We start from the raw sequence: 57671 nt of genomic DNA, 5'->3' as shown, positions 1-57671 counted from the left end.
TGGGACACCGCGCTGCACACGATGATCTCGTTCCTGACCAACACCAACCAGCAGCACTATTCGGGCCAGGCCCAGCTGTCCTACCTCTCACAGATGACCGGCATCACCGGCCTGCAGGTGGTGACACCGATGATGGGCCTGGCGCTGGCTGTGGCCACGCTGCGCGCGTTGTTCTCGCGTGCGCCGCAGGCTGCGGCGGCCACCGGTGCCGGCGACGACCGCCAGGTGGCGGTGGGCAACTACTACGTGGACGTGGTGCGCCTGTGCGTGCGCTTCCTGTTGCCGCTGTGCCTGGTGTGGACCCTGCTGCTGACCAGCCAGGGCGTGCCGTCGACGATGGCCGGTGGCCCGCAGGCCACGCCGATCGATGCCAGCGCCGGCATGACCGGACAGAAACTGCCGCTGGGTCCGGTGGCGGCGATGGTCGCGGCCAAGCAGCTGGGCGCCAACGGTGGCGGCTGGTACGGCCCGAACAGCAGCTTCCCGCTGGAGAACCCGACCCCGCTGTCGAACGCGCTGGAGATCGTCGGCATCCTGCTGGTGCCGATGGCGGTGATCTTCATGATCGGTGCGTTCACCGGCCGGCGCCGGTTCGGCGCCCTGGTGTTCAGCTGCATGCTGGGCATGTCGCTGCTGTCCACCGGCGCGATGGTGTGGAGCGAAGGGCACAGTGCCAGCGCCGCCACGCCGCTGCTGATGGAAGGCAAGGAGGTGCGCTTCGGCGCCGACGGCACGGCGCTGTGGGCGGCGGTGACCACCCAGGTCTCCAACGGGTCGGTCAACGGCATGCATGACTCGCTGGCGCCGCTGAGTGGCGGCATCGCGATGGTCAACATGCTGGTCAGCGCGATCTGGGGCGGCATCGGCTGTGGCCTGCAGCAGTTCATCGTGTACCTGCTGCTGGGCGTGTTCCTGGCCGGGTTGATGACCGGACGTACGCCGGAACTGTTCGGCCGCAAGCTGGAGACGCCACAGGTACGCCTGCTGGCCCTGCTGGTGCTGCTGCAGCCGATCACCCTGCTGGTGTTCACCGCGATCACCCTGGCCGTGCCCGGGCTGGCCGCTACCTCCAACCCGGGCTTCCATGGCATCAGCCAGGTGTTCTACGAGTACGTCTCGGCCTACGCCAACAACGGCTCGGGCTTCGAGGGCTGGGCGACGCCACGCTGTGGTGGAACCTGAGCTGCTCGCTGGTGCTGCTGCTGGGCCGCTTCCCGCTGCTGATCATCCCGCTGGTGGTGGCCGCACAGCTGGCCGCCAAGCGCCAGGCGCCGGAGTCTGCCGGCAGCCTGCAGATCGAAACCCCGACCTTCGCCCTGACCCTGGTCTCGGTGATCGTCATCCTGACCGTGCTGCAGTTCATGCCGGCGCTGGTACTCGGCCCGATCGCCGACCACCTCAGCCTGGGACTGCACTAAGGACACCCCGATGAGTACCCACGCAAGTTCCACCCGTAGTTCCCTTGCCCCGCGCCCTGCGCTGCTTGATGGCGCCGGCCTGCGCCGTGCGCTGGTCGAAGCAGTACGCAAGCTTTCGCCGATGCACCTGGTGCGCAGCCCGGTGATGGCGGTGGTGATGGCTGGCACGATCGTCGCGGCCATCGTCACACTGACCGGCAATGCGCCGCTGGGCTTCGGCCTGGCAGTGACCGCGATCCTGCTGGTGACCGTGTTGTTCGGCAATTTCGCCGAAGCAGTGGCCGAGGCGCGTGGCCGTGGCCAGGCCGCGTCACTGCGCCGTGCCCGCCAGGACCTGGTGGCACGCCGGCTGGCGGCGCCGCAGCCGGGTGCCGCAGAAGCCCAGGTGCCGGCCGCCGAACTGCGCCCGGGCGACCATGTGATCGTCAGTGCCGGTGAGCTGGTGCCGGCCGATGGCGAGATCGTGCAGGGCCTGGCCACCATCAACGAAGCGGCGGTGACCGGCGAATCGGCACCGGTGCTGCGCGAGGCAGGTACCGACCGTTCCGGTGTGATCGGTGGCACCAAGGTGCTGTCCGACCAGATCATCGTGCGGGTGACCGCCGAGCCGGGCCACAGCTTCCTGGACCGGATGATCGCGCTGGTGGAAGGTGCCAACCGCCAGAAGACCCCCAACGAGATCGCGCTGACCCTGCTGCTGGCGGCGATGACGCTGACCTTCCTGGTGGTGGTGGCCACGTTGCCGGCCATTGGTGCAGCCGTCGGCGTCAAGGTCGATCCGCTGCTGCTGATCGCGCTGCTGGTGTGCCTGATCCCGACCACCATCGGCGGCCTGCTGCCGGCCATCGGCATCGCCGGCATGAACCGTGCGCTGGCCGCGAACGTACTGGCCAAGTCGGGCAAGGCGGTGGAAGTGGCCGGCGACGTCGACGTGCTGCTGCTGGACAAGACCGGCACCATCACCTACGGCGACCGCCAGGCCAGCCACTTCCATCCGCTGGCCGGCATCGATGCCAGCCAGCTGCGCGAGGCGGCACTGCTGTCCTCGCTGGCCGACCCGACCCCGGAAGGCAAGTCGATCGTGCGCCTGGCGCGCGAACAGGGCTGCGCCACCGCCGAGCCGGACCATGCCGACTACCTGGCCTTCAGTGCCCAGACCCGCATGTCCGGCGTGGATCTGGAACATGGGCGGCAGATCCGCAAGGGCGCCGCCGATGCGATCCGTGCCCACGTGCAGGCGCTGGGCGGCAGCGTGCCGGCTGAACTGGCCGGGCGCGTCGAGCAGGTCGCGCGCAATGGCGCCACCCCGCTGGTGGTGGCCGAGGGTCGCCACGTGCTGGGCGTGATCGAGCTGTCGGACGTGGTCAAGCACGGCATGCGCGAGAAGTTCGCGCAGCTGCGGGCGATGGGCATCCGTACGGTGATGATCACCGGCGACAACCCGCTGACGGCAGCAGCCATTGCCGCCGAGGCTGGCGTCGACGACTACATCGCCGAGGCCCGTCCGGAAGACAAGCTGGCACGCATCCGCCAGGAACAGGCCGGTGGCCGCCTGGTGGCGATGGTGGGCGATGGCACCAACGATGCTCCCGCGCTGGCCCAGGCCGACATCGGCCTGGCGATGAACTCCGGCACGCAGGCGGCGAAGGAGGCCGGCAACATGGTCGACCTCGATTCGGACCCGGCCAAGCTGCTGTCGGTGGTGGAAGTGGGCAAGCAGCAGCTGATCACCCGCGGCGCGCTGACCACCTTCTCGCTGGCCAACGACGTGTCCAAGTACTTCGCGATCCTGCCGGCGCTGTTCGCCGCGGCCGTTCCGACCATGGCCGCACTGAACGTGATGCAGCTGTCGAGCCCGCGCAACGCGGTGCTGGCGGCGCTGATCTTCAACGCCCTGGTGATTCCCGCGCTGATCCCGCTCGCCCTGCGTGGCGTGCGCTTCCGCCCGGCCACCGCCACCGCACTGCTGCGCCGGAACATGCTGGTATACGGCCTCGGCGGCGTACTGCTGCCGTTCGCAGCGATCAAGGCGATTGACCTCCTTCTTGTCCTGGTATTCGGCGCATGAACCGTTCTGCTTCCACCTCATCTTCCCTTCCGGGCGACGCCAAGGCCGAGGCCCGCGTGGCCAGCCTGCAGGATGGCGCCTGCTGGCGCCCGGCGATCGGCCTGGGTCTGGCCTCCCTGCTGCTGGCCGGCGCGGTCTACGCCGGCATCGCCACCGGCTTTGCCGGGCTGGCCTACCCGACCCAGGCCGAAGGCAGCCTGCTGCGCGATGGCAGCGGCCAGGTGCGCGGCTCGGCCTGGCTGGCGCAGCCGTTCACCGGTGACGGCTACTTCCAGGCGCGTCCGTCGGCGGCCAACTACGACCCGATGGCCGCGGCCGGTTCCAACATGGCGCGCAGCAACCCGGCGTTGGCCGAACGTGTTGCCGCCAGCACGGCTGCGGTGGCCGCGCGCGAAGGTGTCGCCCCGGCGCAGGTGCCAGCGGACCTGGTCACCCAGTCCGCCGGCGGACTGGATCCGCAGCTGTCGCCGGCGGCGGCGCAGCTGCAGGTAGCACGCGTGGCGCGTGCCCGTGGCCTGCCGGTGGAGCGCGTGCAGGCACTGGTGCAGGCGCATACCGAAGGGCGCCAGTGGGGCCTGTTCGGGCAGCCACGGGTGAACGTGGTGACGCTGAACTTCGCGCTGGACCATGCGGCCAAGGCGCCGTGATGCTGGGTTGCACCTGCTGCGCGCACAATGGTGGCCATGACAGCGGCTCCCATGACTGATGCACGTACCCGCCAGGCCGATGCCCTGGTTGAAGGCCTGCAACGCGAAGCCGGCGGCAAGCTGACCGTGTTCCTCGGTGCGGCGCCGGGCGTGGGCAAGACCTACGCCATGCTGACCCGCGCGCAGGAACAGCTGCGCCGCGGCGTCGACCTGGTGGTGGGCCTGGTGGAAACCCATGGACGCACCGATACCCAGGCGCTGCTGGAGGGCCTGCCGCAGCTGCCGCTGAAGGACGTGGCCTATCACGGCCATGCCCTGCAGGAGATGGACCTGGATGCCGTGCTGGCACGGCATCCAGCGCTGGTGCTGGTGGATGAACTGGCCCATCGCAATGCGCCCGGCAGCCGCCATGAGCGGCGCTGGCAGGATGTGATGGAGCTGCTGGACGCCGGCATCGACGTCTGGACCACGGTCAACATCCAGCATCTGGAAAGCCTCAACGACGTGGTGATGCGGATCACCGGCGTGCGGGTCAGCGAGACCGTGCCCGACGGCGTGCTCGACCGCCTGCACGACATCGTGCTGGTCGATCTGCCGCCGCGCGAACTGATCGCGCGCCTGCAGCAGGGCAAGGTCTATGTGCCGGAACAGGCCGCACAGGCCCTGCAGGCGTTCTTCTCGCCGGCCAACCTGACCGCGCTGCGCGAACTGGCGATGCAGGAAGCCGCCGACCGCGTCGACAGCAGCCTGCGCGAAACCCGCGCCGCGCGTGGCGAAGGCAATCTGCCCCTGCGTCGCGGCGTTCTGGTGGCCATCGACGGGGGCGGCCAGAGCGAATACCTGGTGCGGGTGGCGCGGCGCATCGCAGAGCGCCGCGACGCACCGTGGACGGTAGTGACCGTGCAGGGCCGGCGCCAGGACGAGGCGACCCGGCGCGAGATCGATGCGGCCTTTGCGCTGGCAAGGCGGCTGGGCGGCGACGCCGAACTGCTGCATGGATCGAGCATTGCCGATGCCCTGCTCGACCACGCCGCACACAACGGCGTGTCGACCCTGGTGCTGGGCCGTACCCGCGAACGTCCACTGGCACGGATGTTCAACCGCACCCTGACCCAGCAGCTGATCCAGCGTGGCGCGCATTACGAGATCACCATCATCAGCACGCCGCAGGCACGCGCACGCTCGCGCCGCGAGAGCCTGCTGCCGCCGATGCGCGGCATCAGCTACGAGCCTGCACAAGCCCTGATCGCGACCGCATTGGCCTGTGCGGTGGCGTGGCTGGCCGAACACTGGGTGGGCATGGCCGACCTGTCGATGGTGTTCATCGTCGCGGTGGTACTGGTGGCTGCACGCACGCGCGCCAGCGTGGCGGTGATGGCCGCGATCCTGTGTTTCCTCGCCTACAACTTCCTGTTCATCGCGCCGCGCTTCACCTTCGCCATCGGTGCACGCCAGGGCGTGATCACCGTTTTCCTGTTCCTGGCCGCGGCACTGGTGGCCGGGCGCCTGGCCTCGCGCCTGCGCATGCAGGTCATCGCGCTGCGTGCGGCCAACCGCCATGCGCGCGCGCGCCAGCAGCTGGGACGCCAGCTGGCCAGTGCGGCCGGCAACGGCGAGGTGGCACAGGCGGGCCGGCATGCGCTGGAGCAGGCCCTGGACGTGCCGGCGTGGCTGCGGATCGGCACCGATACCGCCGCCGGCGGCCGCAGCCAGCCCGGCGATACCGACCTGGCTGCCGCCGACTGGGCGCTGCGCCACGGCCAGCCCAGCGGGCGTTTCACCGATACCCTGGCCGGCGCGCAATGGTGGTTCCTGCCGCTGCTGGACGGCGAAGACCGTGCGATCGGCGTGGCCGGCCTGTACCTGCCCGGCGCACAGGCGCGCCTGCTGCCCGAGCAGCGGCAGCTAGCCGAAGCGATGGTCGATGACATCGCCCAGGCCGCGCTGCGCACGCGGCTGGTGGCGGAACTGGAGCAGGCGCACGTCAGCAACGAGACCGAGCGGCTGCGCTCGGCCCTGCTCTCCTCGGTGTCGCACGACCTGCGCTCGCCGCTGGCAGCGATGATCGGGTCGGCCGACAGCCTGGCCAGCTACGGTGCAGCGATGGATACCGCTGATCGCCGCGCCCTGCTGGACACCATCCTGGTCGAGGGCGAACGGCTGGACCGCTACATCCAGAACCTGCTGGACATGACCCGGCTCGGCCACGAAGGGCTGAAGATCAACCGCGACTGGATCGGCGTGGACGAGCTGATCGGCTCGGCGGCACGGCGCCTGCAGCGCTACCAGCCAAAGGTGCGGCTGGAGCTGGACATTCCAGCCACGCTGGCACCGATCTGGGTGCACCCGGCGCTGGTCGAACAGGCCGTGTTCAACGTGATGGAGAACGCGGCCAAGTTCTCGCCGCCCGACGCCGCCGTGCAGGTACAGGCGCGCGAGCTGGACGGCCAGCTGCGCATCGACGTGATCGACGCCGGCCCCGGCATTCCCGATGACGAGCGCGCGCGCATCTTCGACATGTTCTACAGCGTCGAGCGCGGTGACCGAGGCCGCCACGGCACCGGCCTGGGTCTGACCATCTGCCAGGGCATGATCGGCGCACATGGCGGCAGCGTGCAGGCGCTGCCCGGACGCGACGGTCGCGGTACCCTGATCCGCATCACCCTGCCCCTGCTCAAGCCAGCCTCCCACGATGAGCCCGACCCCGATTGATGCCAGCGTGCCGGCCGCACGCGTGCTGGTGATCGATGATGAAACCCAGATCCGCCGGTTCCTGGACATCAGCCTGCGCGCGCAGGGCTACCAGGTGCGGCAGGCCGCCACCGGCCAGGAAGGCCTGCAGCTGGCCGCCAGCGAGGACATGGACCTGGTGATCCTGGATATCGGCCTGCCGGACATGGAAGGCCACGAGGTCCTGGAACAGCTGCGCCAGTGGAGCCAGGTGCCGGTGATCATGCTGACCGTGCGCGCCGGCGAAGCCGAGAAGGTGCGCGCACTGGATACCGGCGCCAACGACTACGTGACCAAGCCGTTCGGCACGCAGGAACTGATGGCGCGCGTGCGGGCGCTGCTGCGCACGCGCAGCGTGCCGACCGATGGCACACCGCCGGTGTTCGACGATGGCCACCTGCACGTGGACCTGGTGCGTCGCGAAGTCGCCCTGCAGGGTGAGCCGGTGGCGTTGACCCGCAAGGAATACGCGCTGCTGTCGCTGCTGCTGCGCAATGCCGGACGGGTGGTGACCCAGCCGCAGATCCTGCAGGAGATCTGGGGGCCGACCCACCAGCACGACACCCACTACCTGCGCATCCTGGTCGGCAAGCTGCGGCACAAGCTGGGCGATTCGGCGCTGGATTCGCGCTACCTGTTCACCGAGCCGGGCGTGGGGTTGCGGTTCAAGGGGTGAGGGTGTGTCGACCAAGGTCGACACCTACTAACAGCTGCAGGACATTGTCAGGGGTGGGGCGGTGTCGGAGTGCGGGGTGTCAGCCGCATGGGCCCGAGGCATGCCTCGGGCGGGTTGGGCAGGACGCCCAACCCCGGTCTTGCCGTGTGCGCAGGACAGCGCACACGGCAAGCGGCTGCCAAGCTTACAGGGACGTACTTGCTGCGTCCCCGCACTCCGACACTGCTCCGCCATCCCACCGATAGCCGGCCTTTGACGTTGACGTTGATTCGGCGGGTGCCGGGCGCAGCCCGGCCCCACCTCAGAACCCCAGCGGGGTGTCGCCCAGCACTGGTTGCAGCTGGCTGCGGAACAGGGCCTGGATGCGTTCCAGTGCCGCCTCGTCGTTGCCTTCGAAGCGCAGCACCAGCACCGGCGTGGTATTGGAGGCACGCACCAGGCCCCAGCCATCGGCGAAGTCCACGCGCAGCCCGTCGATGGTCGACAGACGGCCACCCACATACGGGTTGTCCGGGGACTGCGCCGCCGCCACCAGCATCGCCACCAGGGCATGCGGCGTCCCGTCGGCCACCGGTACCTTCAGCTCCGGCGTGGCGACCATTTCCGGCAGCTCGCCCAGCACCTCGCCCGGCGTTTCCTCGCGCTGGGCCAGGATCTCCAGCAATCGCGCAGCGGCGTACAGACCGTCGTCGAAACCGAACCAGCGTTCCTTGAAGAAGAAGTGGCCGCTCATCTCGCCGGCCAGCTCGGCATCGGTCTCGCGCATCTTCGCCTTCATCAGCGAATGCCCGGTCTTCCACATCAGCGGGCTGCCACCGTTGCGCAACACGTGGTCGGACAGCTTGCCGGTGCACTTCACGTCGTAGATCACCATCGCGCCCGGATTGCGCATCAACACATCGGCAGCGAACAGCATCAGCAGGCGATCGGCGTAGATGATCCGGCCTTCGCCGGTCACCACGCCCAGCCGGTCGCCGTCGCCATCGAAGGCAACGCCGAGATCGGCGCCAAAGCGCTTGACCGTCTGCACCAGGTCTTCCAGGTTGGCCGGTTCGCTCGGGTCGGGATGATGGTTGGGGAAGGTGCCGTCGACGTCGCAGTACAGCGGAATGACGTCGGCGCCGATCGCTTCCAGCAGCTGCGGCGCCAGTGCGCCGGCCACGCCATTGCCGGCATCGGCCACGACCTTCAGCGGACGGTCCAGCTGCACGTCATCGGCGATGCGCTGGATGTAGTCGGCACTGACATCGCGCTGCTGGTAGTCACCGGGCTCAGCGGCCTGCACCAGGCGGCCCTCGACGATGCGCTGGTAGAGATCGGTGATGGCATCGCCGGACAGCGTCTCTCCGCCAATGACCACCTTGAAGCCGTTGTACTCGGGCGGATTGTGGCTGCCGGTGACTGCCACGCAGGTGCCGGTACGCAGATGGAAGGCGGCGTAGTACACCAGCGGGGTGGGCGCCAGGCCGATGTCGATCACCGCGCAGCCGGCACGGCGCAGGCCCTCGGCCAGCCCAGCCGTCAGCTCGGGTCCGGACAGGCGGCCATCGCGACCGATCACCACCTCGCGCAGGCCCTGCTCCAGTGCCACGGTGCCGATGGCCTGGCCGATCAGCGCCGCGGTCTTCGGTGTCAGTTCACTGCCCACCACGCCGCGGATGTCATAAGCACGGAAGATGCCGGCGGCCAGCTCTTCAGCGGGCACTGGCGGTGGCGGCGGTGGCGCGGCATCGCCACTGCCGGTCACAGCGGCCTCGGGTGGCGGCGCCTGCTGCAGGCTCTCGCTCAGGGTCGGGCCATGGTCGGCCTCGGACGCTGCGGCGCGGCGCGGCAGGGGCAGCGACTTCGGCAGTCGGTCACGTCCCACCACCAGCAACACGGCAATGAACGCCAGCAGCAACGCCACAATGGCGCTGGCCAGCGCGCCCAGGCCCAGCGGACCGGCGTCGACATTCGGCACCGACGCGACCAGCCGCAGCGGCGTGCCTGCAACCGGGCGCGCCAGGGCTTCCGCACTTTCGGACAGGCCCGCGTTGCCCTGGGTGACCAGATCGAACCCACCCTGGCGCAGGCCAAGGAAGCCGGCGGACGGCGCACGCACCTGGTCCAGCGGCGAGGTCAGCCGCAGCAGCGGCTGGCGGACATAGATCACGGCCGGCCCCAGGCTGCCCAGCTGCACCGGCGCGGCCAGGCCCAGGCGATTGCCGCCACCATCGCGGACGACGCGCAGGCTGGGTTTGCCCTCAGCCACCGCCGCTTCCAGCAGGGCCAGGCGTGCATACCCGAAGGTGGCCGGATCGGCATAGGCGTTGGCCAGATCGGCCGTCAGCACCTCGACCTGCTCAACCCCGGTCCAGCTCTCGCGCACGGCCAGCGCCGCTGCAGCGGCATCGCCGGCCTGCAGCGCCTGCTGCACGCGATCGTTCTTCAACTGCTGCTGCAGCTGCTGCAACTGGCCTGCAGCGGCCTGCTGCAGGCCCTGCACGGCCTGGTCGCGCGCTTCTTCCAGCGCCTGGCCGTTGGCCTCCTGCCGCCATTGCTGCACCGCGCTCCATCCGAACCAGCCGGCCAGCAGGATCAGCAGCACCCCCAGTAGTGGTGCACTGCGACCCAACGACCGTCCCCGCTGTCCTTCCCCGATGCCGCTCATCGATGTCCCCTGTCAACGCACCCCGGTATGGCCGAATCCACCCGTGCCCCGCACGCTGTCGGTGAAAGTATCCACCACCTGCAGGCTGACGCGGGCAATCGGAACCACCACCAGCTGCGCGATGCGATCGCCGGGCTCGATGGTGAAGGCCTCGCGGCCACGGTTCCAGACGCTGATCAGCAGCGGCCCCTGGTAGTCGGCATCGATCAGGCCGGTGCCGTTGCCCAGCACGATGCCATGCCGATGGCCCAGCCCGGAACGCGGCAGGATCACCGCGCACAGGTTCGGGTCGGCAATGTGGATGGCCAGGCCGCTGGGCACCAGCGCGGTGTCGCCCGGCTGCAGGGTCAGCGCGGTATCCAGCGCCGCGCGCAGGTCCATGCCGGCGCTGGCTTCGGTGGCGTAGGCCGGCAGCGGCCAGCTGTCGCCGAAGCGCGGATCGAGCAGCTTGACCTGCAGCGGTTGGGAAAGGGATGCCTGGGTCATGCCTGGAGTCTCCGCGCGATCAGCGCCAGCAGCTGTTCGGCCAGTTCGCGCTTGGAGGTGGCCGGGAATACCTGTTCACCGTCCTGCCAGAAGGCCGTGGCGGCATTGTTGTCGCTCTCGAAACCACCGCCACTGATGCCGACCTGGTTGGCGATCACCAGGTCCAGCCGCTTGTCGATCAGCTTGCCGCGTGCATATTTCTCCACGTCGTGGGTCTCGGCGGCAAAGCCGACCACCAGCTTCAGCGACTGCGTCTGCGCGGCGACTTCGGCCAGGATGTCCGGCGTGCGCACCAGCTCGATCACCAGCGACTGGCTGTCGGCGGTCTTCTTCAGCTTCTGCGCGGCGACCTGGCGCGGGGTGTAGTCGGACACTGCGGCGGCACCGATATAGATGTCGGCGGGCAGCGACTTCAGTACGGCATCGCGCATCTGCGCGGCCGAGCGCACATCGATGCGCTGCACGCCCGGCGGCGTCGGCAGCTGTACCGGGCCACTGACCAGCACCACCTGCGCGCCCAGCGCGGCGGCGGCGGCGGCCAGGGCGAAGCCCATCTTGCCGCTGCTGCGGTTGCCGACGTAGCGCACCGGATCGATGTCTTCGTAGGTCGGGCCGGCACTGATCAGCAGGCGCAACCCCTGCAGGGCACGGGTTTCCGGCGCGGCAACCGTCGCAACGACCCCGCCATTGGTCGCCAGCGCGGCCACGATGTCGCCCGGTTCGGCCAGCCGACCGGGGCCGGATTCACCTTCGGCCAGCGGGCCATCGACCGGGCCGATCACCTGCGCACCGCGCTGGCGCAGCAGGGCGATGTTGGCCTGGGTAGCCGGATGCAGCCACATCCGGTGGTTCATTGCCGGGCAGATCGTCAGCGGTGCGGTGCTGGCCAGACACAGGGTGCTGACCAGGTCATCGGCATGGCCCTGGGCCAGCCGCGCCAGCAGATCGGCGGTACCCGGCGCGACCACGATGCGGTCGGCCCAGCGGGCCAGCTCGATGTGGCCCATGGCCTGCTCGGCGGCGCTGTCCCACAGCGTGGTGCGGGTCGGCTGCCCGGACAGGGCCTGGAAGCTGAGGGGGGTGACGAACTGCTGGGCGCCGGCGGTCATCGCCACCTGCACCTGGGCGCCCGCGTCACGCAGGCGCCGCACCAGCTCCAGGGCCTTGTAGGCCGCGATCCCGCCTCCGACGCACAACAGCAGTTTCTGGCCTTCCAGCGCGCGGGCCGGCGCGGGGGAAGCGTTGGGGGAGTCAGCCACCTGGAATTCCTGTGCAAACGAGGGCATTAGCTTACCCGATGGTCGGTAATGTCCCGGTACACGGCACACATAGCGGGCGGCTATCAGCAGATGGGACTTGCGCCACAACGCTTCCGGGTTCAAGACACTGCGATTCGGAACTTTCCTATACCTGTTGGCCGGCCACGTTTGCAGAATCGTCAGTGGCCACCGCAGGTGTGCCGCTTCGCTTTTCGAGGATTCCGCGTGCACCCGCGCATCATCATCGCCGACGACCATCCCGTCGTCCTGCACGGCATCCGCATCGTGCTGCAGACCCATCTGATGGAGGTCGTCGGCAGCGCGCGTGACGGCGCCCAGCTGCTGCAGCTGGTCGAGCACCACGGCTGCGACGCGGTGCTGACCGACCTCTCCATGCCGGGCACCGGCCCGGATGGCCCGGAACTGATCGCTGAGCTGCGCGCACGCCACCCGGGCATGCCCGTGGTGGTGCTTACCGGCGCCCGTCACCCCGGCCTGCTCGATGGCCTGCTGCGTGAAGGTGTCAGTGGCCTGGTCGACAAGTGCGCCGATTTCGGCGAGTTGCCGCAGGCCCTGAACGCGGCCATGGCTGGGCAGGTGTTCGTCTCGCAGCAGCTGCGCGACCACCTGCAGGCGCGCGACCTGATGTTCGCGCGTGAGCCGGCGGCGCTGTCGGCCCGCGAACAGGAAGTGCTGGACCTGTTGGCCGCCGGGCTGAAAGTGAACGCCATCGCCGTCCACTGCGGCCGCAGCCCGAAAACGATCAGCCGGCAGAAGGCCGAAGCCAAGCGCAAGCTGGGCTGCAGAACAACCAGGAGCTGTTCGCCTATCTGCAGTCGCGACGCGACTGAGGCAACAGCCTACCCGGGCGTGCGCCCTGCCCTGATGGGACGCATCACGCGCGCTGGCGATGATGCAGGCATGCCCATCCATGACTGGCCCGAGCAGGAACGTCCCCGCGAGAAGCTGATCGCCCGCGGCCCCGCCACGTTGTCCGACGCAGAGCTGCTGGCGCTGTTTCTCGGCTCCGGCTTCGGTGGACGCGACGCGGTGCAGACCGCCCGCGACCTGCTGCAGGCGCATGGCCCGCTGCGCGTGCTGCTGGACCGCCCGGCCCGCGAGCTGGCCCGGTTGCCGGGGCTGGGGCCGGCACGAAGCTGTGCCCTGGCCGCCGGCCTGGAACTGGCCCATCGCTACCTGGCCGCCGAGCTTCAGCAGGGCGAGGCGGTCGGCAACAACCCAGCCGCGGTCGGCCGCTACCTGCAGCACCGCCTGCGCGGCCAGGCCCGCGAGATCTTCATGGCGCTGTTCCTGGACAACCGCCACCGGCTGATCGCCTGCGAGGAACTGTTCCAGGGCACCATCAATGCCGCCCCGGTCTACCCCGCGAGGTGGTGCGGCGAGCCCTGCTGCACAATGCGGCAGCGGTGATCCTCAGCCACAACCACCCCTCCGGCGACCCGGAACCCTCCGGCGCCGATACCCGGATCACCGATGAACTGCAGCAGGCGCTGGCACTGGTGGACGTACGCCTGCTGGACCACTTCGTGGTCGGCGAAGGCCGCCCCGTTTCGTTTGCTGAACGGGGCCTGCTGTCCCCGCCCCAGCCACGCCTGTTCGGCTGAGCGGGCCTGACCAGGGCCGGGCAGGTACCCCCCACAGGCATGTTCTGGTCAGCGTGGGCGCGGGTATCTGCGCTAAAATGGGCGATTCCGCCGCTCATTCTCACAGCAGGCCTCGTGAAAAATCTCCTCCGCGCCCTGATCAGCCAAGGCATCGAAGCCTTGCGCGCCAATGGCACCCTGCCCGCCGACTCCCTGCCGCCGGACTTCGTGGTCGAGCGCCCGAAGACCCGTGACCATGGCGACTTCGCCACCAACGCCGCGATGCTGCTGGCCAAGGCCGCGCGCAGCAATCCGCGCGCACTGGCTCAGGCGCTGGTCGAGGCGCTTCCGCGCAGCGAGGACGTCAGCAAGGTCGAGATCGCCGGCCCTGGCTTCATCAACTTCCACCTGGCTCCGGCTGCGTACCAGCGCGAAGCCGCGTCGGTCATCAAGGAAGCCCACGACTACGGCCGCAACCTGTCCGGCAATGGCCGCACGGTGGGCGTGGAGTACGTGTCGGCCAACCCGACCGGCCCGCTGCATGTCGGCCATGGCCGCGCGGCGGCTATCGGCGACTGCGTGGCCCGCGTGCTCGACGCCAACGGCTGGAACGCCAAGCGCGAGTTCTACTACAACGACGCCGGCGTGCAGATCGAGAACCTGGCGCTGTCGGTGCAGGCCCGCGTGAAGGGCATTGCGCCGGACCAGGAAGGCTGGCCGGAAGGCGGCTACCGCGGTGAGTACATCGCCGACGTTGCCCGCGCCTACATGGCCGGCGCCAGCGTTGACCTGGAAGGCACGCTGGTGGTCGGCGCCAAGGACCCGGACGACATGCAGGCGATCCGTCGCTTCGCCGTGGCCTACCTGCGCAACGAGCAGAACCTGGACCTGGCCGCCTTCGGCGTCGACTTCGACATCTACTTCCTGGAAAGCTCGCTGTACGCCGATGGCAAGGTCGCCGAGGCCGTGGCCAAGCTGCAGGCCTCCGGGCACACCTACGAGGAAGGCGGCGCGCTGTGGCTGCGCAGCACCGATTTCGGTGACGACAAGGACCGCGTGATGCGCAAGTCCGACGGCACCTTCACCTACTTCGTACCGGACGTGGCCTACCACCTGTCCAAGTGGCAGCGCGGCTACGAGCGCGCGATCACCGAACTGGGTGCCGATCACCACGGCTCGCTGGCGCGCGTACGCGCCGGCCTGCAGGCGCTGGAAGTGGGCATCCCGCAGGGCTGGCCGGAATACGTGCTGCACCAGATGGTCACCGTCATGCGCGGCGGCGAGGAAGTGAAGCTGTCCAAGCGTGCCGGCAGCTATTTCACCCTGCGCGACCTGATCGAGGAGGCCGGCCGCGATGCGACCCGCTGGTTCCTGATCGCGCGCAAGCCCGATTCGCAGCTGACCTTCGACATCGACCTGGCCCGCCAGCAGAGCAACGACAATCCGGTGTTCTACGTGCAGTACGCGCACGCCCGCGTCTGCAGCCTGCTGCGCCAGGCCCAGGAAAAGGGCCTTGTGTACGAGCAGGGCAATGGCCTGGCCAATCTGGGCCGCCTGGCCGACGATGCCTCGCTGGGGCTGATGAACGAGATCTCGCGGTATCCGGAAGTGGTGGAAGCGGCCGGCGTGGCGCTGGAGCCGCACCTGGTGGCGCAGTACCTGCGTGAATTGGCGCATGCCTTCCACACGTGGTATCACGGGACGCCGGTGCTGGTGGACGACGCCACCGATCGCAACGCCAAGCTGACCCTGGCCTGCGCGGCGCGCCAGGTGCTGGCCAACGGCCTCGAACTCCTGGGCGTGAGTGCCCCGGAAAAAATGTAAGCATCAGGAGACGCAGTACACATGGCAGCACGACGCGGCAAAACCCAGGCACGACGCAACAGCAGCAGCCAGGGCACCCCCGGATGGGTGTGGCTGGTGGCCGGTGTGGCGATCGCCGCCGTGGTGTTCCTGGCGGCGCCGAACCTGTTCAAGGGCGAAGGCGATGGCTTCCTGCGTGCCGGTCCGCAGCCGAACCCGAACGCGCAGCCGGCCCCGGTCGCTGATGCCGACAGCGATGTCGGCAGCCAGCCGGCCGCGCAGCCGGCCACGCCGAAGCCGGCCGAACCGGAGAAGCCCGCCGCGACGCAGTACGACTTCTACACCCTGCTGCCGGGCAAGGAAGTGGAAATGTCCGACGCCGAACTGGCCGCCAGCGCGCGCGCCGAGGATCAGCGCCGGGCCAAGGCCGAAGCGTCGCGCGCGCAGGCCGCGCTGGAGGGCAAGCCGGTACCGCCGGCCAGTACGGCCACGCCGGCACCGACCGCAACGGCCAGCGTCGCAAGCACTGCGCCGGTAACCGCGACCAACCGTCCGCTGCCGGCACCGCTGAACGAGCGCCCGGCCGCGGCAACCCCGTCGGCCAGCACGGCGGCCGCCACTCCAGCGCCGCGCGCGGAAAGCGCGCCCGCCGCATCGGCACCGCCGGCCGCAGCTGCACCAGCGGCCGCCGACAACGCCCGCTACATCCTGCAGGCAGGAGCCTTTGGGGCTTCCGGTGACGCCGAAGCCACCAAGGCCAAGCTCGCCATGATGGGCCTGGCGGCACGCGTGGAGTCGGCGCAGATCAACGGCAAGACCGTGTACCGCGTGCGCATGGGCCCGTACGGCAGTGCCGGCGAGTTGTCCGAAGCCAAGCAGAAGCTGGATGGCACCGGCCTGCAGGCGATGGCGATCAAGGCGCAGTAAGCCTGCCGATGTGAATGAAAAAGCCGGGCAGTGCCCGGCTTTCTTGTTTCTGTAGAGTCGAGCCATGCTCGACTCTGCAAAAAGCGATACAACTCCGGTCAGCCCTCGCGGGCGACCTGGAATCCGGCAAACGACTGGCTGACCGGCATCAGCTCCAGCCGGTTGATGTTCAGGTGCGGCGGCAGGCTGGCCACCCAGAAGATCTGCTCGGCGATGTCTTCGGCGGTCATCGGGTTGGCGCCGCTGTAGAGCTTGTCCGAGGCGTTCTGGTCGCCATGGGTACGTACCACGGTGAATTCGGTTTCGGCCATGCCCGGCTCGATCGTGGTCACGCGCACGCCGGTGCCGTGCAGGTCCGAACGCAGGCCCAGCGAGAACTGGCTGACGAAGGCCTTGGTGCCACCGTAGGCGTTGCCACCCGGGTACGGGTAGACGCCGGCCACCGACGAGATGTTGATGATCGCGCCCTTGCGCTCCACCAGCTGCGGCAGCAGCCGGTGGGTCAGGGTCACCAGCGCGGTGATGTTGGTGTCGATCATCGTGGTCCAGTCCGACAGCGTGGCGCTCTGTGCCGGCGCGGTGCCCTGCGCCAGGCCAGCGTTGTTGACCAGCAGGTCGATCTCGCCAAAGGCCGGCGGCAGCGCCAGCAGGGCCGCCTCCATCGCCACCGCATCGCGGATGTCGAAGGCGGCGGCGTGCACCACGTCCTTGCCGTAGCGCTCGACCAGCGGCTGCAGGCGTTCGCTGCGGCGGCCCGTGGCGATCACTTTCCAGCCGGCCTGGGCGAAGCGGTGGACGGCGGCGGCGCCGAAGCCGGACGTGGCGCCGGTAATCAGGACAGTGCGGGTCATCAGGCAACTCCAGGGGGGAAAAACCGGACGCCCATTCTGGCATTCCCGGCCCGTCCTGAGTTGCCCGCCGTCCAGCCGTCCCCCCGGCTCAACGCACGCGAAACACTCTGGCCTTGGGCAGGTCTTCGTCGACCTGCAGGAACCAGCGCCCGGCAATTCCTGGAACAACGGCGATCTGCGGCGACTGCAACACCCTGCGCAGCTTCATCTGTCCCTTCATCACCTGCCATTGCTGACCGTTATCAAGAGTGAACAGCGTGCCGGGCTGCCAGCCTGCGACCTCTCCGACTACACGGGCACTGACCGGTTCGTCATCCAGGCCCAGATGCATTGCTGCCGGTGCCGGCACATTGGCAGGCAGCGGCGCAGCGACCGGGGCCACCGCTGCCGTCGACGCAGCGGTCGTGCTCTCTGCCTCGCGCAGTACCCGGTTCAACGCCTGCAACTGCGCTGGACTGAGCCCGACCTCGGCCAGTTGGGATGCACTGAGGCGCCGCTCGACGGGTACGAAGCGGTCCTGGGCGAAGGCAGCGAAGCTGCCGGCGAGCAGTAGTGCGGAAAACAGATACCGGCGCATGCAAGGGTCCCAGCGAACGAGTGCTCACGATGCTGCAGTTCGATGACAGTCCGGTGACACGCCAGGGGCCGGTACAATTGGGCCATGATCAACAATGATGTCCTGCGCAGCGTGCGCTACTCCCTGGACCTGGGTGACCAGCACGTGGTCGCCCTGTGCCAGATGGCCGACCCGGCCTTTGCCGTGGATACCGGGCAGGTGAAGGCCTGGCTGCGCCGCGAGGACGAAGCCGGTTTCGAGGCGATGAACGACAGCGCGCTGGCGCACTTCCTCGACGGCCTGATCGTGCACCTGCGTGGCCGCGACGAGAGCCAGCCGCAGCGCGCAGTGGAGACCCGCATCGACAACAACCTGGTGCTGAAGAAGCTGCGCGTGGCGTTCCAGCTGCGCGACGTGGACCTGATGGAGATCTTTGCCAGCGCAGGTTTCAATGTCTCCAAGTCGGAAGTGGGCGCGCTGTTCCGCCAACCCGGGCACGCCAACTACCGGCGTTGCCTGGACCAGATGCTGCGCAACTTCCTCAAGGGCCTGAGCCTGCGCCTGCGCGGTTGAGCACGGCGTCGACGAACGCCCGCGCCGCTGGTGTCGGCAGGCGCTGCCAGACTAGGTGCACGCGCCGGGTCGGGGTCGGCTGCAGCGGAATCTGCACCACGCCCTGAAACCCATCGGCGATCAATGCCGGCACGATGCCGACCGCCAACCCATGGCGGACGAAGCGCTCGACCAGTTCCATCAGGTTGACCTCGAAACGGACCGTGTGCGGCAGTCCGGCTGCGGCAAAAGCATCATCGGTCTGCCGGCGTGCGCCGGTGCCGCGCGGGAAGTCGACCAGTGCTTCATCCTGCAGTGCGGCCAATGGCAGCCGCTTGCGCCCGGCCAGCCGGTGCGATGGCGCCAGTACCGCCACCAGATCCTCCTCCTGCAGCACCTGATGGCAGACACCGTACAGCGCTGCCGAAGGCGCCAGGCCGACCAGTGCCACATCCAGCGCGCGCGACTGTACCTGCGCGATCAGGTCCTCGCTCTTGTCCACGCGCAACTGGAACTCCACCTGCGGGTGCACGCGCTGGAAGGCCGCCAGCATCGCCACAACGTCGATTCCGGTCAGCGAGGAAATCTGCCCGATGGCCAGCAACCCACGCACTTCGCCACTGACGGCGGCCACGTCGGCGCGCAGGTGGCGCAGGCTGGCCAGCACCTGGCGTGCGTGCACCAGCAACGCCTCGCCGGCGGCGGTGGCCCGCACCTGGCGCGGCAGGCGCTCGAACAGCGTGGCACCCAGTTCCTGTTCAAGATGGGCGATCTGGTGGCTGAGCGCGGACTGCACCACGTGGCAGCGCTCGGCGGCACGGGTGAAATTGCCCTCCTCGGCCAGCGCCACGGCGAACTCGAGCTGCTTGAGGTTCATACAACTATCTTGTTTTCAGATGGCATGGATGATGATGATTCATTTCCATCATGATCGCAGCAGGCGGACACTGTGCCCCCCCGCTTCCTGGAACATCGCGTGAGCCCGTCCCTTCCCCCTCTGCACCGTTGGCAGGTGCTGCTGATGTCGGTCGCCACCGGCTTGGCCGTGGCCAGCAACTACTACGCGCAACCGCTGCTGCACACCATCGCCGACGCCTTCGGCGTGCCGTTCGGCCAGGTCGGCATGGTGGTTACCGCCGCGCAGCTGAGCTATGCCGCCGGCTTGATCCTGCTGGTGCCGCTGGGTGACCTGTTCGAACGCCGCCGCCTGATCGTGGTGATGAGCCTGCTGTCGGCGGGCGGACTGGTGATCAGTGCCTGCGCACCGTCGCTGACCTGGTTGCTGGTGGGCACCGCGATCACCGGCCTGTTTTCGGTGGTGGCCCAGGTGCTGGTGCCGTTCGCCGCCACGCTGGCCGCGCCGGAACATCGTGGCCGCGTGGTCGGAACATTGATGAGTGGCCTGCTGCTGGGCATCCTGCTGGCGCGCACCGTGGCCGGCCTGCTTTCCAGCCTGGGCGACTGGCGCCTGGTGTACGCGATCGCCGCTGCCACCCTGGTGCTGACCGCACTGGCATTGCAGCGCGGCCTGCCGCGATTCCACCACAGCGCCGGCCTTGGCTATTTCGCATTGCTGCGCTCCATCGGCGAGCTGTTCGTGCGGGAACCGGTGCTGCGCCAGCGCACGCTGCTGGGGGCCTGCAGCTTCGCCATGTTCGCGATCTTCTGGACCCCGCTCGCATTCCTGCTGGCACAACCGCCGTACGCCTACAGCGACGCCACCATCGGCCTGTTCGGGCTGGTCGGTGCGGCCGGCACGCTGGCGGCGGGTCTGGCTGGTCGCATGTCCGACCGTGGCCAGACCGGACGTGCCACCGCCATTGCACTGGCGCTGTTGCTGCTGTCGTGGCTGCCACTGGGGCTGTCGGCCCACTCGCTGCTGGCGCTGCTGGTCGGCGTGGTGGTGCTGGACCTGGCCGCGCAGCTGCTGCATGTCAGCAACCAGAACCTGATCTATGCGCTGCAGCCTGCGGCACGCAACCGCCTCAATGCCGGCTACATGACCGGCTATTTCATCGGCGGCTCGCTGGGCTCGCTGCTGTCTGCACAGGTCTACCAGCGCTTCGGCTGGACCGGTGTCTGCGTGGCCGGTGCCGCCGTGGCCGTGCTGGCCCTGCTGCTGTGGCTGCCCGGCGCGCTGCGTGCGCGCCAGGCGGCATCGTCGAATTAGAAACTGCCCTGCAGCGCCAGCTCCCAGCGTCCACCGGCGTTACCCGGGAACAGGCGCTTGGCCGCACTGTCGGTGTCGTGCACGGTGGCACGCAGCTCCCATGCCGGGGCCAGCGTGGCAATGGCACTGAGCTGGCCATGCAGGTAGTCCGGGCCCTGCGCGGTGGCCAGCCAGTACTGGCCCACCGCCGCTTCCAGGCGGACGCGTTCGTGCAGCGGCACACGCACACCCAGCTGGGCATAGGTGCCGCGATGGCCACCGGCCAGTGCATCGCTGGAATGGGCGACCTGCAGCCAGGCACGCTGCTTCCAGGTCAACGTGGTGTTGAGTTCGGTCCAGTCCAGCGTGCGGCCGGTGCCCGGGTACACGTAGCGGGTCAGGTTCGCATCCAGGTTCCAGGCCGGCGCCAGTGCGCCGGACCAGCCGGCCACCAGGTCGAACTCGCTGCGCGCACCATTGTCCGGTTTGAACGAAACGTTCGAACCCCACACGCTGGCGTACCATCCCGACGGGATCGAGACCTTCGCGCCGGCCTGCACTGCCGGGTCGCCATCGCTCTGCGAGCTGCCACGCCACACGTAGTCGCTGGTCAATGCAGCACTGCCACTGGCCTGCACCTGTGCCTGCGCGCTGCCGATCCCGAGCAGCCCTGCCAGGGCGGCCACCAGCGCCGCCATCGTCTCCTTGCTGTTCACTGCACTGTGTTCCTCGTCGAAGGCGGTCGCGCCGCCGGGACGGCAGTGTCGGGGGCGCCGCCGTAACGGATCGAGGGCGCTGCCCGGCCTGCGGCGCAAATTCGGCGTAAATCCCGTGGATGGAGGCTACGTGCCAGCCGCGCGGTATCATGGCGCCTTGTTTCCAGGAACCAACCACGTGGACGCCATCCTGACCCCGGTATCGATCGGCGAGCTGATCGACAAGATCACCATTCTCGAGATCAAGGCCGAGCGCATCGATGATGCTGCCAAGCTGGCCAACGTGCGCACCGAACTGGATGGCCTGTTGCCCTTGCTGCAGCAGCAGCTGCAGGCGCAGCCGGCATTGGACGCGCTGAAGCAGCAGCTGAAGGCGATCAACGAACGCATGTGGGACATCCAGGACCAGCTGCGCGACAAGGAAGCGGCCCAGGTGTTCGACGATGCGTTCATCCAGCTGGCACGCGGTGTCTATGGCACCAATGGCGAGCGCGTGCAGGTGAAGAACGAGATCAACCGCGTGGCCGGTTCGGCGCTGGTGGAAGAGAAGCAGTACCAGGGCGAGTAAGGCCGCTCAGCCGCATTCGAGCAGGTGGCGGAAGCGGAACAGGTCACCATCCCCGCGGATGCCGAGCTTGCGGTAGGCCGACGTCTTCTGCGAGCTGATGGTGCTGGCCGAGCGCCCTGAGCGCAGGGCCATTTCACTGGTGCTGACGCCCTTCAGCACCAACCCGAGCACTTCACGCTCGCGCTGGCTCAGCGGCGTCAGCACCGGTGCAGATACCCGGCGTGTGCGTGGCAGCTTCAGCTCCTCGCGTAGTTCCGGTGGCACGAAGCGCCCTCCGCGAGCGACCACGTCAATGGCGCGCAGCAACGTCTCCGGTGGCATCGACTTGGACAGGAAGCCGCGCGCGCCGGCTCGCATCGCGGTGGTCACCGTACTGGCGTTGCAGTGCGCCGAGAGCACCAGCACCGGCAGCGCCGGCCAGCGCTGCGACAGCACGCGCAGCAGGGCCAATCCATCGCCCAGGTCGCCCATCGGCAGCGCATCGATCAGCAGCAGGTCGACACACCTCGGGCTGCGCTCCAGCAGCTGCAGCAGGTGCGCCTCGTTGGACAGGCTCACGCGCACCTGCACACCACTGTGTTGGCGGAGCAGAACTTCCACGCCCAACCGAAGTACCGGGTGCGGATCCAGCAGCGCCAGGCGTCGTGGCCGATCAGGCCGCAGGGGCGGGAGTGTCGGTGGCATCGCGGCCTGTCCAGGCAACATGGAACATCCACCGTAGGCCGGTGCCCGCAGCGGCGGAATCCAATTCCTTGCAATGCTCGGCCCGCGTGCGCCACCAGTCAGACGGCATTTTGTTTCGCGCCGCCACAAACGCAACAGGCCCGGCAAGAGCCGGGCCTGTCGAGACGCCTCCAGCGCGCAGGCGCGCCGGAACAGCAGTTACCAGCTGAAGCGCGGGCCGACGGTGTATTCCTTGTCGCCGTCGCGGTTCATCTTCAGTTCGCCGTTCAGGCCCCAGTTCTGGTTCAGCTTGACCTGGCCACCCAGGCGGCCGTACCACTGGCCTTCCGGATTCACGCCGTGCTTCTTGGCGTAGTCTTCGTAGCCAACCATGCCGTAGACCTCGGCGTGGGCGCCGAAGGCAGTGCGGATACCGGCTTCAGCGCTGTAGCCGTTGAAGTCCAGGCCATGCTTCTGGTCGAGCTTCTGATAGGCAACGCGGGCAACGAAGTCGGTGCTCGGAGCGATTTCAACGTTGTAGCCGGCACCGATCTTCCACTGGTCCAGCTTGACGTTGGTGTGGTCGAATTCCTGACGGCTGTACTCACCGAAAGCGTGGAAGTTCGGCAGGAAGCCGTACGAACCCTTCACACCCCAACCGTCGGACTTGAACGCGTCGTTGTCGGTCTTGGCGTAGTCGGCTTCGGCGTAGTTGTAGGACAGGTTCTCAGCAGCCGAGGCGGTGAACGGCAGGGCGGCGGCCAGGGCCAGAGCAATCAGCGAATTCTTCATGGGGGTACACCTTTACTTTCTTATGGTGTGCAGCAGCGCCAGGGCGCCATCGCATCGGGAATGTAAATTCTCCGTTATTCGCCACAACGCTCCCTGAAAACAGCAGCCTTCGCATTGCTGAATTTTTTGGCTTGATTCAGGCTGTATCTGGCATACGCGCGCGGCGCGCGTGCATTCGAGTTCCGCTGACCCTTGCAACAGGAGGTTGCCTTGCACGTGCCTGCCCCGCTGCGGTTCCCGCTCTGCGCTGTCGTCCTCGCCTTCATCGACGGGTGTTCCACTGTATCGGCTCAGCCACTGCAGCCTTCTGATTACCAGCGCGCCGAGCCCGTGCACGACAGCCACCTGCGCGGTGCATTGCGCAATGCCTCGGTCGTGCCGAACTGGCTGGCCGATGGCCGCTTCTGGTATGAGCGCGAGGATGCACGCGGTCGACGCCAGGCGGTACTGGTCGACCCGCTACAGGCCACTGGCGAGGTCCTGTTCGAGCCCGCCGCACTGGACAGCGCGGTGGCGCCCTTCGGTGCCAGCGGGCCACGCCTGCGACTGGCCAGCGTGCAGGCAACCGACGATGGCCTGCGCCTGCGATTCAGCGGCGAGGCGCCGATCGATTGCCGGTGGCCGCGCTGGCAATGCGCGCCGTCGCAGGATGCGATGCCGCCGGCAGATGCGTTGCTTTCGCCCGCTGGCGATGCCTGGCTGCAGGTGCGCGACCACAATCTGTGGCTGCAGTCGCCCGGAACGGCAGCACGGGCACTGACCACCGGCGGCGAACCCGGTCATGGTTATGGCGTACTGCCGGACTTCACCCTCCGCGGCATTCCGCGCCGCCAGGGCCGGATGCCGGTGCGGCCGTTTGCGGTCGGCTGGTCACCGGATGGCCGCTACGTGGCCGGCATCCGCTACGACGAGCGTGCGCTGCAGGACTACCCCTATCTGGAAAGCACGCCGGCCAACAGCGCGCGCCCACGCGTGCACACCGTGAAGCTGGGGGTACTGGGCGATGCACAGCAGGTGCGCGACAGCCTGTACATCGTCGATGTACGCAGCGGCCGGCAGCAGGACATCACCCTGCCCGAGGGCTGGAACATCCTGAGCGAGGCGGGCATCCTGGGCTGGGACGGTGGCCGGTTGTACGCCGCGATGGCGCACTTCGGCATGCCACGGCGCCTGCGCCTGGTAGAGATCGACGCCGGCAGCGGTGCGCTGCGCACCGTGCTGGAGGAGTCCAGTGATACCCGCCTGCAGCTCAACGTGTATTCCTACAACCGGCCAGCGGTGGCAATCCTGCCCGGCCGGGACACCGCCGTGTGGTTCTCGCAGCGCGATGGCTGGGGCCATCTGTACCGGGTGCGCCTGTCCGACGGCAAGGTGATGGGCCAGCTCACCGGCGGCCGGTGGGCGGTGCGGGACCTGCTCGGCGTGGACAGCGCAGGCGATTGGGCATACTTCAGTGCCGGCGGTGTCGAGGGCGGCGATCCCTACGTGCGTGGCCTGTACCGGGTACCGCTGCACGGCGGAGCGGTGCAGCGCCTGGCCGCCGATGGCGACGACCACCTGGCTGATGCGGGCACCGGCATGCTGTTCGGTGGACGTGCCCCGCAAGCGCTGTCGCCCGGCGGTGGCTACCTGGTGGATACGGTGTCCAGCCTCGCGCAGCCGCCACGCACGGTGCTGCGTGCCAGCGACGATGGCCGCGAAGTGATGGTGCTGGAGGCTGCGGATGCGCAGGCGGTCATCACTGCTGGCTGGCGGCCGCCACGGCGCGAGCGGCTGCTGGCCGCCGACGGGCGCACGCCGATCTTCGCCACCATCTACCTGCCCCGCAACTATCGCGATGACGGCAGCTTCCCGGTGATCGACGCGATGTACGGCGGTGCTTTCATTAGCAATGCGCCGGTCACCTATGCCGAAGCGGTCTCGGCGCAGAACCCGGTATCCCGCGCCAGCCTCGCCGAGCTCGGCTTCGTGGTGGTCAGCATCGATGCCCGCGGAACCGGCGGCCGCGACAAGGCATTCCATGACAGCAGCTTCCTGCACGGCGCCGATGTACAGCTCGATGACCACGTGGCCGCACTGCGCCAGTTGGGCGAACGCTACCAGGGTATCGACCTGCAGCGGGTCGGCATCTATGGGCATTCGTTCGGCGGCTACAGCGCGGCGCGTGCCCTGCTGCGCTACCCCGCGTTCTACAGGGTGGCCGTGGCCTCGGCCGGCAGCCACAATTTCCAGGGCATGTACGGCGGCGCCCTGCACGGCATGGACCGGCTGTTCGGTGGCGTGGTGCCAGCTACAGCCATGGCCGATGGCGTGCCGGCCCCCTTTGCCGGTCTCGACAATGCGGCGCTGGCCAGCAACCTGCGCGGGCATCTGCTGCTGGTCTATGGCGAACTGGACGAGAACGCGCCACCCGCGCTGACCCTGCAGCTGGCCGCGGCCCTGAACAAGGCCCAGCGTCGCTACGACCTGCTGTACCTGGCTCGACAGGACCACGAACTGTTCCGCAACGACGCCACCTATACGCACCGCATGTGGGACTACTTCGTGCGCCACCTGGCCGGCCAGCAGCCACCGGATACGGCGCTGGCCCCGCTCCCGGGTGGCCCGGGCTGAACAGGCGTACGCGGGATGTCGATCCCCGCCGCGCTGGTTCGTCGTGTACTTGAAGGCCGTGCATGTGGCACGGTCCATCCGGAGGCTGGCAATGAGCTACATCGATGGTTTCGTGCTGGCGGTTCCCACCGCCAACAAGGAGAAGTTCCTCGCCCATGCACGCACAGGAGATCCGGTCTTCATCGAGTACGGCGCACTGCGCGTGGTGGAGTGCTGGGGCGATGACGTGCCGCACGGCAAGACCACCGATTTCTTCGGCGCGGTGAAAGCCACGCCGGACGAGACGGTGGTGTTTTCCTGGATCGAATGGCCCGACAAATCGACCCGCGACGCCGGTATGAAGAAGATGATGGAAGACCCGCGGTTTGATCCAACGAAGAATCCGATGCCGTTTGACGGTGCGCGGATGATCTACGGCGGCTTCGTGCCGATCTACGAGCTGACCCGCTGAACCCGGCGGACGTGCTCAGCGCGCGTCCGTTTCATCGCTGGCAGCGGCATGGCCGGCGCCCAGTGCGGCGCCGGCACCGAGGCCCATGCCGCCCATGCCAGCGCCCATTCCGCCGCCCCCACCTCCGCCACCACCCGCACGGCCGCCCTTGGCATCGCCATCGTTGCGCCCCTTGCCGCCACCACTGGCAGCGGGGCGGGTCGGCCCCTGCGGCGGAATCCGCAGGTCGGGAGGAATCGGCGCCAGGTCCAGCGCTTCGCGCACGAAGTCGCGCAGCGAGACCACCAGTTCGTGGGTATGCACCGGTCGCCCCTGTGCCAGTTCGTTGGCAGCGCGCGCGGCCAGCCGCACCTGTTCGTCGGTGCCCAGCAACAGGATGTCCGAGAGCGCGGCCTCGACCGCATCGCGGATGCGGCGCGTTCGATCTGAACGCGGTTCGGCGATGCCTTCGGCCGCTTCGCGCTGGCGCAGATCACGGCGATGGCTGGGATCCACGCCCAGTTCACCAGTGAATGAACCGCCCAGGGTCTTGTAGGCCGCCATCAGTGTGCGCAGCCGCTCGTTGATCTGCCGGTTCTCGCGCTCGCGACGCTGCTGCAGGGTCTGCATCACCAGCAGGCGGATGCCCACGCCCAGCAGGGTGATCAGGACCAGGCCGGCCAACGTGGACAGCACGCCCTGCCAGGAACTGAAATCGATACCGCGCATGCTGGGGCTCCGGCGGGAAGAATCTGCATCTTGCCCCAGACCGCGCCCCGAAAACGCGAAAGGCCCCACCACCCGGTGGGCGGCAGGGCCTTCGGTCACGGCGCGATTACTTGCGCTTGGCGACCTTGCGCACGGCCTTGGCCGGGGCCTTCCTGGCAACAGCCTTCTTGGCCGGAGCCTTCTTGGCGGCGACCTTCTTCAGCGGTGCAGCCTTCTTGGCGACGACCTTCTTGGTCGAAGCGACCTTCTTGCCGACAGCCTTCTTGGCAGCAGTGGTCTTCCTGGCAACGGCCTTCTTGGCGACGGCAGCCTTCTTGCCGACAACCTTCTTGGCGGCGGCGGTCTTCTTGGTGGCGACCTTCCTGGTGGCGGCAACCTTCTTGCCGACAACCTTCTTCGCAGCCACTGCCTTCTTGCCGGCAACCTTCTTGGCGGCGACGGTCTTCTTGGCCACAGCCTTCTTGGCGGTGGCGACCTTCTTGCCAACCACCTTCTTGGCGGCCGTGGTCTTCTTGGCAACGGTCTTCTTCGCGACAGCAGCCTTGTTGGTGGCGGCCTTCTTCACGGTGGCGACCTTCTTGCCGGCAGCCTTGGTGGCGGCCTTGGTGGCGGCCTTGGTGGTCTTCTTGGCAGCGGCGGCCTTCTTGGTCACGGCCTTGCCCGCAGCCGCCTTCTTCTTCGCCACTTCCTTCTTCAGGGCAGCAGCTTCGGCCTTGGCGTTCTTCTTGGCCGCTTCCAGCTTCTTCTTGGCGTTGGCAACTGTCTTGCCAACCGACTTGGCAGCCTTCTCGGCCTTCTTGGCAACGGTCTTCTCGACCTTGGCCACGGCCTTCTTGGCCTTGGCAACGCGGGTACCGGCAGCCTTGCTGGCGCGCTTGACGGTCTTCTTGACCGACTTCACTGCGTCTTCGGCGGCGTGGGCGATGGTCTCGCCGACGTTGGTGGCGGTTTCTTTCACGTTCTCGACAGCGTCGGTCACGACCGACACACCATTACCGTTGCTCATGTTGCCCTCCTGCGGGCCTTAAGTATCAAAACGGGGCGATGCTATACCGACATTGACGATCGTGGAACGGGGCATGTGCCAGCAATCGCATCTGTTGCGACGCCGATGGTGTACGCAGCAGCCCCCGTTGCCACCTGCGGTTCGCAGCAAACCCCTTTTTTTCAGTACTGCGCCACGCGAACCCAGCATTGCCTGGCCGTCGTCGCGCGCACATGCACGGGCGCAGCGTCCGGCATCCGTCGTGGCGCATTGCGGCACCCGCCTGCGCGGAACTGCGCAAGTATCCGCCTGTGCCAGTGCGGCGCGCGTTGGCCTTGAGTGGCGCACCCATCACCTGCCCGGGTGTCACCACAACCGCGCTTTTGGCCCCCGCGCTCCCACCTTCGAGGCCCCCGTTTTCATGGCGCATTTATCCAGATCGCGACACACTCATTCAGCTTGTTTTACCGTAGGCCCGAACAGCCCCCACCCACGCCAGCGAACCGACTCCCATGCGACCGCTTCCCACCCTGCTCACGCTCGCAATCGCCGCCGCCTTCGGTGGCTTCGTTGCCACCGGCATCAATGCCCACCTGGACAACCGTGCCGACGCCGCGCCGCTGCCGGCGGTCCTGCCGACCACCGCAGCGTTGCCGGCCTCGGTGGCCGGACAGGCGGTACCGTCACTGGCACCGATGCTGGAGAAGGCGATGCCGGCGGTGGTCAGCGTCAACACCAAGCAGGTGGTTCGCGTACGCAATCCCTTCTTCAACGACCCGTTCTTCCGCCGCCTGTTCCCGGACATCCCGCAGGAACGCATCAACGAATCGCTCGGCTCCGGCGTGATCATCGACGCCAAGGAAGGCCTGGTACTGACCAACCACCATGTCATCGAGAACGCCGATGACGTGCAGGTGACACTGGCCGACGGGCGCACGGTCAAGGCCCAGTTCCTGGGTTCGGACCGCGATACCGACATCGCCCTGATCCGCATTCCGGCGCAGAACCTGACCGACATCAAGCTCGGCAACAGCGACCAGCTGCGCGTGGGCGACTTCGTGGTGGCCATCGGCAACCCGTTCGGCTTCAGCCAGACGGTCACGTCCGGCATCGTCTCGGCGGTGGGCCGCAGCGGCATCCGCGGGCTGGGCTACCAGAACTTCATCCAGACCGATGCGTCGATCAATCCCGGCAATTCCGGTGGTGCACTGGTCGACCTGCAGGGGCAGCTGGTCGGCATCAATACCGCCAGCTTCAACCCGCAGGGCAGCATGGCCGGCAACATCGGCCTGGGCCTGGCGATTCCATCGAACCTGGCGCGCAGCGTGGTCGACCAGCTGGTCAAGCACGGCGTGGTGGTGCGCGGCACGCTGGGGGTGGAAAGCCAGAACCTGACCGCGCAGATTGCGCAGGGACTGGGCCTGGCCGAAACACGTGGTGCGCTGATCACCCGCGTGCTGGCCGGCTCGGCCGCTGCCGCAGCCGGGCTGAAGCCGGGCGACGTGGTGGTCTCGGCCAACGGCCAACGCGTGGACAGCGCCGAAGCCCTGCACAACGTGGAAGGCCTGGCCGCCGTCGGCAGCCCGATGACGCTGGACGTCCGCCGCGAAGGCAAGCCCGTGCAGATCAAGGCAACGCTGAAGGAACAGGCACGGGCGGTCACCGGCGAGAGCCTGGACCCGCGGCTGACCGGCGCCACCTTCGTCGACCTGCCCGAGTCGCTGCGGCAGTCGGGGGTCGGCGGCGTGCTGGTCAGCGAGGTCAAGCGCGGCAGCCGCGCGGCCAGCAACGGCCTGCAGCAGGGCGACATCATCACCGACGCCACCGTGGGTGAATTCGCCGACCTGGCCAGCTGGCGTGCCAATTTCCAGCAACGCCCGCCGACCCTGGTGGTGCGCGTGCTGCGCAACAATGGCCAGCAGCAGGGCCAGCTCGTGATGCGCTGATCGCCCTGCCGTAACACCCCCTATACCCCAGCAATGCTATTGCTGTCAGTCCAGGTCGGCACCGCCGACGCCCGTTCCCCCATCGCAACAGGAGTGATTCGATGAGCCCCACCAATACCGAGAACCTGAAGGAACACCTGGGTGAAGCCGGTTCCCACCTGAAGCAGGCCGCCACGGCCGCCGGCGGTGCGATCAAGGGCGCAACCGGTGCCGCGACCGACGAACTGCGCATCGGCAAGGCCAACGTCAAGGCTGAACTGTCCGACAGCGCGCTGTCCGGCCTGGCCGCCGCCGAGTTCGGCGGGGCCGCTGCCAAGGAACAGGTCGATGCACTGATGGACAAGGGCAAGGACCTGATCGACAGCGCCGCCGAGCTGATCCGCGAACGTCCGCTGGCCTCGTTCGGCGTGGCCTTCGCTGCCGGCTGGATCATCGCCAAGCTGGCCCGCGGCAGCAGCGACAAGTAAGCCGCGGCGTGAGCGAAGACAACGCGCAAGCCCCTGATCCGGCGGCCACCCCGCCGCTGGATGAGAGCATCCGCCAGGTCGGCGCGGCCGGTCGTGCCGCTGCCGATTCGGCCAAGCACTCGCTGCGTTCGCTGCGCCGGCTGGCCTCGGCCGACTTTGCGCTGGCTCGCAGCGCATTCGGCCGTGCACTGGCCTGGGCCGGGGTAGCGATCGTATTCGGTGCGTCGGCCTGGCTGCTGATGGCCGCCACCCTCATCGCCCTGCTGCAAAGCTGGGGCCTGAGCTGGCTGCAGGCGCTGCTGATCACCTCGCTGCTGAGCCTGGCCGTCACCGGTTATGCGATCTGGCGGGTGTCCTACTTCTTCCACCACACCGGCATGCACGCCACCCGGCGCCAGCTGTCCCGCCTGGGCCTGTTCGACGAGCCCAGCGAAGACGACCCCGATGCCGATGTGCAGCTGCCAGAGGGCAAGCCATGAAGTTCGGTGCGCTGCAGCGGCGGGTGAAGCGCTGCGAACAGGTGGTGACCGTGCGTCTGGTCGAGACCCAGGACCACTGGTCCACGCTCAGCCAGGTCTGGCGCCAGGGCTGGTCGCCACTACGCATCGTGGTAGTGGGCCTGGCCGGTGGCTTCATTGCCGGCAAGCTGGAAATGCCGGGCAAGGTCAACGGTGCGCGCTGGCTGCAGATGGTGGGTTCAGTGTCGAACCTGTTCGCCAGTGCGCAGGCAGCGTTCGCCACGGCGATGGCGGCGCAGGCTGCGGCTACCGCCGACGATGCGGCCGAAGAAGCCGACAACGCCAGCGAACAGGCACAGGCGGCCGCATCGGCATCAGCCGCACGGCCCGCGCCAGCGGCGGCGCCACGGGCCGCCGCAGAACCGGAGCCGCGCGAACCGCGCCCGGCCGAAGCCGCCACCGAACTGTCCGAACGTTGATCCATGGAATCCGCCGCGCCGATCGCGGCCGGCGGATAATGCGCTCCCCTTTCCGGCTGATGCGTCGATGAGCGAGTCCTCCCTGTCCCTGTCACCAGCCGATCCGCAGGACCCGGAGGCACCGCTGCCGCCTCCGTCTCGCCCACGCGGGCCGATGTCGCTGGTGGTGCTGGCGACCCTGGCGGTGGGCTACACGCTGTGGGCTGCGCAGGACATCATCCTGCCGGTGCTGCTGGCGATGTTCTTCGCACTGGTCGGCAACCCGATCCTGCGCCTGCTGCAGAAACTGTGGATTCCGCGCGCGCTGGGCGCGCTGCTGATTCTCGGCGCCGGCCTGGGCGTGACCGGTTCGCTGGCGGTGCAATTGATCGGCCCGGCGATGGAATGGGCGCAGGAAGCCCCGCAGCAGCTGCGCAAGGTCGCCCGCCAGGTGCAGGACCTGACCAAGCCGGTGCAGCAGGCCAACCAGGCGGCGGAGAACTTCGCGCGCGTCGCCGGCGGCGACAGCAACCACAAGGTGCAGGTGATCCGCACCCAGCTCGACGACCCGTACCGCATGCTGACCCGCGCGCCACGGCTTGCCGCCTCGGTGCTGGCCGTGGTGCTGCTGACCCTGTTCTTCATGATCTATGGGCAGAGCCTGCAGCGCGCGGCAATCGCGCTGTTCCCGAACCGCCAGCAGCAGCGCTTCACCGCCGACATCCTGCGGTCGATCGAGCGCGAGGTCTCGCGCTACGTGCTGACCATCAGCGTGATCAACACCCTGGTCGGGCTGGTGTTCGCAGGCGTGCTGATGCTGCTCGGCATCGGCCTGCAGGAGGCGCTGCTGTGGGGCACGGTGGCCGCGCTGCTGAACTTTGCCCCGTACGTCGGTCCGCTGATCGGCGTGGCACTGATGCTGCTGATGGGCTTCGTGGAATTCCGCGACCCGCTGCAGGCGCTGCTGCCGGCGGCCGCGTACCTGGCCCTGCACACTCTGGAAGGGCAGATGGTGACCCCGATCGTGCTGGGCCGGCGCATGAAGCTGTCGCCGCTGGTGCTGATCCTGGCGCTGATGGTGTTCGGCTGGGCCTGGGGCATGATCGGCCTGCTGCTGGCGGTGCCGCTGCTGGTCTGCATCAAGCTGGTGCTGGCACGGCTGGAAGGCATGCAGGGCTGGGCACGGCTGCTGGAATGAAAGCCCGCGCGGGCAGGCGTAGAATGGAGGGGTGAATTTCCCCGTCCAAGCCATCACTCTCGACCTTGACGACACGCTGTGGCCGTTCGCTCCGATTGGCGCCCGCATCGACCTGGTCCTGCACGAGTGGATGCGTGAACACAGCCCCGCCACCGCCGCGATGTATCCGGTGGCGGCAATGCGCGAACTGCGCGAGCGCCTGTACCACGCCCATCCGCACCTCCATCACGACCTGAGCGCACTGCGCCGGCTGACCCTGCACGAAGCGCTGCACGCCAGTGGCGCCAGCCTCGATCTGCTGGAGCCAGCGTACGAAGCGTTCTACGCCGCGCGCAACCAGGTCGAGTGCTATCCCGATGCGATCGATGCGCTGGCGCGGATTGCCGCGCGGGTGCCGGTGGCAGCGCTGAGCAACGGCAACGCCGATCTGGAGCGGATCGGCCTGGCGCATCATTTCGCCTTCCAGCTGGGCGCGCGCGAACACGGCGCGGCCAAGCCGGAGGCAAGCATTTTCCACGCCGCCTGCACCCGACTGGGTGTGGCGCCGGCACAGGTACTGCATGTCGGCGACCACGCCGAAATGGACGTGGCCGGGGCGATCGCCGCCGGCCTGCGCGGGTGCTGGATCAACCGCGAAGCAGCCACCTGGACCCATCCGAAACTGCAGCCGGACCTGCAGTTCGACACCCTCACCGGCCTGGCCGACTGGTTGGACGCCAACCTCGACGCCGCCGCATCCCGGAGTACCTGACGCATGAGCGAGATCACTGGTTTCACCGCCGACACCACCGCGGCGCTGCCGCTGTACGTGCTGGACCGCGAGCAGTTCGCCGCCTGGAAGGACGGCCAACCGGCCGCCACCCAGGCCTGGCTGGCCTCGCAGGGTTTCACTGCCGGTGCGCACAGCGTGGCCCTGCTGCCCGGCAGTGAGGGCCTGGCCGGCGCGGTGATCGGTGTCGGTGATCGCGCCGATGCCTACAGCTATGCGCATGCGCCGCACGCGCTGCCGGAAGGCAGTGTCTGGCAGCTGGCCAATGAACTGCCTGCCGCCGAACAGGCGCTGCTGCAGCTGGGCTGGGGCTTGGGCAGCTACCGCTTCGACCGTTACCGCAAGCGCAACCGCGCCCCGGCGCAGCTGGTGGCCGCACCGTCCGGCGAAGTGGCCGACCTGATCGCCGCCAGCCTGCGCGTGCGCGACTGGGTCAACACCCCGACCGAAGACATGGGGCCGCAGCAGCTGGAAGACGCCGCGCGTGCACTGGCCGATGCACATGGTGCGCAGGTCGAGGCGATCACCGGCGATGAACTGCTGAAGCAGAACTTCCCGGCCATCCACGCCGTGGGCCGCGCTTCGCACCGTGCGCCGCGCCTGGTAGTGCTGCGCTGGGGCAAGGAAACCGACCCGGCACTGGTGCTGGTCGGCAAGGGCGTGTGCTTTGATACCGGCGGCCTGGACATCAAGCCGGCCGACGGCATGCGCAACATGAAGAAGGACATGGGCGGCGCCGCGCATGCGCTGGCCCTGGCCGGCCTGGTGATGGCGCGCGGACTGCCGGTGCGCCTGACGCTGCTGGTGCCGGCGGTGGAAAATGCGATCGGTCCGGATGCGTTCCGCCCGGGCGAAGTGATCGCCACCCGCAAGGGCCTGAGCGTGGAGATCGACAACACCGATGCCGAAGGCCGCGTGATCCTGTGCGATGCGCTGACCTTCGCCGGTGAGCAGAAGCCGGACCTTGTGCTGGATTTCGCCACTCTTACCGGTGCCGCACGCATCGCGCTGGGTCCGGATCTGCCGGCGCTCTTCAGCAATGACGACACGGTGGCGCAGCAGTGGCTGCAGGCCGGCGACGCAACCCGTGACCCGGTCTGGCGCATGCCGCTGTGGCGGCCCTACCTGCGCTATCTGAGCAGCGGCATTGCCGACCTGGCCAATGCCGGTTCGCGCATGGCCGGCTCGGTGACCGCCGCGCTGTACCTGGAACGCTTCCTCGAAGACGGCCAGCGCTGGGCGCACCTGGACGTGTACGCCTGGAACGACGGTGAACGCCCGGGCCGTCCGGCCGGTGGCGAAGCGCTGGCGCTGCGCTCGGCGTGGGCGATGTTGAAGGCGCGTTACAGCTGATCGGGTGGGTGCCGACCTTGGTCGGCACGCCGTCCCCGGCAAACTTGACGAAAATTTGAATACCGGGCCTGGAAGGGTTCTGCGAGGATGTGTGGGTCGACCACCCACACGCTCCGTGAAGGCAGGACTCCGACCATGTCGCTCTTCGGCTACACCCGTGCCGGCCAGACGCCAGGCGCACCGCGCAAGCATTCCCCCCTGCTCTGGATCGCGCTGATCGCGCTCATCCTGGGTACCGTGGCGCTGGCCTTCGCCTGGCTGGCCGGCTGGATGGGCGACCGCCTCACCGCGCAGCGCTTCACCGACACCATCGAGGCCACCGGCCCGGCCCATCCGGGCTTCCGCCGTGCACACAGCAAGGGCGTCTGCGTAAGCGGCTGGTTCGAACCCAGCGCGCAGGCCCCTACCCTGTCCAGTGCCCGGGTGTTCTCGCAGACGCGTGTGCCGGTGATGGGCCGCCTGTCGATCGGTGGCGGCGACCCCTACGGCGCCGACAACACCGCACGCGTGCGCAGCCTGGCGGTGCAGATGGTCAGCGATGATGGCCAGGAATGGCGCATGGCGATGAACAGCTTCCCGTTCTTCGCGGTACCCACGGCCGAGGCGTTCTACGAGCAGACCCGCGCCTCGATTCCCGACCCGGCCACCGGCAAGCCGGACCCGCAGAAGATGGCGGCAGTGCTGGCGAAATACCCCAGTGCGCAGGCGTTCCAGCAGTGGGCGAAGACAGCGCCATGGACCAGCAGCTGGGCCGACACCACTTTCAACAGCGTCAACAGTTTCTGGTTCACCAATGCGCAGGGCCAGAAGCGTGCGGTGCGCTGGCGCTGGCAGCCGCTGGCGCCGGTGGTGGAGATGGATGCGGAAGCGCGCAAGCAGGCCAGCGTCGATTTCCTCAGCCAGGAACTGCAGCAGCGCCTGGCCCGCGGCCCGGTACGCTGGAACCTGGTCGTGACCACCGCCGAGCCCGGCGATGCCATCGATGATCCGTCGGTACCGTGGCCCGAGTCGCGTGACCAGGTAGTGGCGGGCGTACTCAGCCTGGACCGCATGCAGTCGCAGGAAGAAGGCGCCTGCGGCCAGATCAACTTCGATCCGCTGATCCTGCCCAGTGGGGTGCGCGGCAGTAATGATCCGATCCTGGCGGCCCGCTCGACGGTGTACTCGCAGTCCTTCAACCGCCGTGAACGCGAGCGCGCCGCCGGCAATGTCGAACAACCGAAGGAGACCGCACGATGAGCACCGGCAACGGCCACTTCAACCTGCTGGCGCGGGTGCTGCACTGGTCCATGGCGCTGATGATCGTCGCCATGCTGTTCATCGGCGTGACCATGGTCGCCTCGCTGCACCTGCGTCCCGCGCTGATCGACCTGCACCGCCCGCTGGGCATCGCGATCCTGTTGCTGGCGCTGCTGCGCCTGTACAACCGGCTGCGCCATCGCCCACCGGCGCTGCCTGCCGACCTGCCGGTCTGGCAGGGGGTAGCGGCCAAGGCCTCGCACTGGATGCTGTACGCGCTGATGCTGGCGATGCCGTTGATCGGCTGGGCGATGCTGTCGGCCGGCGGATACCCGATCGTGTTGTGGGGAGGGCTGCACCTGCCGCCGATCGTGCCGCACACCCCGGCGTTGTATGCCGCCTTGCGCAATGCGCACAGCCTGTTGGCGTATGTGCTGTTCGCTACGGTGCTGATGCATGTGGGTGCGGCGTTGTTCCACCTGTGGGTGCGTCGCGACGGGGTGTTCCAGGCGATGGCGCGCGGGAAGAAGTGATGATCGGGTTCGCCGGGAGTTCCCGGCGGATCGTTTCCGCGACCGCAGGGGGTGTCACTTTTCTTTTCGCGCGAAAAGAAAAGTAACCAAAAGAAACGCGCCGCCAGAGCGCGAGCCGGTGCTGCGCACCGGTGCCCTGTGCTTCTCGGTGAATCAGGGGACGGCGCCGAACTCGCTACGCTCAAACACCGGCGCCTCTTCGCCCCTGATTCCCCTGCGATGCTCGGCTCGCTCAAGGCGGACCCAACATCAAGAGCGACAGCTGCACCCAGTAGATCCACGCCATGCGTGGATGCTCTTGCTGTTGATCTTGACCTTCAAGTCCGCCTTGAGCGAGCCGAGCACCGCAGGTCCGGCGAGGGCGAAGAGGTGCGGGTGTCTGAGCGCAGCGAGTTCCCGCACCGTCCCTCGACGGACCGAGGAGCGCAGGGCACCGGCGTGCGAAGCGCGCCGGCTCGCGGCCGGCGGAGCGTTTCTTTGGTTACTTTCTTTGCGCGCAAAGAAAGTGACACCCACCCGCGGTCGCGGAAACGACATCACCAGGAAAGGCAGGCCGCCCCTACAGCCACCCTTTCTGCCGCGCCAGCCGGTACGCCTCAATGCGATTGGCCACGCCCAGCTTGCCGATGCACTCGGACAGATAGTTGCGCACTGTGCCGTGCGACAACCCCAGCTGTTCGGCGATCTCGCTGGCGGTACGGCCCTCGCCCGCCAGCCGCAGCACGCGACGCTCGCGGTCGGTCAGCGGATCGGCCTGCGACCACGCATCCAGTGCCAGCTGCGGGTCGATCGCGCGGATGCCCTGCTTCACCTTGCGCAGTGCCTCGGCCAGGTTCTCGGCCGGTGCGTCCTTCAGCAGATAGCCCAGCACGCCCGCTTCCAACGCACGGCGCAGGAAACCGGCGCGGGCAAAGGTGGTCACGATCACCACCTTGATCGGCAGCTCGTGACGCGCGATGCGCTGTGCAAGCTCCAACCCGGACAAGCCCGGCATCTCGATGTCGGTCACCAGGATGTCCGGCTGCAGCTGCTGCAGCATGCGCCACGCGGTTTCGCCGTCGGCGGCGCTGCCCAGCACTTCGATATCCGCTTCCAGGCCCAGCAGCGCCGACAGTGCGCCGCGTACCATCGCCTGGTCTTCGGCCAGCAGGATGCGGATCATGCGGCACCGTCCTGCACCAGCGACGGCGGCACGCCTGGCGGCAGCGGTGTGGTCGCGGCGGCCAGTGGCACGCGCACGGTCAGCACCGTACCCTCACCCCTTGCGGACTGCACCTGCAGGCTTCCACCCAGGGCGGCCACGCGTTCGCGCATGCCGCACAACCCATTGCCCTCGGCCTGCACGCCGCCACGACCATCGTCGCGGATCTGCATCGCCAGCATGCGTCCCTCCAGCATGAACTCCACCCGTGCCTGCGTCGCCTGTGCGTGGCGCACGATATTGGTCGCGGCCTCGCGCAGCACCAGCGCCAGCCCACGTTCGACATCCACCGGCATCGCCGGTGGGGTGCGTATTGAAGGTGGACCTGCTGGCACTCCAGCAGCAGCCGCGCCGACGCCAGCTCACCGGCCAGGTCACTGGCGCGGATGCCGGTGACCGCGCTGCGGACCTGTGCCAGCGCTTCGCGGGCGATGGCCTCGGCCTCGCCGATCTCCACCCGCGCGCGCGCGTCGCCGCGGTCGTGCAGCTTGCGCGCCAGCTCCAGCTTCAACGTGATCAGCGACAGGGTGTGACCGAGCAGGTCATGCAGGTCGCGGCCGATGCGTTCGCGCTCGGCAGTGGCCGCCAGCCGCCGCACCTCGTCCTGCGACAGCTGCAGTGCCGCATCCTTCTGCTGGTTGAGTGCCTCCACGTTCACGACCAGGCCGACGATATAGGACACGGCGGGGATCCAGACCAGGCTCTGCCACGGGTACTGGAACAGCAGGGCGAGGCTGCAGAACAGGAGGTTCAGGCCAGTGAGCTGCAGCAGATACTGCCACCACCCTCCGCGACCGCTCACCCGCAGCAGCACGCAGCCGAACACGAAGTAGGTCAGCCCGGACGGGTACCAGGGCAGCAGCACCAGCGACATCGCGATCAGGCCCAGGGCATAGCGCGGGGCGTGATGGCGCGGCGCCACCATCACCTTGGCGTACAGCAGCAGGAACACCGGGTAGCTGGCCAGCGTCAGCAGCAGCCAGCGCAGGGTGAAGCCATGGCCAAGCAAGGGCGTCAGGAAGATCCACACTGACCACAGCAGGTGGATTGCCTCGCCCCAGGGGGACTTTCCCCGGCGCAGCGTATCGGCCACCGCCGAGTCGGGCGCGGGGCGCAGCAGCGAGGCAAGCCAGATGGACGGCACGGGCGGTTCCAGGCGGGGACGATCGCCGCCGATCATGCCAGTTCAGCCGCCTGCGCGCAGGCGCCACCGTCGGCTGGGCGGCACTGGCGCAGCCGAGCGCAGATCACGGTACGCTTGGCGGCGCCGCTGCGGCGGGCCGGCAATAGGGCGATCGGATCCATGGGCGGTACCGGTAGCGGAGACGTTGCCATCCTGTGCCGTCGTGGTCACATTTCGCAGTTGCCGCCGTCAGTGTCATCGGATGACAGCTGTCACTGCCGTCATCGCTGTACCTGCCTTCATGCTGTGCCGCACGCTCCACCGCCGGAACCGCCGTCGTCCGCGCTTCCGGCCACACCCGCCCGAACGCCTGTGATGGAACGAATGAACGCTTCTGCCGAGCTGTTGAAGGAACTCCGTATCGACCGCAAGTCGCCGCCGCCGGCCTCCGGAGGCAATGGCGGTGGTCGCCGCTGGTTGTGGATCGCGATCATCGTGGTCGTGCTGCTGGTCGCCGCGGCCGTGGCCTACCTGTTCAGTCGCGCACCGGCCGTAGAGGTGGAAACCGCTCCGGCCGTGGCCATCCAGCAGGGCAGCGCCAGCAGTTCGGTGCTCGACGCCAGTGGCTACGTGGTTGCCCGTCGCATGGCCACGGTGTCGGCCAAGATCACCGGCAAGGTGCGCGAGGTGATGATCGAGGAAGGCATGCGGGTCGAAGCCGGCCAGGTGATGGCCACGCTCGACCCGATCGATGCCGACGCGCAGCGCAGCCTGTATGCCTCGCAGCTGCAGGCTGCGCGCAGCCAGGTGGCCGGCCTGGAGGCACAGCAGAAGCAGACCGCCGCCGAAGCCAGCCGCCTGCAGGCGCTGGTTGGCCAGCAGCTGGTCTCGCGCTCGCAGTACGACCAGGCCGTGGCCCAGCGCGACAGTCTGCGTGCGCAGCTGGATACCGCGCAGCGCAACGTCAAGGTTGCCAGCGACCAGCTGGCCATCGCCGATCTGGGCGTGGACAACAACATCGTGCGCGCGCCGTTCTCCGGCGTGGTCACCGCCAAGGCGGCGCAGCCCGGCGAGATCGTTTCGCCGCTGTCGGCGGGTGGTGGGTTCACCCGTACCGGCATCGGCACCATCGTGGACATGGACTCGCTGGAGATCGAAGTCGAGGTCGGCGAGGCTTTCATCGGCCGCGTGCAGCCGAAGATGCCGGTAGAAGCCACGCTCAACGCCTACCCGGAATGGAAGATTCCCGGCGAGGTGATCGCCATCATCCCCACCGCCGACCGCGGCAAGGCCACGGTCAAGGTGCGCGTGGCGCTGAAGGTGAAGGACCCGCGCATCGTGCCGGAGATGGGCGTGCGCGTCAGCTTCCTGGAACAGGCGCAGCCGCAGGCCGCGGCCAAGCCGCAGGGCGTGCGCGTGCCCGGCGGCGCCGTGGTGCAGCGCGACGGTGCCTCGGTGGCCTTCGTGCTGGGTGACGAGAGCCGCGTGCAGCAGCGCACGGTCGAGGCCGGCCAGGCGATGGGCAAGGACCGCCAGATCCTCAAGGGCGTGAGCGCAGGTGAATCGGTGGTGGTGAACCCGCCGGACACCCTGCGCGATGGCGCCAAGGTGCAACAGAAACAAGCGCAGTAACGGCCTGGCGCCCGTGGGCGCGGCCGGCAGCATCGCTCGACGCACGCCTGCGGCCGCCGCAGGTGCGCTTCCCCGTTTCCCGCCTCCCGTGGAGAACCACCCATGTCGACCCTGGTTTCACTGCGCAACATCACCAAGACCTACCAGCGTGGCCCCGAGCAAGTGCAGGTGCTGCACGGCATCGACCTGGACATCGCCAGCGGCGACTTCGTCGCGCTGATGGGCCCGTCCGGTTCGGGCAAGACCACCCTGCTCAACCTGATCGGCGGCCTGGACAGCCCCACTGGCGGCGAGATCAGCATCGAGGGCGAGCGCATCGACCAGATGAGTGGCGGCCAGCTGTCGACGTGGCGCAGCCACCATGTCGGCTTCGTATTCCAGTTCTACAACCTGATGCCGATGCTGACCGCGCAGAAGAACGTGGAACTGCCGCTGCTGCTGACCCACCTCAGTGCGGCGCAGCGCCGCCGCAATGCCGAAATCGCGCTCACCCTGGTCGGCCTGGCCGACCGTCGCAGCCACCGCCCGAATGAACTGTCCGGCGGCCAGCAGCAGCGCGTGGCGATCGCCCGCGCGATCGTCTCCGACCCGACCTTCCTGATCTGCGACGAACCAACCGGCGACCTCGACCGCCAATCGGCCGAGGAGATCCTCGGCCTGCTGCAGCAGCTCAACCGCGAGCACGGCAAGACCATCATCATGGTCACCCATGACCCGAAGGCCGCCGAGTACGCCACGCACACGGTGCACCTGGACAAGGGCGAGCTGGCCGACGCGCCGCTGGCCCACTGACGGAGGCCACAGCGATGAAATACTTCTCGTTGGTGTGGGCGCAGCTGTTCCGCAGCCGCACGCGCACCTTGCTGACCCTGCTGTCGGTGGTGGCCGCGTTCCTGCTGTTCGGCATGCTCGATTCGGTGCGCGTGGCGTTCTCGTCGGGTGGCAGCGTGGAAGGCGCCAACCGCCTGGTGGTGGCCTCGCGGCTGTCGATCACCCAGTCACTGCCGATCCGGCTGGAAGCACAGGTTCGGCAGGTGGCCGGCGTCCGTGACGTGGCTTATGGCATGTGGTTTGGTGGCATCTACCAGGACCCGAAGAACTTCTTCCCGAACTTCTCGGTGTCACCCAACTACTTCGATGTCTACCGCGAGTTGCAGATCGATCCGGCACAACTGGAGGACTGGAAGCAGACCCGCACCGGCGCCATCGTCGGCGAAACCCTGGCCAAGCAGTTCGGCTGGAAGATCGGCGACACAATCCCGCTGCAGGCGACGATCTTCCCGCGTGGCGGCAGCAACGACTGGCCGCTGGTGCTCAAGGGCATCTACCGTTCCAAAGACCGTGCGCTGGCCGCCAACGAAGAACGCCAGTTGATGATGAACTGGAAGTACTTCGATGAATCCAACGACTACATCAAGAACCAGGTGAGCTGGTACACGGTGACGCTGGACAACCCGGACCACTCTTCGCGGGTCGCACAGGCGATCGATGCGATCTCGGCCAACTCCGACCACGAGACCAAGACCCAGACCGAATCGGCGTTCCAGCAGGCCTTCGTCAAGCAGTTCGCGGATATCGGCATGATCGTCACCTCGATCATGGGCGCGGTGTTCTTCACCCTGCTGCTGTTGACCGGCAACACCATGGCGCAGGCCGTGCGCGAGCGCGTGCCGGAGCTGGCCACGCTGAAAACGCTGGGCTTCAAGGACAGCACTGTGCTGACCCTGGTGATGGTGGAGTCGGTGCTGCTGATCGGCCTGGGCGGCCTGATCGGCATGGGCCTGGCCGCCCTGATCCTGCCGGCCATCGGCCCGAAGAGCATGGGCATGCTGCCGCCGCACGTGCCGACGCCAACCTGGCTGATGGGGCTGGGCCTGATCGTGGTGATCGGCATCATCGTCGGCCTGTTGCCAGCGCTGCGTGCCAAGCGCCTGAAGATCGTCGACGCACTGGCCGGTCGCTGAGGAGAACACCGACATGTTCAAGAGCAAACTCAAGAAGTGGCTGGGCAACGGCGTGACGGTGCTGCTGCTGGCGGTCGGCCTGGTGCTGTGGATCAGCCTGCCGTGGATCGGCGTGCTGGCCGTGGCCGTGCTGGTGGCCCTGTGGTTGCTGCTGACCCGCGGTGGACGGCTGGCGTTGGCCGCCACCCGCATCGGCGTTGCCAGCCTGCCGCAGCGCTGGGGCGCGTCCTCGGTGATCGTGGTCGGCATCGCTGGCGTGGTCGGCGTGCTGGTGGCGATGCTGGCGATGGGCGAAGGCTTCCAGGCCACGCTCAACAACACCGGCGATGACACCACTGCCATCGTGCTGCGCGGTGGCTCGCAGGCCGAGACCAACTCGGTGATCACCCGCGAACAGGTACCCATGCTGTCCACCCTGCCCGGCATCAGCCGCGATGCGCAGGGCCGGCCGTTGTTGTCACCGGAGCTGTCGCAGGTGGTCAACCTGGTGTCCAAGTCCGATGGCACCGACGTCAACGCGCAGTTCCGCGGTGTCGGCCCGCAGGCGTGGGCGGTGCATGACAAGGTCAAGATCGTTGAGGGCCGCAAGTTCGCCACCGGGCTGCGCGAGATCGTGGTCGGCCAGGGCGCCAAGGGCCAGTTCCGCGACATGGAGGTCGGCAGGACGCTGACGCTGGGCAACCAGACCTGGACCGTGGTCGGTGTGTTCGCCACTGGCGATGCGCATGATTCGGAACTGTGGACCGACGCCGATACGCTGGCCACCACCTACCAGCGCAGCGCCTGGCAGTCGATCAGCGTGCGTACCGATGGCAAGGCCGGCTTCGATCAGTTCAAGGCGGCCGTCGCTGCCGACCCACGCCTGAAGCTGGACGTGGAAACCACCCGCGTCTACTACAGCAAGCAGGGCGGCGGGCTGACCAAGCTGATCGACATTCTGGGCAAGGTGATCGGCACGATCATGGCGGTGGGTGCGGTGTTCGGCGCGCTCAACACCATGTATGCGGCCGTGGCCACGCGCGCCCGCGAAATCGCCACCATGCGTGCGATCGGCTTCCGCGGCCTGCCGGTGGTGACGGCCGTGATGCTGGAAACGATGCTGCTGGCGCTGCTCGGTGGCCTGCTCGGCTGTGCGGTTGCATGGCTGCTGTTCAATGGCTACAGCGTGTCCACCATCGGCAGCAACTTCAGCGCGGTGGTGTTCAAGTTCCACGTATCACCGGAACTGCTGTGGACCGGCCTGAAATGGGCACTGGGCATCGGCCTGGTCGGCGGCCTGTTCCCAGCGCTGCGCGCGGCGCGCTTGCCGATCACTACGGCGCTGCGCGAAACCTGAGCATCATGCAGCGGTGGACTGCGCATCACGCAGGGGGACGGAGCGAAGGCTCCGTCCCTTTTTCGTTGCTGAACTCAGGCATCCATCGCCGCAACATCGGATGGTGGGTGCCGCAGGGCCAAATGCCGGCGAACAGCCTCCTCCGGCGCGTACGCCGTGCCCAGCGCGTGCTGCTCACCCGTATGCCTGTCGATGAAGATCGGGCCATTGCCGGCCAGCGCGTCCGAGATCTCGCCGGATTGCAGGTAGCGCAGCGACTGGAAGCAGAACAGCCAGCCTTCGACCATCTCATGCTCGTGCGTGATGGCAACCGGCTCATCGTCGCTGGCAAGTGCAGCCTGCACGCGACGGCGTGCTTCGTCGAGCTGGATCATTCCTTCGCCTCTTGTTTTCGATGACAGCGCGAAGAGCATTTCATGCGGGTGGATGCATCGCAACGGATAGGCACCTGCGTACAAGTGCGCACTGCGGCGTGTTGTCACAACCGCTCAAGCGTGGCGGTTCTGTGCCGCTATCGATGCCTCTACTCATCGCAGACGCAGTGCGCGTGACGCTGCGCACAGTGCATCTGTGGATTGTTGGTTGCGATTCATCTTCGCGCACTCCCAGCGGCGTCGAGACAAACAGTTACGAATGAAAACATTCTAGAATCGCGCCCCCCACGTTGGTTTGCAGCACCCCACGCGCCCATAGAACGGGCGCATGTTTTTACTGAAACACGAGATTTCACGGATGTCCCTGAAAACCAATCCGCTGCGCAACGCGATCGTCATCGCGCTGGCCGCCAGCTGCACCACCCCCGCCTTCGCACAGAGCGCCGGCGATACCCCGACCAACCTCGACCGCATCGAAATCACCGGCTCGCGCATCCGCCAGGCCAGTGTCGAAACCGCACAGCCGGTGGTCGCGCTCAACCGCGCCGAGATCGAGAAGAAGGGTTACGTCAACGTCGCCGACATCCTGCAGGACATTCCTGCCGCCGGTGCGCCGAGCATGAGCCGCGCCTCGTCGCTGACTTCTTCGCGCGATTTCGGCGGCATGTACGTCAGCCTGCGCAACCTTGGCCCGGAACGCAGCCTGGTGCTGATCGACGGCCGCCGCATGGGCGTCAGCGCCGGCGGCTACTCCGACCTGGCCTCGATCCCGTCGTCCATCGTCGAGCGCGTGGAAGTGCTGACCGACGGCGCCTCCGCGCTGTACGGCTCCGATGCCATCGCCGGTGTGGTCAACATCATCACCCGCAAGAATTTCGATGGTGGCGAGGCCAGCGTCTATGTCGGCCAGTACGGCCAGGGTGACGGCCAGAAGCGCGCATACAGTGCAACCTTCGGCAAGACCTTCGAGCGCGGCTGGTTCAGCGTGGGCGCCGAGCGCACCAAGGAAGACGAGGTGCTGGGCAAGGACCGCGAGTTCAGCCGTTACACCAACGGCCCGCGCCACCCGAACGATGGCCTCAACGGCAACACGCCGTGGGGCTACGTCACCGTCGGCGGCAAGAACCTGACCGTGGGTCCGGGCGGCGACCCAAGCAAGGCCGGCAACTTCCATGCGCCGAACCCGGCCGATGGTGCCAACACCAAGTCGAACATGAGCCTGCTGACCGGCCTGGAGCGCACCTCGGTGTTCGCCAACGGTGGCTTCTCGATCACCGACAACCTGCGCATCGTCGCCGACGCGCTGTACAGCAAGCGCGAGTCGACCAAGCACCTGGCCGGCTACCCGTACTCGGTCAGCGCCGCGCAGGCCCGCAATGGCAGCCGTGCCGCCCTGTCCAAGGACAGCGCGTTCAACCTGTGGGGCCAGGATGCGCTGTTCGCGCACCGCACCGAGGAACTGCCGCGCGGCACCGAGAACAACCTGGAAACCAAGCGCGCCAGCATCGGCCTGGAAGGCAGCTTCGAAACCGGTTCGCGGTACTGGGACTGGAACATCAACTACATGTACAACCGCAACGAAGGCGAGCGCATCGGTACCGGCAGCATGTACCAGCCGCACGTCAACCTGGCCGTCGGCCCGTCCTTCATGGACGGCAACGTGGCCCGTTGCGGTGCGCCGGGCGCGGTGATCGCCGGCTGCGTGCCGTGGAACCCGGCTGCCCCGATGGGTTACACCGGCCCGGGCTCGCTGAGCAACCAGGACGTGCAGGACTACCTGTTCACCCGCTTCGTCGACAAGATGCAGAGCACCACCAAGGTCGCCAGCGGCAACATCTCCGGTTCGCTGTTCACCCTGCCGGCCGGCGACATCCTGGCCGCGATGGGCTTCGAGCACCGCAGCGAGGAGGCCAGCTACACGCCGGACATGAAGGTGCAGAAGGGCGAGATCGCCGGCACCAGCGGCCAGCCGACCCGCGGCAACTACTCGCTCAACGAGGCCTACCTGGAACTGCAGGTGCCGTTGCTGGCCGACCTGCCGTTCGCCCGCGAACTGTCGCTGGACGTGGCCGGTCGCTACTCGGACTACAACAACTTCGGTTCCACCACCAACAGCAAGTTCGGCCTGAAGTGGAAGCCGATCGACAGCCTGCTGGTGCGCGCCACCTACGGCACCGGCTTCCGTGCGCCGACCGTGGATGACCTGTATGGCGGCACCGTCAGCAGTCGCGACTCGTTCACCGACCCGTGCGATACCTCCTTCGGCACCGCCGCCAGCAGCCCGGCCGTCGCTGCCCGTTGCCAGGCGCTGAAGGTGCCGGCCAACTTCCGCCAGCTCAACAGCGATGGCAGCGTGGCCACCAAGCCCGGCCAGCAGGCCACCACCGATTTCAGCTCGGGTTCCAACCCGGACCTGAAGCCGGAAACCGCCAAGACCTGGACCGTGGGCCTGGTCTACAGCCCGGACTTCGTGCAGGGCCTGGACGTCAGCCTGGACTGGTGGAAGATCCGCATCGACAACGCCATCGTCGGTGAGTCGGCCACCAACATCCTGGAACAGTGCTACGTGCAGGGTTCGGATGCTGCCTGTGGCCGCTTCACCCGTGGCAGCAACGGCCAGGTCAACTCGCTGGACCGCTCGCTGGTCAACGCGGGCTACCGCGAAACTGCCGGCTATGACATCAACGTGCGTTACCGCCTGCCGGAAACCGCGTTCGGCAAGTTCGCCGTCAACTGGAACACCACCTACACCGATTACCTGGAGCAGCGCAACGACAGCGCCGCCACCACCCCGGTGGAACAGCGTACCGGTTGGGCGGGCGACTTCCGCGTGCGCTCCACCTTCAACCTGGATTGGCAGTATGGCGACCTCGGCATCGGCTGGACCGCGCGCTACTACTCCAGCATGAAGGAGAAGTGCTCGTACATGGACGAGTGCAACATGCCGGGCTTCAACTCGTCGTACACCAGCGCCTCGCCGACCAACAGGGTGGGCTCCAACACCTTCCACGACCTGCAGGTGCGCTACAGCCTGCCGTGGGATGGCACCGTGTCGCTGGGCGTGAACAACGTGTTCAACCACCAGGGCCCGATCATGTACAGCCAGCCGAACAGCAGCTTCACCTACTACGGTGGCTTCGACATCGGCCGCTTCATGTACATGAAGTACCAGCAGCGCTTCTAAGCCTGCAACCGCGTTCCCGCCACGGCCATCCCTCTCTCCTGGCCGTGGATGGAAGCAGAACGGCGCCCCTCGGGGCGCCGTTCTTTTTTGCGTGGAAGCAGGGTCGGATCCCCGCCGGCGCTAGCGCTTGGCGCGCATCGTGCGGATGTTGTCGCCGACGAACAGCACCAGGCCAGCCCAGATCGCTGCAAACCCGATCGCCTTGGCAGTGTCGAATGCCTCATGGAAGAAGAACACACCCAGCAGCAGCTGCAGGCTCGGTGCGATGTACTGCAGGATGCCGACCAGCGACAGCGGAATGCGCTTCACGCCGTAGGCGAAGCCGATCAGCGGTACTGCGGTGACCGCGCCGCCGAAGATCAGCAGCAGGTCGTTGCGCCAGCCCCAACCATGGAAGAACGCACCGCCGTGGCCGTTCTCGGCCCAGATCGCAAACGCCAGCGCCGGCAGGAACAGGTACATGCTCTCCACGCCGAGGCCGGCCACCGGGTCGACCGAGACCAGCTTGCGCAGCAGGCCATAAAAGCCGAACGAACAGGCCAGGCCCAGCGCGATCCACGGTGGCGTACCTGCATCGATGGTCAGCCAGGCCACGCCCACCGCCGCCATTGCCACCGCTACCCACTGCAGCCGGCGCAGCCGTTCCTTCAGCACCAGCACGCCCAGCAGCACGTTCACCAGCGGGTTGATGAAGTAGCCCAGGCTGGTCTCGATGACATGACCGGCGTTGACCGCCCAGATGTACAGGCCCCAGTTGAACGCGATGGTCAGGCTCGACACCAGCAGGATCGGCAGCGCGCGCGGCTGCGCGGCGATCTTCCGCCACCAGCCCAGGCGCGCACTGATCAACAGCCAACTCAGCACCAGCACCGTGCTCCAGATGATGCGGTGGGCGATGATCTGGAACGAGGGCACCTCGTTGAGCAGGTGCCAATAGACCGGTACCAGGCCCCAGATCACGAAGGTGGATGCGGTGACCAGCAGGCCCCGGCGTTGTTCTTTCTCGTCCATGCTCACTTCTTTCTCGTCCTTGCCATTGTCAGCACCACCACACCCAGAAGAATCACCGCCATCGCCAGCAGGTCGCGCCAACCGAAGCGCTCACCGTTGAGCAGCGCGCCCAGCAGCACCGCGATCACCGGATTGACATACGCATAGCTGCCCGCGAGCGCCGGGCGCACGTTCTGCAGCAGCCATACGTAGGCAGTGAACGCGACGATGGAGCCGAACACGCACAGATAGGCCATCGCCAGCAGGCCACCGGTATCGGGCAGCGTGGTCGGGCGTTCGCCCACCGCCAGGCCGATCAGGACCAGCAGCACGCCGCCGCAGATCATCTGCCCGGCCGCGGTCATGAACGGACCCGGCAGGTCCAGGCCGCGTGCCCACACAGAACCGAACGCCCAGCCGATCGGCGCGATCAGCAGCAGCACCAGCCCGGTCGGCGAGCCGGTCAGGCTGCTGCCGGCGTTGAGCCAGACCACGCCGAGGAAGCCGATGGCGATGCCCAGCCACTCACCACGGCTGGCATGTTGCCCGCGCAGCGCCGAGAACAGCGCCATCCACAGCGGCACCGAGGCCACCGCCGTGGCGGCCAGGCCCGAGGACACCTCGCGCTCGGCCAGCACCACCATGCCGTTGCCCAGCACCAGCATGGTCACGCCCATGATGACCAGGTTGCGCCACTGCCGCAGCGTCGGGTTCGGCAGCTTCCAGAACAGGCGCAAGGCCAGGAACATCAGGCCGCCGGCAATGATGAAGCGGCTGCCGGAGACCATCGTCAGCGGCAGTGCGCCGCCGTGCAGGGCCTTGGCGATGCCCAGATAGGTCGAGCCCCAGACCACGTAGACCAGCAGCAGTGCCAGCGCGACAAGGCCACCCCGGGGGCAGCCGCAGACGAAGAGGGGGGAGCCGACATGACACACCAGGGAGCCGGGGGAAGGCGGATTCTAGGACGTTTTGAGTATGGTCCGGGACCCCATACGGTGGCACGCTGTCATCCATCCATGCACCCTGCTCTGGTCTGCTACCCCGTGTTGACGGCCGATGCAGTACCAAGAGGGCTGCCCGGCCGCGCCGCCCAAGGCCGGACGCCGTTTTCCCTGCGCACGGACGCGCCGCATCGAGGATTTCCACCCAGATGAGCACCACGTCCCAACCTGTTGTCCCCGCGAACGACCGTGCCGCTTTGCGGCGGTCGATCTCCAACACCCTCAAAGGCTCCGCCGGCAACCTGGTGGAGTGGTATGACGTCTACGTGTACTCGGTGTTTGCCGTGTACTTCGAATCGCAGTTCTTCTCGCCGGACGACAAGAACTCCACCCTGTACGTGTGGGCGATCTTCGCGGCGACCTTCCTGATGCGCCCGATCGGCGCCTGGTTCTTCGGCCGCTTCGCCGACCGCCACGGCCGCCGCCTGGCGCTGACCGTCTCGGTCACGTTGATGGCGCTGTGCTCGTTCCTCATCGCCATCACCCCCACCGCCGCCAGCATCGGCATCTGGGCCGCCGTGATCCTGTTGTTCGCACGCCTGCTGCAGGGCTTCGCCACTGGCGGCGAGTATGGTGCCAGCGCCACTTACATGTCCGAGGCCGCCATTCCGGGCCGTCGCGGCTTCCTGTCCTCGTTCCACTACGTCACCCTGGTCGGCGGCCACGTGCTGGCCCAGCTGACCCTGCTGCTGATGCTGACCTTCTGGGGCAAGCCGGAGATCTCCGAGTGGGGCTGGCGCATCGCCTTCGGTATCGGTGGCATCGCTGCGGTGGTGGTGTTCTGGCTGCGCCGGGGCATGGACGAATCGCTGTCGGAGTCGTCGATCGAGGCCGCGCGCGAGGGCAAGGCAAAGAAGTCCGGTTCGATGTACGAGTTGTTCGTGCACCAGTGGCGGCCGCTGCTGCTGTGCTTCCTGATCACCGCTGGCGGCACCGTGGCCTTCTACACCTACTCGGTGAACGGCCCGAAGATGATCCAGAGCGCCTTCGCCGGCAACGACCCGATGACCGGCACCCTGATCAACCTGGGCGTGCTGGCCTTCCTGATGGTGCTGCAACCGGTCGGCGGCTGGCTGTCGGACATCATCGGCCGCAAGACCCTGCTGGTGTTCTTCGGCGTCGGCGGCGTGCTGTACAGCTGGTACCTGATCACCCAGCTGCCGCACCAGCATGACGCCACCCTGGCCTTCCTGACCCTGGCGCTGGCGTTCGTCATCCTCACCGGCTACACCTCGATCAACGCGGTGGTGAAGGCCGAGCTGTTCCCCACCCACGTGCGTGCACTGGGCGTGGGCCTGGGCTATGCGCTGGCCAACTCGCTGTTCGGCGGCACCGCCCCGCTGCTGTACCAGGGCGCGCTGAAGACCGGCCACGTCGACTGGTTCGCCATCTACGTGACCGCCACGATCGCGGTATCGTTGGTGGTCTATGTGTTCTTCCTTACCAACAAGGGCCCGAACTGGCTCGACGGCACCCGCAAGTAAGCGCGTTGCCGTGATCGCGGCCACTGGCGCAATGCCGGTGGCCGCTACGTCTCCCGCCACCACGCTGATGTGGATCGCGGTGACGCTGGCCGCAGCCACGGCATTGGCCTGGGTGCTGCGCCGCCCCAACGCGCAGGCCACGTGGCCGCGCACGGGTTTCGGGATCGCCCTGCTGGTGTTCTGCGCCGCGCTGGCGCTGCAGCTGGCGATGGACCTGGGCAGCGGCCACAGCTCGCTGCACCTGCGGCTGCATCGCGGTGTCAGTCCGGCCCCCTGGTTGGCCTGCGCACGATGGTGGCGTGCTATCTGGCAGCGCTCGTCGCCGGCGGCTGGGGCGCGTGGAAGCTGCTGCGCCGGCGCTGACGAACACCCGGTCGTGCCGGCCGCTGGCCGGCAACTCAACATTCCTTTGGTAGTGCCGGCCGCTGGCCGGCAACCTCATGAACCTCCGGAAAGAGCAGGGAGTTGCCGGCCAGCGGCCGGCATTACTCAACGGCGGGCCGCTTCGCTCTTGTCGCGCGCGCCGCGGAACTCCGATTCCTTTTCCCACGTCGGCCAGCGGCGGCTGTTGGCCAGCTCGGCACCCAGGTCGTAGACCAGCAGCGTGTCGGCAGCGTGGCCGCTCGGGTTCCAGCTCGGCGTCCAGGCATCACAGGCCTGGTGGTAGCAGTCGGCGAAGTACTTTTCGCGCAGCGCGCGGCCGCCTTCAACGCCACCGTCCAGCTTGTCCAGGCCCGGGCCGATGGTGATCGCCGGCACGCCCAGGCGGGCGAAGGCAAAATGATCGGCACGGTAGAAGAAGCCGGCTTCCAGGTTCGGGTCCGGACTGTAGCTGCGGCCACGGGCCTTGGCCACGCGCTCCAGATCGCCTTCCAACGACACCCGGCCCTTGCCCCATGAAGCAATGTCGCGGGTCGGGCCATCCGGGCTGAACATCTCGATGTTCAGCACCGCAGCGGTCTTGTCCAGCGGCGCCAGCGGGTGCGCAGCATAGTAGCTGGCCCCCAGCAGGCCCTTCTCTTCAGCGGTCAGCGCCACGAAGTACAGCGTGCGCTGTGGCTGCGGGCCGGCAGCGAACACCCGACCCAGCTCCAGCACCGTGGCCACGCCGGTGGCGTTGTCGATCGCACCGCGGCGGATGCGGTCCCCCTTGGCGTCGGGCTGACCGATGCCGAACGCATCCCAGTGCGCGGAGAAGATCACGGCCTCGTCAGCATGTTCACCACCGGGCAGCTTGGCGACCACGTTGCGGGTCACCACCTGCTCGCGCTTGAGCGCGAAATCCACGCTCAATTTCGCGTTGTCCAGTGCCACCGGGCGGAAGTCGGCACGCATCGCCTTGCGCTTCTCCGCATCGAAGTCGAGGCCGGCGTCGGCGAAGATCGCCTCGGCCAGCTCGCGCTGCATCCAGCCGCGCAGCGGGGTGTGCTGCGCCATCGCTTCGGCGTGGCCGCGCTCGATGTCGAACAGCGGCGAAGTGCCCGAGCTCTTTACCGTGGCCCAGCCATACGCGGCCGGCGCGGTCTCGTGCACGATCAGCACGCCTTCGGCACCCCGGCGTGCGGCTTCCTCGAACTTGTAGGTCCAGCGGCCGTAGTAGGTCACCGCCTTGCCATCGAACGCGCCCGGCGCATCGGCCTCGAAGTCGGCGTCGTTGATCAGCACCACGGCGATCTTGCCGTGCAGGTCCACGTCCTTGTAGTCGTTCCAGTGGCGTTCCGGTGCGTCGATGCCGTAGCCGACGAACACCAACGGTGCATCCTTGATCTGCACGCGCTTGCGCGGCTGCAGGCTCTGCAGGGTCACGTCCACGCCATTGGCCAGCGCACGCTTGCCCTGCTTCAGCGACAGGCTGGCCTTGGCCTCACCCTCCAGCTGCGCGCGCACCAGCGGCACTGGCTGCACCCAGCTGCCGTCCACGCCGCCCGGCTGCAGGCCAAAGCTGCGGAACTGCTCGATCAGGTACTGCACCGTGCGCTCTTCGCCCTCGGTCGCCGGTGCGCGGCCCTCGAACTCATCCGACGCCAGCACACGCACATGCCGCGACAGTGCCTGCGGATCGATGCCGCCACCCGGCAGGTCGTTGGCCGCATGGGCCAGGCCACCGACAAACAGGCAGGACGACAGCAGCAACACGCGCATCGGATTCACGGCAGTACCACGGCTAGCTTGGAAGTCACCAGAGTGTAACGTGGTCGTGACACCACGGCGCGGCTTGGGCCTGTGTCATCCACGCATGGCGTGGATCTACCTGCTGATGCGATCCAGCCAGCAGGCCAGGCCCTGCGCGTTGAGTTCGATGTCCATCGCCAGCACGGCAATCACCGCCGCATCGTCCAGCGCACAACCATGCTGCTGCGCCCGTTCCAGGTACAGCGCCTGCAGTGCCGCCAGCAGGCAGCGGTGGCGGTCCGGGCGGCCATCGCACTGGCGGCCGATCGCGGCCATCGCATCGATCTGCTCGAACAGGTCCGCAGCCAGTTTTTCCACCTGCTGCACGCGCCCATAGTGGGTCAGGTACATCGCCTGCGGGCCGTAGCCCAGCATGCGTCGGATCGAGGCCTTCATCGCCTCCGGGTCGAACTGCACCGGCGAGGAAGTCGGGAAGATGAAAGCGCCCTGCGCGCTGTCCAGCTCGCGGTAGGAGATGCCGAACGTATCGCCAGTGAACCAGCTGCGGCTGCGCGCATCCCACACGCAATAATGGTGCAGTGCGTGGCCCGGCGTGTGCAGCAGCACCAGCTCGCGGCCAGCGAGATCGATGCGGTGGCCGTCTTCGGCAACCACCACGCGGTGTTCGGGAATCGGCTCGATGCGGCCGTAGCTGCGCGCGATCTCTTCGGCGCCGTACACCGCCGTCGCACCCGCAATCAGCCGGGTCGGGTCGATCATGTGCGGCGCACCGCGCGGATGCAGCACCGCCTTCGCATTCGGCAACTGCTGCATCAGCAGGCCTGCACCACCGGCGTGGTCCAGGTGCACGTGCGTGAGCAGCAGCCAGTCCACGGCATCCACGCCCAGGCCAGCGTCCACCAGCGCCTGCAGCATCGCCGGCACAGACAGGCCGGTGCCGCAGTCGACGAAGGCCGCGCGGCCGTTTTCAACGATCAGGTAGGCCGCGTCGAAGTCCGGGCGCTGGAAGCCGGTATCGATGGTGTGGATGCTGGGATCGGCGGTCATCGGCACGCACCTGGCAGTCTCGGAAACAGACGCCCATGGTAGGCGCGCAGGCGGCCCGGGTTCGATGCGGCTTTGGTCGGGTAGTGCCGGCCGCTGGCCGGCAACCTCGGGATGGCCGGGAGAATGCATGTGCCGGCCAGCGGCCGGCACTACCGATCAGCCAGAGCGCAATCCGAACCGCGGCCGCAGCAGCAACGCCAGCACCAGCACCGCCAGGAACGCGCCATAGGCATACAGCACCGCCAGCACCTGCGGCCAGATCGGGCCGGCGCCGGGCTGCACCACGCCAATGCGGTAGCCCCACAGCATCGACACGATGCTCAGCGCGAACGCCACGACCAGGGTGGTGCCATCGAACAGGCACCGCCGCGCGCTGCGCGGCTGGCGCGGAAACAGCCAGTACAGGCTGCCCAGCAGCAGGAACCAGGGCAGGAACAGCAGCAGCGACAACCAGGCCATCGCAGACTCCATGTCATCGCGCCAGAGGCGCGCGGACATCATGCCATGGGTGCTGTGCCACGGTCGTGCCGGCGGGGTCTTCCCTGTAGAGCCGAGCCCATGCTCGGCTGGGTAGCAAAGCAGCCGAGCGTGGACTCGGCTCTACAGAGGCGGAGCCGGGTCGAGCATGGCTCGACTCTACAAAGGGCAGGCAGGCCCGGCGATCAGGCCGCTTCGCGCAACGCAGCCAGGGCGGCCAGCACGGCGTCCACCTCGGTTTCCAGCTTGAACAGCTCGCTCTGCAACTGGTCGCCCTGCTCGGCCTGCTTGATCACCGCAATCAACTGGCCGGCATCGCGTGGCGAATCGAAGCCTTCGCTCTGGATCAGCAGCGTGCCGTCACCGGCGGTCAGCTTGAAGTAGAAGCGGCCGTCCTTTTCGCGGTACTGCTTGAACTGCGGCGGCGCCACGCGGGCCACGCCGGCATCTTCGCTGGCGATGTCACCGGCACTGGACAGGTCACGCAGGCCCACCGCATGGCGCAGCTCGTCCAGCAGCGGTGCCGCCAGCTGCTCGCGCAGCTGCTGGCCACGGCGCTTGAGCAGCGCTTCGATCTTCTCCGGCTCGGCCATCAGCGCGTTGTAGCGCTCGCGCAGCGGCGACAGCTCGCTGTCGATACGCTCGAACAGCTGCTGCTTGGCGTCGCCCCAACTGATGCCGGCGGCGAAGGCCCTGGCGAATTCCGCGGTCTGTTCCGGCGTGGCGAACGCCTGGTACATCTGGAACAGCGCCGAGCCCTCGGTTTCCTTCGGCTCGCCCGGTGCGCGCGAGTCGGTCAGGATCGAGAACACCAGCTTCTTCAGCTCCTCGCGCGGCACGAACAGCGGAATGGTGTTGTGGTAGCTCTTGCTCATCTTGCGGCCATCCAGGCCCGCCAGCGTTGCCACCTGCTCATCGATCACCACGTCCGGCAGCGGGAAGTACTCCTTGCCGTACACGTGGTTGAAGCGCTGGGCGAAATCGCGCGCCATCTCGATGTGCTGGATCTGGTCACGGCCCACCGGTACCTGGTTGGCCTTGAAGATCAGGATGTCGGCGGCCATCAGCACCGGGTACATGAACAGACCGGCGCTGACGCCTGCGTCCTCGTCCACGCCTTCCTCGCGGTTCTTGTCCACTGCCGCCTTGTAGGCGTGCGCGCGGTTGAGGATGCCCTTGCTGGCGATGGCGGTCAGGAACCACATCAGCTCGGTGGTCTCACGGATGTCGCTCTGGCGGTAGAACCACACGTGTTCCGGGTCCAGGCCGCAGGCCAGCCAGCTGGCCGCGATCTCCAGGGTCGCGCGCTGGGTGCGCTGCGGGTCCTGCGACTTGATCAGGCTGTGCAGGTCGGCCAGGAAGAAGAAGCTCTCGATCCCCGGCGCGCGGCTGGCCGCGATCGCCGGACGGATGGCGCCAACGTAGTTGCCCAGGTGGGGCGTGCCGGAGGGGGTGATGCCGGTAAGGACTCGGGTCGTCATGACTGCGTGGGGTAACCTTCGATGAACGGGGCCAGTTTACCTTGCACGCCACCAACCCCGTCAGGGCCTGCGGCGCGTTCATTCACGCAACCCCGCTGGAGACGCCCGATGAAACGCCTGCTGCCCCTGCTGCTGATCCTGCCCCTGGCCGGTTTCCGCCCGGCTCCCCTGCCGCCGCCGGTGTACGACGGCGGCCCCGTGCGCATGGCCCTGGTCGACCGCGACCGCGGCACCGAACTGCGCAGCTACCCTGCCGAGGGCCAGCGCTGGGTGGCCGGCGAGCGCGGCCACCGCTACACCGTGCGCCTGTACAACGACAGCCCGCGCCGGGTACTGGTAGTGCTGTCGGTGGACGGCGTCAACGCCATCTCCGGCGAGGATGCCGATCCCTCGCAGACCGGCTACGTGCTCAATCCCGGCCAGCGCGCCGACATCACCGGCTGGCGCAAGAGCCAGGACGAAGTGGCGCAGTTCGTGTTCAGCAGCCCCAGCGGCAGCTATGCCAGCCGCACCGGCCGCCCGGACAACATCGGTGTGGTCGGCGTGGCCGTGTTCGAGGAAGCGCGTCGCTGGCGCCCCGAGCCGATCCTGCGCCGTGGCCTGCCGCCGCCGGCTCCAGCCGCACAGGCCGAAGCGGCGGCCGACGCCAGTGCCAGCCGCATCGAGGGTTACGCCAGCAAGTCGCAGGCCCCGGCGCTGGGTACCGGCCATGGCGCATGCGAGCAATCCTCGGTACGCGACACCGACTTCGAACGTGCCAGCCGCAGCCCTGCACAGGTATTGCAGCTGCGCTACGACAGTGCCCGCAACCTGCGTGCGCGCGGCATCCTGGTCGATGCGCCCTCGCGCCTGCCGCGCGAACCGCAGGCGTTCCCCAACCGCTACGTGCCGGACCCTCCGGCCCGCTGATCGTCCCGCGCAGACAACACGACGCCCGCAACCTCACGGTGCGGGCGTCGTGATGTGGGGGAAACCGAAGCGCTTACTTGTAGTCCGGGTAGTCCTTGCTCACCGCGTCCTGGAACTCACGCACTTCCTTCTCCGCGCGGTCCTTGGCCCAGCCATAACGTTCCTGCAGGCGGCCGGCCAGATACTCGGCATTGCCTTCGGCCACATCGAAGTCGTCGTTGGTCAGATCGCCCCACTTGGCCTGGGCCTTGCCCTTCAGCTGCGACCACTTGCCGGAAATGATGTCTTTGTTCATTGCTGGGAGTCCTTGGTTGCAACGGCGTTCTTACCGTGGCTCCAGCTTCGCGCAGTCGCTGTTGAGTACCGGTCAACCGGCAATGAAATGCACGCTCACCTGCTTGAATGGTTCACTACGCTTCGACACGTACGCTGCAGAGAAACGCGCAAGCAAAAAGGCCGGGGAGATCCCCCCGGCCTTTTTGCTTTCCGTTCCACTTCAGGCTCAACGGCCCTTGGCGGCATCCTCAACCTTTTCACCGGCCTTCTGCACGTCCTTGCCGGCACCGGCCACGGTGTTGCAACCGGCCAGCAGGGCCACCGAGAACATCGACAACAGCATCAGGGCAACTACGCGCTTCATGGGCTTCTCCTTGGGTTCGCCGCTATACCGCTTCATTCGCGGATGGGATTCTTTCGCTCGGCGGGAGGGCACCAATGCCCACTGCCGCCGCGTGAAGTGCAATCTGGCGGCAGGGGCGTGGAGCGGGCGTGAACGGTTCGGCGATCCGTTCAGCAGGGGGCGGTCAGTCGCGCATCAGGGTGGACTTGCCGAACAGGCTTTCCACCAGGTCCACGGCCAGTTCGGCGGTGGCATTCTGCTTGTCCAGCAAGGGGTTGAGCTCGACGATGTCCAACGAACCCATGCGCCCGGTGTCGGCGATCATTTCCATCACCAACTGCGCCTCGCGGTAGTTCACCCCGCCCGGCACCGTGGTGCCCACGCCCGGCGCGATGCTGGGGTCGAGGAAATCCACATCGAAGC

50 protein-coding genes and 5 pseudogenes (2 of these 55 only partly in view) are annotated in these 57671 nt (G+C 67.7%); 31 read left to right on the top strand and 24 right to left on the bottom strand.

Annotated features, from left to right (window positions below; genetic code table 11):
* The 5 genes and pseudogenes from kdpA to DL544_RS01535 form a co-directional block, all read left to right on the top strand.
* Positions 1-1418: pseudogene (gene kdpA, locus DL544_RS01555) on the top strand (potassium-transporting ATPase subunit KdpA); it begins 291 nt to the left of the window's first position.
* A gap of 10 nt (positions 1419-1428) precedes the next feature.
* Positions 1429-3486 (top strand): potassium-transporting ATPase subunit KdpB, encoded by a 2058-nt coding sequence (gene kdpB / locus DL544_RS01550; protein WP_139726636.1) that lies wholly within the window; start codon positions 1429-1431, stop codon positions 3484-3486.
* On the top strand, positions 3483-4133 hold the full coding sequence (kdpC, locus tag DL544_RS01545) for a potassium-transporting ATPase subunit KdpC (protein WP_139726635.1): 651 nt from the start codon (positions 3483-3485) through the stop codon (positions 4131-4133). Before kdpB ends, kdpC begins: the two co-directional genes overlap by 4 nt.
* Positions 4134-4184: 51 nt before the next feature.
* Positions 4185-6845, top strand: a complete 2661-nt coding sequence (locus DL544_RS01540; RefSeq protein ID WP_053500336.1) for a sensor histidine kinase — start codon at positions 4185-4187, stop codon at positions 6843-6845.
* Positions 6826-7539, top strand: coding sequence for a response regulator transcription factor (locus DL544_RS01535; protein ID WP_005420506.1), 714 nt, complete (start codon positions 6826-6828; stop codon positions 7537-7539). Before DL544_RS01540 ends, DL544_RS01535 begins: the two co-directional genes overlap by 20 nt.
* Before the next feature lie 301 nt (positions 7540-7840).
* Here the strand turns inward: DL544_RS01535 and DL544_RS01530 are convergent, their stop codons facing one another.
* The 3 genes from DL544_RS01530 to coaBC are packed head-to-tail and all read right to left on the bottom strand — an operon-like array spanning position 7841 to position 11961.
* Positions 7841-10189, bottom strand: a complete 2349-nt coding sequence (locus DL544_RS01530) for a phosphomannomutase/phosphoglucomutase (RefSeq protein WP_139726634.1) — start codon at positions 10187-10189, stop codon at positions 7841-7843.
* 12 nt (positions 10190-10201) lie between these two features.
* Positions 10202-10675, bottom strand: coding sequence for a dUTP diphosphatase (dut, locus tag DL544_RS01525; protein ID WP_005420510.1), 474 nt, complete (start codon positions 10673-10675; stop codon positions 10202-10204).
* Positions 10672-11961 (bottom strand): bifunctional phosphopantothenoylcysteine decarboxylase/phosphopantothenate--cysteine ligase CoaBC, encoded by a 1290-nt coding sequence (coaBC, locus tag DL544_RS01520; protein ID WP_005420512.1) that lies wholly within the window; start codon positions 11959-11961, stop codon positions 10672-10674. The genes dut and coaBC overlap by 4 nt, the downstream gene beginning before the upstream one ends.
* A 198-nt stretch (positions 11962-12159) precedes the next feature.
* Here coaBC and DL544_RS01515 point away from each other — a divergent pair.
* The 4 genes and pseudogenes from DL544_RS01515 (at position 12160) to DL544_RS01500 (ending at position 16268) form a co-directional block, all read left to right on the top strand.
* Positions 12160-12785: pseudogene (locus DL544_RS01515) on the top strand (response regulator).
* Positions 12786-12855: 70 nt separating this feature from the next.
* Positions 12856-13559, top strand: a pseudogene (radC, locus tag DL544_RS01510) (RadC family protein).
* A 114-nt stretch (positions 13560-13673) separates the two neighbouring features.
* Complete coding sequence (gene argS / locus DL544_RS01505) at positions 13674-15362, top strand: arginine--tRNA ligase (protein ID WP_005420518.1); 1689 nt, start codon at positions 13674-13676, stop codon at positions 15360-15362.
* Positions 15363-15383: 21 nt separating this feature from the next.
* Positions 15384-16268: an SPOR domain-containing protein gene (locus tag DL544_RS01500; protein WP_139726633.1), complete on the top strand. Its 885-nt coding sequence runs from the start codon at positions 15384-15386 to the stop codon at positions 16266-16268.
* A gap of 98 nt (positions 16269-16366) precedes the next feature.
* Here DL544_RS01500 and DL544_RS01495 read toward each other — a convergent pair whose 3' ends face one another.
* A complete protein-coding gene (locus DL544_RS01495; RefSeq protein WP_005420523.1) occupies positions 16367-17119 on the bottom strand; it encodes an SDR family NAD(P)-dependent oxidoreductase in 753 nt (250 codons plus the stop codon).
* Between the two features lie 88 nt (positions 17120-17207).
* Positions 17208-17696, bottom strand: coding sequence for a hypothetical protein (locus DL544_RS01490; RefSeq protein ID WP_139726632.1), 489 nt, complete (start codon positions 17694-17696; stop codon positions 17208-17210).
* Positions 17697-17780: 84 nt separating this feature from the next.
* Between DL544_RS01490 and DL544_RS01485 the strand changes: the two genes are divergently transcribed.
* Positions 17781-18248, top strand: a complete 468-nt coding sequence (locus DL544_RS01485; RefSeq protein WP_005420526.1) for a YehS family protein — start codon at positions 17781-17783, stop codon at positions 18246-18248.
* On the opposite strand, the gene DL544_RS01480 is transcribed toward DL544_RS01485, so the two are convergent.
* Positions 18217-19104, bottom strand: a complete 888-nt coding sequence (locus DL544_RS01480) for a LysR family transcriptional regulator (RefSeq protein ID WP_065178999.1) — start codon at positions 19102-19104, stop codon at positions 18217-18219. The genes DL544_RS01485 and DL544_RS01480 overlap by 32 nt on opposite strands.
* Positions 19105-19248: 144 nt before the next feature.
* Here DL544_RS01480 and DL544_RS01475 point away from each other — a divergent pair, with 144 nt between their 5' ends.
* A complete protein-coding gene (locus DL544_RS01475) occupies positions 19249-20397 on the top strand; it encodes an MFS transporter (protein ID WP_265329521.1) in 1149 nt (382 codons plus the stop codon).
* Here the strand turns inward: DL544_RS01475 and DL544_RS01470 are convergent.
* Positions 20394-21092 (bottom strand): TorF family putative porin, encoded by a 699-nt coding sequence (locus tag DL544_RS01470; RefSeq protein ID WP_065185644.1) that lies wholly within the window; start codon positions 21090-21092, stop codon positions 20394-20396. The two genes, DL544_RS01475 and DL544_RS01470, sit on opposite strands and share 4 nt — an antisense overlap.
* Positions 21093-21270: 178 nt before the next feature.
* Between DL544_RS01470 and DL544_RS01465 the strand changes: the two genes are divergently transcribed.
* The gene (locus DL544_RS01465) at positions 21271-21660 is read left to right on the top strand and encodes a DUF6165 family protein (RefSeq protein ID WP_049414316.1); all 390 of its coding nucleotides are present in this window, start codon (positions 21271-21273) and stop codon (positions 21658-21660) included.
* A gap of 6 nt (positions 21661-21666) precedes the next feature.
* Here the strand turns inward: DL544_RS01465 and DL544_RS01460 are convergent, their stop codons facing one another.
* Together DL544_RS01460 and DL544_RS01455 are read right to left on the bottom strand one after the other, a co-directional pair.
* Complete coding sequence (locus DL544_RS01460) at positions 21667-22344, bottom strand: response regulator transcription factor (RefSeq protein WP_032954668.1); 678 nt, start codon at positions 22342-22344, stop codon at positions 21667-21669.
* Between the two features lie 198 nt (positions 22345-22542).
* On the bottom strand, positions 22543-23115 hold the full coding sequence (locus DL544_RS01455; RefSeq protein WP_005420534.1) for an OmpO family porin: 573 nt from the start codon (positions 23113-23115) through the stop codon (positions 22543-22545).
* A 210-nt stretch (positions 23116-23325) separates the two neighbouring features.
* Between DL544_RS01455 and DL544_RS01450 the strand changes: the two genes are divergently transcribed.
* Positions 23326-25728, top strand: a complete 2403-nt coding sequence (locus tag DL544_RS01450) for a S9 family peptidase (RefSeq protein WP_139726630.1) — start codon at positions 23326-23328, stop codon at positions 25726-25728.
* 91 nt (positions 25729-25819) lie between these two features.
* Complete coding sequence (locus DL544_RS01445) at positions 25820-26179, top strand: DUF1428 domain-containing protein (RefSeq protein ID WP_005420538.1); 360 nt, start codon at positions 25820-25822, stop codon at positions 26177-26179.
* Between the two features lie 15 nt (positions 26180-26194).
* On the opposite strand, the gene DL544_RS01440 is transcribed toward DL544_RS01445, so the two are convergent.
* Entirely contained in the window at positions 26195-26887 is a 693-nt protein-coding gene (locus tag DL544_RS01440) for a hypothetical protein (protein WP_065178993.1), read from the bottom strand.
* A gap of 106 nt (positions 26888-26993) precedes the next feature.
* Positions 26994-27893, bottom strand: a complete 900-nt coding sequence (locus DL544_RS01435) for a histone (protein ID WP_139726629.1) — start codon at positions 27891-27893, stop codon at positions 26994-26996.
* 491 nt (positions 27894-28384) lie between these two features.
* On the opposite strand from DL544_RS01435, the gene DL544_RS01430 reads away from it, so the two are divergent.
* The 9 genes from DL544_RS01430 (at position 28385) to DL544_RS01390 (ending at position 36293) form a co-directional block, all read left to right on the top strand.
* Positions 28385-29818 (top strand): Do family serine endopeptidase, encoded by a 1434-nt coding sequence (locus DL544_RS01430; protein WP_005420544.1) that lies wholly within the window; start codon positions 28385-28387, stop codon positions 29816-29818.
* A gap of 101 nt (positions 29819-29919) precedes the next feature.
* Entirely contained in the window at positions 29920-30285 is a 366-nt protein-coding gene (locus DL544_RS01425; RefSeq protein WP_004153835.1) for a hypothetical protein, read from the top strand.
* A gap of 8 nt (positions 30286-30293) precedes the next feature.
* Complete coding sequence (locus tag DL544_RS01420) at positions 30294-30764, top strand: phage holin family protein (RefSeq protein ID WP_004153834.1); 471 nt, start codon at positions 30294-30296, stop codon at positions 30762-30764.
* A complete protein-coding gene (locus DL544_RS01415) occupies positions 30761-31222 on the top strand; it encodes a protein sip-5 (RefSeq protein ID WP_065185642.1) in 462 nt (153 codons plus the stop codon). The genes DL544_RS01420 and DL544_RS01415 overlap by 4 nt, the downstream gene beginning before the upstream one ends.
* Before the next feature lie 67 nt (positions 31223-31289).
* Entirely contained in the window at positions 31290-32399 is a 1110-nt protein-coding gene (locus DL544_RS01410) for an AI-2E family transporter (RefSeq protein ID WP_065178990.1), read from the top strand.
* Between the two features lie 31 nt (positions 32400-32430).
* Entirely contained in the window at positions 32431-33150 is a 720-nt protein-coding gene (locus DL544_RS01405; RefSeq protein ID WP_053499497.1) for an HAD family hydrolase, read from the top strand.
* A 3-nt stretch (positions 33151-33153) separates the two neighbouring features.
* On the top strand, positions 33154-34521 hold the full coding sequence (locus DL544_RS01400) for a leucyl aminopeptidase family protein (protein WP_053499499.1): 1368 nt from the start codon (positions 33154-33156) through the stop codon (positions 34519-34521).
* A 135-nt stretch (positions 34522-34656) separates the two neighbouring features.
* Positions 34657-35760 (top strand): catalase family peroxidase, encoded by a 1104-nt coding sequence (locus DL544_RS01395; RefSeq protein ID WP_139726628.1) that lies wholly within the window; start codon positions 34657-34659, stop codon positions 35758-35760.
* Positions 35757-36293 carry a cytochrome b gene (locus DL544_RS01390; protein ID WP_065178987.1) on the top strand — a complete coding sequence of 179 codons (537 nt, stop codon included), beginning with the start codon at positions 35757-35759 and terminating at the stop codon, positions 36291-36293. The genes DL544_RS01395 and DL544_RS01390 overlap by 4 nt, the downstream gene beginning before the upstream one ends.
* A gap of 559 nt (positions 36294-36852) precedes the next feature.
* Here the strand turns inward: DL544_RS01390 and DL544_RS01385 are convergent.
* The 3 genes and pseudogenes from DL544_RS01385 to DL544_RS21490 all read right to left on the bottom strand — a co-directional run bounded on the left by DL544_RS01385 (position 36853) and on the right by DL544_RS21490 (position 38799).
* Entirely contained in the window at positions 36853-37455 is a 603-nt protein-coding gene (locus DL544_RS01385; protein ID WP_005420563.1) for a response regulator transcription factor, read from the bottom strand.
* Positions 37452-38674, bottom strand: a pseudogene (locus DL544_RS01380) (sensor histidine kinase). Before DL544_RS01380 ends, DL544_RS01385 begins: the two are co-directional and overlap by 4 nt.
* Positions 38671-38799: a hypothetical protein gene (locus DL544_RS21490; protein WP_255313029.1), complete on the bottom strand. Its 129-nt coding sequence runs from the start codon at positions 38797-38799 to the stop codon at positions 38671-38673. The pseudogene DL544_RS01380 and the gene DL544_RS21490 overlap by 4 nt, the downstream one beginning before the upstream one ends.
* 202 nt (positions 38800-39001) lie before the next feature.
* Here DL544_RS21490 and DL544_RS01375 point away from each other — a divergent pair, with 202 nt between their 5' ends.
* The 4 genes from DL544_RS01375 (at position 39002) to DL544_RS01360 (ending at position 43549) form a co-directional block, all read left to right on the top strand.
* Positions 39002-40249, top strand: a complete 1248-nt coding sequence (locus DL544_RS01375) for an efflux RND transporter periplasmic adaptor subunit (protein WP_139726627.1) — start codon at positions 39002-39004, stop codon at positions 40247-40249.
* A 102-nt stretch (positions 40250-40351) separates the two neighbouring features.
* Positions 40352-41041: an ABC transporter ATP-binding protein gene (locus DL544_RS01370; protein WP_005420572.1), complete on the top strand. Its 690-nt coding sequence runs from the start codon at positions 40352-40354 to the stop codon at positions 41039-41041.
* Between the two features lie 14 nt (positions 41042-41055).
* Positions 41056-42213: an ABC transporter permease gene (locus tag DL544_RS01365; RefSeq protein WP_005420575.1), complete on the top strand. Its 1158-nt coding sequence runs from the start codon at positions 41056-41058 to the stop codon at positions 42211-42213.
* A 13-nt stretch (positions 42214-42226) separates the two neighbouring features.
* Positions 42227-43549, top strand: a complete 1323-nt coding sequence (locus DL544_RS01360) for an ABC transporter permease (protein WP_005420576.1) — start codon at positions 42227-42229, stop codon at positions 43547-43549.
* A gap of 74 nt (positions 43550-43623) precedes the next feature.
* Here DL544_RS01360 and DL544_RS01355 read toward each other — a convergent pair whose 3' ends face one another.
* Entirely contained in the window at positions 43624-43962 is a 339-nt protein-coding gene (locus tag DL544_RS01355; protein ID WP_255313028.1) for a YrhB domain-containing protein, read from the bottom strand.
* 319 nt (positions 43963-44281) lie between these two features.
* Between DL544_RS01355 and DL544_RS01350 the strand changes: the two genes are divergently transcribed.
* Complete coding sequence (locus DL544_RS01350) at positions 44282-47107, top strand: TonB-dependent receptor (protein ID WP_065185637.1); 2826 nt, start codon at positions 44282-44284, stop codon at positions 47105-47107.
* Positions 47108-47227: 120 nt separating this feature from the next.
* On the opposite strand, the gene rarD is transcribed toward DL544_RS01350, so the two are convergent.
* Entirely contained in the window at positions 47228-48124 is an 897-nt protein-coding gene (gene rarD / locus DL544_RS01345) for an EamA family transporter RarD (RefSeq protein ID WP_139726625.1), read from the bottom strand.
* Positions 48121-49032, bottom strand: a complete 912-nt coding sequence (yedA, locus tag DL544_RS01340) for a drug/metabolite exporter YedA (RefSeq protein WP_139726624.1) — start codon at positions 49030-49032, stop codon at positions 48121-48123. The genes rarD and yedA overlap by 4 nt, the downstream gene beginning before the upstream one ends.
* Before the next feature lie 215 nt (positions 49033-49247).
* Here yedA and DL544_RS01335 point away from each other — a divergent pair, with 215 nt between their 5' ends.
* Positions 49248-50582, top strand: a complete 1335-nt coding sequence (locus DL544_RS01335) for an MFS transporter (protein ID WP_005420583.1) — start codon at positions 49248-49250, stop codon at positions 50580-50582.
* 67 nt (positions 50583-50649) lie between these two features.
* Positions 50650-50945: pseudogene (locus tag DL544_RS21485) on the top strand (hypothetical protein).
* 126 nt (positions 50946-51071) lie between these two features.
* Here DL544_RS21485 and DL544_RS01325 read toward each other — a convergent pair.
* From DL544_RS01325 to DL544_RS01310, 4 genes are all read right to left on the bottom strand, one after another.
* The gene (locus DL544_RS01325; RefSeq protein WP_139728054.1) at positions 51072-52724 is read right to left on the bottom strand and encodes a M28 family metallopeptidase; all 1653 of its coding nucleotides are present in this window, start codon (positions 52722-52724) and stop codon (positions 51072-51074) included.
* A 105-nt stretch (positions 52725-52829) separates the two neighbouring features.
* Entirely contained in the window at positions 52830-53762 is a 933-nt protein-coding gene (locus tag DL544_RS01320; RefSeq protein ID WP_005420590.1) for an MBL fold metallo-hydrolase, read from the bottom strand.
* Positions 53763-53918: 156 nt separating this feature from the next.
* Complete coding sequence (locus DL544_RS01315) at positions 53919-54221, bottom strand: hypothetical protein (protein ID WP_139728052.1); 303 nt, start codon at positions 54219-54221, stop codon at positions 53919-53921.
* A 203-nt stretch (positions 54222-54424) separates the two neighbouring features.
* Positions 54425-55720: a tryptophan--tRNA ligase gene (locus tag DL544_RS01310; RefSeq protein WP_139726623.1), complete on the bottom strand. Its 1296-nt coding sequence runs from the start codon at positions 55718-55720 to the stop codon at positions 54425-54427.
* Between the two features lie 108 nt (positions 55721-55828).
* Between DL544_RS01310 and DL544_RS01305 the strand changes: the two genes are divergently transcribed.
* Complete coding sequence (locus tag DL544_RS01305; RefSeq protein ID WP_139726622.1) at positions 55829-56629, top strand: hypothetical protein; 801 nt, start codon at positions 55829-55831, stop codon at positions 56627-56629.
* A 73-nt stretch (positions 56630-56702) separates the two neighbouring features.
* Here the strand turns inward: DL544_RS01305 and DL544_RS01300 are convergent, their stop codons facing one another.
* The 3 genes from DL544_RS01300 to rocF form a co-directional block, all read right to left on the bottom strand.
* Positions 56703-56924, bottom strand: a complete 222-nt coding sequence (locus DL544_RS01300; protein ID WP_004153772.1) for a CsbD family protein — start codon at positions 56922-56924, stop codon at positions 56703-56705.
* 207 nt (positions 56925-57131) lie between these two features.
* Positions 57132-57269: an entericidin A/B family lipoprotein gene (locus DL544_RS01295; RefSeq protein ID WP_005407710.1), complete on the bottom strand. Its 138-nt coding sequence runs from the start codon at positions 57267-57269 to the stop codon at positions 57132-57134.
* 163 nt (positions 57270-57432) lie between these two features.
* Positions 57433-57671 carry the final stretch of an arginase gene (gene rocF, locus DL544_RS01290; RefSeq protein WP_005420594.1) on the bottom strand. 682 nt of this gene lie beyond the right edge of the window, so the window shows 239 of its 921 coding nt (coding positions 683-921); the start codon falls outside the window, past its right edge; it ends in the stop codon at positions 57433-57435.

Source organism: Stenotrophomonas sp. pho, from assembly GCF_006228405.1.
In the GTDB taxonomy this organism is placed as follows: Bacteria; Pseudomonadota; Gammaproteobacteria; order Xanthomonadales; family Xanthomonadaceae; genus Stenotrophomonas; species Stenotrophomonas sepilia.
Note: the sequence above shows the minus strand (reverse complement) of the source record. Positions and strands in the feature narration are given on the sequence as shown.

Bases quoted from the DNA above. Each gene is read 5' to 3' on its own strand.
- DL544_RS01485 (WP_005420526.1), top strand. From the start codon at position 17,781: ATGATCAACAATGATGTCCTGCGCAGCGTGCGCTACTCCCTGGACCTG.
- DL544_RS01435 (WP_139726629.1), bottom strand. From the start codon at position 27,893: ATGAGCAACGGTAATGGTGTGTCGGTCGTGACCGACGCTGTCGAGAAC.
- DL544_RS01540 (WP_053500336.1), top strand. From the start codon at position 4,185: ATGACTGATGCACGTACCCGCCAGGCCGATGCCCTGGTTGAAGGCCTG.
- coaBC (WP_005420512.1), bottom strand. From the start codon at position 11,961: ATGCCCTCGTTTGCACAGGAATTCCAGGTGGCTGACTCCCCCAACGCT.
- DL544_RS01440 (WP_065178993.1), bottom strand. From the start codon at position 26,887: ATGCGCGGTATCGATTTCAGTTCCTGGCAGGGCGTGCTGTCCACGTTG.
- DL544_RS01355 (WP_255313028.1), bottom strand. From the start codon at position 43,962: ATGCTCTTCGCGCTGTCATCGAAAACAAGAGGCGAAGGAATGATCCAG.
- DL544_RS01365 (WP_005420575.1), top strand. From the start codon at position 41,056: ATGAAATACTTCTCGTTGGTGTGGGCGCAGCTGTTCCGCAGCCGCACG.
- DL544_RS01385 (WP_005420563.1), bottom strand. From the start codon at position 37,455: ATGATCCGCATCCTGCTGGCCGAAGACCAGGCGATGGTACGCGGCGCA.
- DL544_RS01530 (WP_139726634.1), bottom strand. From the start codon at position 10,189: ATGAGCGGCATCGGGGAAGGACAGCGGGGACGGTCGTTGGGTCGCAGT.
- DL544_RS01320 (WP_005420590.1), bottom strand. From the start codon at position 53,762: ATGACCGCCGATCCCAGCATCCACACCATCGATACCGGCTTCCAGCGC.
- DL544_RS01360 (WP_005420576.1), top strand. From the start codon at position 42,227: ATGTTCAAGAGCAAACTCAAGAAGTGGCTGGGCAACGGCGTGACGGTG.
- DL544_RS01455 (WP_005420534.1), bottom strand. From the start codon at position 23,115: ATGAAGAATTCGCTGATTGCTCTGGCCCTGGCCGCCGCCCTGCCGTTC.
- DL544_RS01445 (WP_005420538.1), top strand. From the start codon at position 25,820: ATGAGCTACATCGATGGTTTCGTGCTGGCGGTTCCCACCGCCAACAAG.
- DL544_RS01305 (WP_139726622.1), top strand. From the start codon at position 55,829: ATGAAACGCCTGCTGCCCCTGCTGCTGATCCTGCCCCTGGCCGGTTTC.
- kdpC (WP_139726635.1), top strand. From the start codon at position 3,483: ATGAACCGTTCTGCTTCCACCTCATCTTCCCTTCCGGGCGACGCCAAG.
- DL544_RS01535 (WP_005420506.1), top strand. From the start codon at position 6,826: ATGAGCCCGACCCCGATTGATGCCAGCGTGCCGGCCGCACGCGTGCTG.
- DL544_RS01475 (WP_265329521.1), top strand. From the start codon at position 19,249: ATGTCGGTCGCCACCGGCTTGGCCGTGGCCAGCAACTACTACGCGCAA.
- kdpB (WP_139726636.1), top strand. From the start codon at position 1,429: ATGAGTACCCACGCAAGTTCCACCCGTAGTTCCCTTGCCCCGCGCCCT.
- DL544_RS01375 (WP_139726627.1), top strand. From the start codon at position 39,002: ATGAACGCTTCTGCCGAGCTGTTGAAGGAACTCCGTATCGACCGCAAG.
- DL544_RS01400 (WP_053499499.1), top strand. From the start codon at position 33,154: ATGAGCGAGATCACTGGTTTCACCGCCGACACCACCGCGGCGCTGCCG.
- DL544_RS01395 (WP_139726628.1), top strand. From the start codon at position 34,657: ATGTCGCTCTTCGGCTACACCCGTGCCGGCCAGACGCCAGGCGCACCG.
- DL544_RS01415 (WP_065185642.1), top strand. From the start codon at position 30,761: ATGAAGTTCGGTGCGCTGCAGCGGCGGGTGAAGCGCTGCGAACAGGTG.
- DL544_RS01325 (WP_139728054.1), bottom strand. From the start codon at position 52,724: ATGCGCGTGTTGCTGCTGTCGTCCTGCCTGTTTGTCGGTGGCCTGGCC.
- DL544_RS01425 (WP_004153835.1), top strand. From the start codon at position 29,920: ATGAGCCCCACCAATACCGAGAACCTGAAGGAACACCTGGGTGAAGCC.
- DL544_RS01335 (WP_005420583.1), top strand. From the start codon at position 49,248: ATGAGCACCACGTCCCAACCTGTTGTCCCCGCGAACGACCGTGCCGCT.
- DL544_RS01315 (WP_139728052.1), bottom strand. From the start codon at position 54,221: ATGGCCTGGTTGTCGCTGCTGCTGTTCCTGCCCTGGTTCCTGCTGCTG.
- DL544_RS01480 (WP_065178999.1), bottom strand. From the start codon at position 19,104: ATGAACCTCAAGCAGCTCGAGTTCGCCGTGGCGCTGGCCGAGGAGGGC.
- DL544_RS01410 (WP_065178990.1), top strand. From the start codon at position 31,290: ATGAGCGAGTCCTCCCTGTCCCTGTCACCAGCCGATCCGCAGGACCCG.
- DL544_RS01495 (WP_005420523.1), bottom strand. From the start codon at position 17,119: ATGACCCGCACTGTCCTGATTACCGGCGCCACGTCCGGCTTCGGCGCC.
- DL544_RS01370 (WP_005420572.1), top strand. From the start codon at position 40,352: ATGTCGACCCTGGTTTCACTGCGCAACATCACCAAGACCTACCAGCGT.
- DL544_RS01310 (WP_139726623.1), bottom strand. From the start codon at position 55,720: ATGACGACCCGAGTCCTTACCGGCATCACCCCCTCCGGCACGCCCCAC.
- DL544_RS21490 (WP_255313029.1), bottom strand. From the start codon at position 38,799: ATGGATCCGATCGCCCTATTGCCGGCCCGCCGCAGCGGCGCCGCCAAG.
- DL544_RS01500 (WP_139726633.1), top strand. From the start codon at position 15,384: ATGGCAGCACGACGCGGCAAAACCCAGGCACGACGCAACAGCAGCAGC.
- DL544_RS01430 (WP_005420544.1), top strand. From the start codon at position 28,385: ATGCGACCGCTTCCCACCCTGCTCACGCTCGCAATCGCCGCCGCCTTC.
- DL544_RS01295 (WP_005407710.1), bottom strand. From the start codon at position 57,269: ATGAAGCGCGTAGTTGCCCTGATGCTGTTGTCGATGTTCTCGGTGGCC.
- DL544_RS01300 (WP_004153772.1), bottom strand. From the start codon at position 56,924: ATGAACAAAGACATCATTTCCGGCAAGTGGTCGCAGCTGAAGGGCAAG.
- DL544_RS01460 (WP_032954668.1), bottom strand. From the start codon at position 22,344: ATGCCACCGACACTCCCGCCCCTGCGGCCTGATCGGCCACGACGCCTG.
- DL544_RS01390 (WP_065178987.1), top strand. From the start codon at position 35,757: ATGAGCACCGGCAACGGCCACTTCAACCTGCTGGCGCGGGTGCTGCAC.
- dut (WP_005420510.1), bottom strand. From the start codon at position 10,675: ATGACCCAGGCATCCCTTTCCCAACCGCTGCAGGTCAAGCTGCTCGAT.
- DL544_RS01350 (WP_065185637.1), top strand. From the start codon at position 44,282: ATGTCCCTGAAAACCAATCCGCTGCGCAACGCGATCGTCATCGCGCTG.
- DL544_RS01490 (WP_139726632.1), bottom strand. From the start codon at position 17,696: ATGCGCCGGTATCTGTTTTCCGCACTACTGCTCGCCGGCAGCTTCGCT.